The organism is Neobacillus sp. NRS-1170, from assembly GCF_050468025.1.
In genome coordinates this window covers 1-57,671 of the sequence record NZ_JBITPF010000028.1, presented here as the reverse complement: position 1 = coordinate 57,671, position 57,671 = coordinate 1, and the positions used below count along the sequence as shown (strand labels likewise).

Annotated in this window: 49 protein-coding genes and 3 pseudogenes (1 of these 52 running past the window's edge); 8 read left to right on the top strand and 44 right to left on the bottom strand. The window is 37.9% G+C overall.

Features of this window, described 5'->3' with window-relative positions; all coding sequences use genetic code 11:
• The 6 genes from ACIFOT_RS13375 to ACIFOT_RS13350 form a co-directional block, all read right to left on the bottom strand.
• On the bottom strand, window positions 1-4,099 hold the 5' portion of the coding sequence (locus ACIFOT_RS13375; RefSeq protein ID WP_430065206.1) for a S8 family serine peptidase. The gene continues 776 nt to the left of window position 1, outside the view; 4,099 of the gene's 4,875 nt are visible here — the first part of the coding sequence; it begins with the start codon at window positions 4,097-4,099; the stop codon falls past the left edge of the window.
• Window positions 4,100-5,116: 1,017 nt separating this feature from the next.
• Window positions 5,117-6,322, bottom strand: coding sequence for an iron-containing alcohol dehydrogenase (locus tag ACIFOT_RS13370; RefSeq protein WP_430065204.1), 1,206 nt, complete (start codon window positions 6,320-6,322; stop codon window positions 5,117-5,119).
• Window positions 6,323-6,335: 13 nt separating this feature from the next.
• Window positions 6,336-7,757 (bottom strand): aldehyde dehydrogenase family protein, encoded by a 1,422-nt coding sequence (locus ACIFOT_RS13365; RefSeq protein ID WP_430065202.1) that lies wholly within the window; start codon window positions 7,755-7,757, stop codon window positions 6,336-6,338.
• Window positions 7,758-9,167, bottom strand: a complete 1,410-nt coding sequence (locus ACIFOT_RS13360; protein WP_430065200.1) for a hypothetical protein — start codon at window positions 9,165-9,167, stop codon at window positions 7,758-7,760. It abuts the gene before it with no gap.
• A 216-nt stretch (window positions 9,168-9,383) separates the two neighbouring features.
• A complete protein-coding gene (locus ACIFOT_RS13355) occupies window positions 9,384-10,388 on the bottom strand; it encodes a LacI family DNA-binding transcriptional regulator (protein WP_430065198.1) in 1,005 nt (334 codons plus the stop codon).
• A gap of 174 nt (window positions 10,389-10,562) precedes the next feature.
• Window positions 10,563-10,703, bottom strand: a complete 141-nt coding sequence (locus ACIFOT_RS13350; RefSeq protein WP_430065196.1) for a colicin immunity domain-containing protein — start codon at window positions 10,701-10,703, stop codon at window positions 10,563-10,565.
• A gap of 825 nt (window positions 10,704-11,528) precedes the next feature.
• Between ACIFOT_RS13350 and ACIFOT_RS13345 the strand changes: the two genes are divergently transcribed.
• Entirely contained in the window at window positions 11,529-11,882 is a 354-nt protein-coding gene (locus ACIFOT_RS13345) for a hypothetical protein (RefSeq protein ID WP_430065194.1), read from the top strand.
• A 676-nt stretch (window positions 11,883-12,558) separates the two neighbouring features.
• Here the strand turns inward: ACIFOT_RS13345 and ACIFOT_RS13340 are convergent.
• The 9 genes and pseudogenes from ACIFOT_RS13340 to ACIFOT_RS13300 all read right to left on the bottom strand — a co-directional run bounded on the left by ACIFOT_RS13340 (window position 12,559) and on the right by ACIFOT_RS13300 (window position 21,670).
• Complete coding sequence (locus tag ACIFOT_RS13340) at window positions 12,559-12,696, bottom strand: tyrosine-type recombinase/integrase (protein WP_430065192.1); 138 nt, start codon at window positions 12,694-12,696, stop codon at window positions 12,559-12,561.
• A 399-nt stretch (window positions 12,697-13,095) separates the two neighbouring features.
• Entirely contained in the window at window positions 13,096-14,541 is a 1,446-nt protein-coding gene (locus tag ACIFOT_RS13335; protein ID WP_430065191.1) for a DEAD/DEAH box helicase, read from the bottom strand.
• A 422-nt stretch (window positions 14,542-14,963) separates the two neighbouring features.
• Complete coding sequence (gene dnaB / locus ACIFOT_RS13330; protein ID WP_430065189.1) at window positions 14,964-16,328, bottom strand: replicative DNA helicase; 1,365 nt, start codon at window positions 16,326-16,328, stop codon at window positions 14,964-14,966.
• The gene (locus tag ACIFOT_RS13325; protein WP_430065187.1) at window positions 16,276-16,587 is read right to left on the bottom strand and encodes a hypothetical protein; all 312 of its coding nucleotides are present in this window, start codon (window positions 16,585-16,587) and stop codon (window positions 16,276-16,278) included. Before ACIFOT_RS13325 ends, dnaB begins: the two co-directional genes overlap by 53 nt.
• A gap of 168 nt (window positions 16,588-16,755) precedes the next feature.
• Window positions 16,756-17,415, bottom strand: coding sequence for a hypothetical protein (locus ACIFOT_RS13320; RefSeq protein ID WP_430065185.1), 660 nt, complete (start codon window positions 17,413-17,415; stop codon window positions 16,756-16,758).
• Between the two features lie 190 nt (window positions 17,416-17,605).
• A complete protein-coding gene (locus ACIFOT_RS13315; protein ID WP_430065184.1) occupies window positions 17,606-17,869 on the bottom strand; it encodes a hypothetical protein in 264 nt (87 codons plus the stop codon).
• 355 nt (window positions 17,870-18,224) lie between these two features.
• Window positions 18,225-19,187, bottom strand: coding sequence for an alpha/beta hydrolase (locus ACIFOT_RS13310; RefSeq protein WP_430065182.1), 963 nt, complete (start codon window positions 19,185-19,187; stop codon window positions 18,225-18,227).
• Between the two features lie 105 nt (window positions 19,188-19,292).
• Window positions 19,293-20,026 (bottom strand): annotated as a pseudogene (locus ACIFOT_RS13305) (SDR family NAD(P)-dependent oxidoreductase).
• Window positions 20,027-21,670 carry a flavin-containing monooxygenase gene (locus tag ACIFOT_RS13300; protein ID WP_430065180.1) on the bottom strand — a complete coding sequence of 548 codons (1,644 nt, stop codon included), beginning with the start codon at window positions 21,668-21,670 and terminating at the stop codon, window positions 20,027-20,029. It abuts the pseudogene before it with no gap.
• A gap of 198 nt (window positions 21,671-21,868) precedes the next feature.
• Here ACIFOT_RS13300 and ACIFOT_RS13295 point away from each other — a divergent pair, with 198 nt between their 5' ends.
• Window positions 21,869-22,564 carry a LuxR C-terminal-related transcriptional regulator gene (locus ACIFOT_RS13295; RefSeq protein WP_430065178.1) on the top strand — a complete coding sequence of 232 codons (696 nt, stop codon included), beginning with the start codon at window positions 21,869-21,871 and terminating at the stop codon, window positions 22,562-22,564.
• A 565-nt stretch (window positions 22,565-23,129) separates the two neighbouring features.
• Here the strand turns inward: ACIFOT_RS13295 and ACIFOT_RS13290 are convergent.
• Complete coding sequence (locus ACIFOT_RS13290; protein ID WP_430065176.1) at window positions 23,130-23,405, bottom strand: hypothetical protein; 276 nt, start codon at window positions 23,403-23,405, stop codon at window positions 23,130-23,132.
• 216 nt (window positions 23,406-23,621) lie between these two features.
• On the opposite strand from ACIFOT_RS13290, the gene ACIFOT_RS13285 reads away from it, so the two are divergent.
• Complete coding sequence (locus tag ACIFOT_RS13285) at window positions 23,622-23,891, top strand: hypothetical protein (RefSeq protein WP_430065174.1); 270 nt, start codon at window positions 23,622-23,624, stop codon at window positions 23,889-23,891.
• 264 nt (window positions 23,892-24,155) lie between these two features.
• Here ACIFOT_RS13285 and ACIFOT_RS13280 read toward each other — a convergent pair whose 3' ends face one another.
• The 16 genes from ACIFOT_RS13280 to ACIFOT_RS13205 form a co-directional block, all read right to left on the bottom strand.
• A complete protein-coding gene (locus ACIFOT_RS13280) occupies window positions 24,156-25,283 on the bottom strand; it encodes a hypothetical protein (RefSeq protein WP_430065172.1) in 1,128 nt (375 codons plus the stop codon).
• 54 nt (window positions 25,284-25,337) lie between these two features.
• Complete coding sequence (locus ACIFOT_RS13275) at window positions 25,338-25,472, bottom strand: hypothetical protein (protein ID WP_430065170.1); 135 nt, start codon at window positions 25,470-25,472, stop codon at window positions 25,338-25,340.
• A gap of 196 nt (window positions 25,473-25,668) precedes the next feature.
• Complete coding sequence (locus tag ACIFOT_RS13270) at window positions 25,669-27,210, bottom strand: bifunctional GNAT family N-acetyltransferase/carbon-nitrogen hydrolase family protein (RefSeq protein ID WP_430065169.1); 1,542 nt, start codon at window positions 27,208-27,210, stop codon at window positions 25,669-25,671.
• Between the two features lie 1,548 nt (window positions 27,211-28,758).
• Entirely contained in the window at window positions 28,759-29,574 is an 816-nt protein-coding gene (locus ACIFOT_RS13265) for an urease accessory protein UreD (RefSeq protein WP_430065167.1), read from the bottom strand.
• The gene (gene ureG, locus ACIFOT_RS13260; protein WP_430065165.1) at window positions 29,571-30,185 is read right to left on the bottom strand and encodes an urease accessory protein UreG; all 615 of its coding nucleotides are present in this window, start codon (window positions 30,183-30,185) and stop codon (window positions 29,571-29,573) included. The genes ACIFOT_RS13265 and ureG overlap by 4 nt, the downstream gene beginning before the upstream one ends.
• A 28-nt stretch (window positions 30,186-30,213) precedes the next feature.
• Entirely contained in the window at window positions 30,214-30,900 is a 687-nt protein-coding gene (locus ACIFOT_RS13255; protein WP_289982938.1) for an urease accessory protein UreF, read from the bottom strand.
• Window positions 30,893-31,339 (bottom strand): urease accessory protein UreE, encoded by a 447-nt coding sequence (ureE, locus tag ACIFOT_RS13250; RefSeq protein ID WP_289982164.1) that lies wholly within the window; start codon window positions 31,337-31,339, stop codon window positions 30,893-30,895. Before ureE ends, ACIFOT_RS13255 begins: the two co-directional genes overlap by 8 nt.
• 167 nt (window positions 31,340-31,506) lie before the next feature.
• Window positions 31,507-33,216 carry an urease subunit alpha gene (gene ureC / locus ACIFOT_RS13245; RefSeq protein WP_430065162.1) on the bottom strand — a complete coding sequence of 570 codons (1,710 nt, stop codon included), beginning with the start codon at window positions 33,214-33,216 and terminating at the stop codon, window positions 31,507-31,509.
• On the bottom strand, window positions 33,217-33,537 hold the full coding sequence (locus tag ACIFOT_RS13240) for an urease subunit beta (RefSeq protein ID WP_430065160.1): 321 nt from the start codon (window positions 33,535-33,537) through the stop codon (window positions 33,217-33,219). It lies immediately after the preceding gene.
• Window positions 33,538-33,582: 45 nt separating this feature from the next.
• Window positions 33,583-33,885, bottom strand: coding sequence for an urease subunit gamma (locus ACIFOT_RS13235; RefSeq protein WP_289982940.1), 303 nt, complete (start codon window positions 33,883-33,885; stop codon window positions 33,583-33,585).
• Complete coding sequence (locus tag ACIFOT_RS13230; protein WP_430065158.1) at window positions 33,866-34,012, bottom strand: hypothetical protein; 147 nt, start codon at window positions 34,010-34,012, stop codon at window positions 33,866-33,868. Before ACIFOT_RS13230 ends, ACIFOT_RS13235 begins: the two co-directional genes overlap by 20 nt.
• A gap of 15 nt (window positions 34,013-34,027) precedes the next feature.
• Window positions 34,028-34,258: a hypothetical protein gene (locus tag ACIFOT_RS13225; RefSeq protein WP_335714976.1), complete on the bottom strand. Its 231-nt coding sequence runs from the start codon at window positions 34,256-34,258 to the stop codon at window positions 34,028-34,030.
• Window positions 34,255-35,802, bottom strand: a complete 1,548-nt coding sequence (locus ACIFOT_RS13220; protein ID WP_289982168.1) for a sodium:solute symporter family protein — start codon at window positions 35,800-35,802, stop codon at window positions 34,255-34,257. The genes ACIFOT_RS13225 and ACIFOT_RS13220 overlap by 4 nt, the downstream gene beginning before the upstream one ends.
• Before the next feature lie 983 nt (window positions 35,803-36,785).
• On the bottom strand, window positions 36,786-37,598 hold the full coding sequence (locus tag ACIFOT_RS13215; protein WP_430065155.1) for a tyrosine-type recombinase/integrase: 813 nt from the start codon (window positions 37,596-37,598) through the stop codon (window positions 36,786-36,788).
• Window positions 37,599-38,164: 566 nt separating this feature from the next.
• Entirely contained in the window at window positions 38,165-39,112 is a 948-nt protein-coding gene (locus tag ACIFOT_RS13210) for a response regulator (RefSeq protein ID WP_430065153.1), read from the bottom strand.
• A 10-nt stretch (window positions 39,113-39,122) separates the two neighbouring features.
• Window positions 39,123-40,376, bottom strand: a complete 1,254-nt coding sequence (locus tag ACIFOT_RS13205) for an ATP-binding protein (protein ID WP_430065214.1) — start codon at window positions 40,374-40,376, stop codon at window positions 39,123-39,125.
• A 364-nt stretch (window positions 40,377-40,740) separates the two neighbouring features.
• Between ACIFOT_RS13205 and ACIFOT_RS13200 the strand changes: the two genes are divergently transcribed.
• Window positions 40,741-41,721: a glutaminase gene (locus ACIFOT_RS13200; RefSeq protein ID WP_430065212.1), complete on the top strand. Its 981-nt coding sequence runs from the start codon at window positions 40,741-40,743 to the stop codon at window positions 41,719-41,721.
• 110 nt (window positions 41,722-41,831) lie between these two features.
• Entirely contained in the window at window positions 41,832-43,265 is a 1,434-nt protein-coding gene (locus tag ACIFOT_RS13195) for an alanine/glycine:cation symporter family protein (protein WP_430065151.1), read from the top strand.
• A gap of 133 nt (window positions 43,266-43,398) precedes the next feature.
• On the opposite strand, the gene ACIFOT_RS13190 is transcribed toward ACIFOT_RS13195, so the two are convergent.
• Window positions 43,399-43,557, bottom strand: coding sequence for a hypothetical protein (locus ACIFOT_RS13190; protein ID WP_430065149.1), 159 nt, complete (start codon window positions 43,555-43,557; stop codon window positions 43,399-43,401).
• A gap of 269 nt (window positions 43,558-43,826) precedes the next feature.
• Window positions 43,827-45,119 (bottom strand): Glu/Leu/Phe/Val family dehydrogenase, encoded by a 1,293-nt coding sequence (locus ACIFOT_RS13185; RefSeq protein ID WP_430065147.1) that lies wholly within the window; start codon window positions 45,117-45,119, stop codon window positions 43,827-43,829.
• A gap of 824 nt (window positions 45,120-45,943) precedes the next feature.
• Here ACIFOT_RS13185 and ACIFOT_RS13180 point away from each other — a divergent pair.
• Together ACIFOT_RS13180 and ACIFOT_RS13175 are read left to right on the top strand one after the other, a co-directional pair.
• A pseudogene (locus ACIFOT_RS13180) lies at window positions 45,944-46,144 on the top strand (tyrosine-type recombinase/integrase); the annotation flags it as partial.
• Window positions 46,145-46,690: 546 nt separating this feature from the next.
• Entirely contained in the window at window positions 46,691-46,921 is a 231-nt protein-coding gene (locus ACIFOT_RS13175; RefSeq protein WP_430065146.1) for a hypothetical protein, read from the top strand.
• Window positions 46,922-47,124: 203 nt separating this feature from the next.
• Here the strand turns inward: ACIFOT_RS13175 and ACIFOT_RS13170 are convergent, their stop codons facing one another.
• Window positions 47,125-47,697 (bottom strand): helix-turn-helix domain-containing protein, encoded by a 573-nt coding sequence (locus ACIFOT_RS13170; protein WP_430065210.1) that lies wholly within the window; start codon window positions 47,695-47,697, stop codon window positions 47,125-47,127.
• Window positions 47,698-47,792: 95 nt separating this feature from the next.
• Between ACIFOT_RS13170 and ACIFOT_RS13165 the strand changes: the two genes are divergently transcribed.
• A complete protein-coding gene (locus tag ACIFOT_RS13165; protein ID WP_377914324.1) occupies window positions 47,793-49,022 on the top strand; it encodes a benzoate/H(+) symporter BenE family transporter in 1,230 nt (409 codons plus the stop codon).
• Between the two features lie 44 nt (window positions 49,023-49,066).
• Here ACIFOT_RS13165 and ACIFOT_RS13160 read toward each other — a convergent pair whose 3' ends face one another.
• From ACIFOT_RS13160 to lepB, 9 genes and pseudogenes are all read right to left on the bottom strand, one after another.
• Window positions 49,067-49,630, bottom strand: coding sequence for a hypothetical protein (locus ACIFOT_RS13160; RefSeq protein ID WP_430065144.1), 564 nt, complete (start codon window positions 49,628-49,630; stop codon window positions 49,067-49,069).
• A 69-nt stretch (window positions 49,631-49,699) separates the two neighbouring features.
• Entirely contained in the window at window positions 49,700-50,287 is a 588-nt protein-coding gene (locus ACIFOT_RS13155) for a hypothetical protein (RefSeq protein WP_430065142.1), read from the bottom strand.
• A gap of 350 nt (window positions 50,288-50,637) precedes the next feature.
• Window positions 50,638-50,883, bottom strand: coding sequence for a hypothetical protein (locus tag ACIFOT_RS13150; RefSeq protein ID WP_430065140.1), 246 nt, complete (start codon window positions 50,881-50,883; stop codon window positions 50,638-50,640).
• A 206-nt stretch (window positions 50,884-51,089) separates the two neighbouring features.
• Entirely contained in the window at window positions 51,090-51,296 is a 207-nt protein-coding gene (locus ACIFOT_RS13145) for a hypothetical protein (RefSeq protein ID WP_430065138.1), read from the bottom strand.
• Between the two features lie 3 nt (window positions 51,297-51,299).
• Complete coding sequence (locus ACIFOT_RS13140) at window positions 51,300-51,530, bottom strand: hypothetical protein (RefSeq protein ID WP_430065136.1); 231 nt, start codon at window positions 51,528-51,530, stop codon at window positions 51,300-51,302.
• A 779-nt stretch (window positions 51,531-52,309) separates the two neighbouring features.
• Window positions 52,310-53,755, bottom strand: a complete 1,446-nt coding sequence (locus ACIFOT_RS13135; protein WP_430065134.1) for a S8 family serine peptidase — start codon at window positions 53,753-53,755, stop codon at window positions 52,310-52,312.
• A gap of 675 nt (window positions 53,756-54,430) precedes the next feature.
• Window positions 54,431-54,666 (bottom strand): annotated as a pseudogene (locus ACIFOT_RS13130) (transposase); the annotation flags it as partial.
• Between the two features lie 477 nt (window positions 54,667-55,143).
• On the bottom strand, window positions 55,144-56,481 hold the full coding sequence (locus ACIFOT_RS13125; protein WP_430065208.1) for an FAD-dependent oxidoreductase: 1,338 nt from the start codon (window positions 56,479-56,481) through the stop codon (window positions 55,144-55,146).
• 374 nt (window positions 56,482-56,855) lie between these two features.
• A complete protein-coding gene (lepB, locus tag ACIFOT_RS13120) occupies window positions 56,856-57,401 on the bottom strand; it encodes a signal peptidase I (protein ID WP_430065132.1) in 546 nt (181 codons plus the stop codon).
• Window positions 57,402-57,671: the final 270 nt, after the last annotated feature.

The window sequence follows — 57,671 nt, the reverse complement described above, 5'->3', positions numbered from 1 at the left end:
ATACTGCTTTCTTTAATTCTGATTCTGAATCAAATTCAACCTTAACTACATCATCAAAATTTAATTTTAAATCTTGATCTGGTTTCAAATTAGTAATACCTGTTATTGAATATTTTACATTTACAGTTACGCTCTTAACTGTTTCATTTCCTGCCTTGTCTCTAGCAACAACATTTATTTCATTTTTCCCTTCCTTGGACATAAGCTTTACTGTCCAATTTCCATTTGAATCTATGTCTGCCCTTGTTCCATTAACATCAACATAATCTAAATAATCATCTTTGGCTGTTCCTGTTACAGTTATAACTTGATCATTTATATTTGTGTTATTTTGTGGGCTTGTAATTTCTAAAACTGGAGCTGTCTTGTCTACTATAACCTTTATTTCCTTCGAATAAGGAGTAGATCCGATTTCTGTAATAGTTTTCGCCTTTAGAGTATTAACTCCCTCTTGAAGTACAGCATTAATTGAGAAGCTTCCATCAGCAGTTGCCTTTCCATTTGCTATATCTTCATCATTTCTAAATATATGAACGTCCATTCCTGGAGCTGCCATACCTTTTATTGTTACGTTTTCATTATTAAAATATGAGTTGTCCAATGATAAGACTATAACTGGAGATAGTGCTTCTAGCTTAACTGTTGATCTAATCATCATGTTACCAAAATCTTTATTTGCTAAAGTGAATTCACCATTTAAAAACTGCCATGATCTTTGTGCTGCTATTGAATTTTTATCCAACATAATTGCTGGACTTTGAGGACCCATCTTATCCTGTATTAAAACCATATAATAATCGCCTGTTACAACTATTTGTTGTGCGGATAAATCAACGACTGACCATTTCCCTGCCTCTTTAATATCAGTACCATTGAATGGCCCTGCTATCATTTTTCCAGGTGCGCCATCCTTTCCACTTGCATCATAAACTGCCACCTTAAATGTTTTAGCATTTGGTCCTGGCCATTTTGGATCAAACCTAAATAATCCAGAGGTTACTATTGCTGATGTCTCTCCCTCCGGAAGTGACATTCTTACTGCATAGCCATCTCCTGCATTCCATTGAGACACTGAATATTCTCCTGTTCCATCATCATAGCCTATCTCTCCTGAGAAATTTATAAATGGTTTTAGCTGAATATCATGTGAGACATTTTCATTACCAGTAATATCTACAGTAAATTTCTCATCAAAATAGTTCTCTGCTGTAACCTGTACGGTATATTTACCTTCATATGCAGTTATTGAGTAATTACCCTCTGCATCAGTTGTAACTGGTGCTACTGCTGCATCTTCAATTACGTAAACTTTAGCGCCTTTCACAGGTTTTCCAGTTTGGGCATTAATGATTTTACCTTTTAATGTTCCCTTAGGTATTGGAACCATTGTAAAGTTTGCATTTTCAAGAACTTGGTTTTCTGTTACTTGAACCTTCTGATCCTGTGCATAATATCCATAGGTTTCAGCTCTTAATGTATACTCTCCTGCTTTAACCTGAAAACTATACGAGCCGTCTGCTGGATTTGTTTTTGTTGAACGACCATTTTCAACAATAGATACTGTAGCTGGTAATGGTATATTAGCAATTGTATCTACAGAATTTATTATTTGTTCTTTTGGGCTGTTGCTTAAAGATGATGTGCCACCTGATGCTGCAAATAGGTTTGTTAATCCATTCATCAGTTCTTTAGGGATGTTGTTTAAAGCTGATGTGCTGCCTGATGCTGCAGATTTGTTTGTTAATTTAACATCATCTATAAACCATCCCTGATGATTATTTGAGTCATTAGACCACAATAAAAATGCGATATCTATTTTCTTTCCTGCATATTGGCTTAAATCTATTTCTTCATTTGAATATCCATCTGTCGTAGTGCCTACATATGATGCTGCTAAATCAAAATTCTCAGCGCCGTCAGGTCGAACCATAACAAATCCACGATCATTTTCTCCTATATCATACCAATTTTTAAACTGTAAATAAGCCTTCCCTTCCGGCAGGACAATAGCAGGCATTTTTGATAGCATAACTTGATTTCCTGAATACGTTCCTTCAAGATTAGTAGCTAAAACCTTTTCTCCCGAGGCTGCTGCCTTAGGTCCTGTTGTTGGTTTTCCCCACTTCAATTGGTCCGGCACTTGGGAATCGCCTTCCCATCCTGTCATTTCCGTTTCAAAATCATTAAAGTATCCTATTGTAATTGCAGGTTTAACAATTATTGAATAGATATCACTTGTAACCTCGTTTTTTCCAAAGTCAATTATTCTCCATCTGTAAGATAGATTTGATCCTACTACTACTCTATCAGCTGGAATTACAGCTTGATAGCTTCCAGACTTGTAGTCCCCACTCTTCTTTTCAGCTACAACTGTTGTCCACTCATCTGCTGAATTTTTATATTGAAGCTCAACTGTCTCAATCTTTACATTATCCTGTACATCTATTTTTAATTTTTGTTCCAATCCTTGGTATGTCTCTGTAACAGGTATATGGTTAAATGTTGGTGGCTCTGTATCCTCGGCTTCTTTTGAAACTTGGCCTTTAATCTCAGACATTCCTGGTATAACTGATGTTACTGCCTTAAATGCATTTATAACACCATATCCATATCCACTGTTAGGAGTTTCAGGATATTGAGCGTTAGTACAAGGAGTTGCTGTATTCTTTATTATTCTTTCAATATCGTCAACTTTTAAAGATGAATTAGCCTGTAGAAGTAATGCTACAAGTCCCGATGTATGTGGAGTTGCCATCGAGGTTCCATTCCACCCACCCTCATATTCACTTCCTGGAACTGAAGATCTTATATTAACTCCAGGTGCTGAAATATCTGGCTTAATTATTCCACCATATGGTGATGGTCCCCTTAATGAGAAGCTGCCTAAATTGTTGTTTATATCAGTTGCTCCTACTGTAAAGGCTTCTGGATAATTTCCAGGATTAGCAACTGATCCTGGCCCACCAGAATTGTAAGGGGTTGTATTTCCTGCTGCAAATACTGGGACTATATTTGCTGCTCTCCAGTTTCTTATAATAGTTCTATACCAATCATCTACTCCAGGACTGCCTCCCCATGAGTTATTAATAACATTAGGAGCCATTTCTGGATGTGGTACTCCATTTCTATCCTTAGGTGCAAGCATCCATTCACCGGCTGCTATTAAATCAGCATCAGCTCCGCCATCTTCTGTAAATGCCTTAGCAGCTATCCACTTTGCTCCTGGCGCAACACCTATCTTATTTGTTCCATTTGGTTCTGAACCAACCATAGTACCGACTGTATGGGTTCCATGACCGAGATCATCGTAGGGTACTGAACCGTGAGTTTCAGTTGCATCAAACCAATTGAATTCATGATTTGGATTATATGGATTATTTGGGTCATATCCTCTATATTTTGTCTTTAATGCAGGGTGATCCCACTGAACTCCTGTATCTATGCTACCAACGACTATCCCTGTTCCATCTATTCCCAAGGTCCAAACGTCAGGCGCCCCAATTTTTTTAAGACTCCATTCTACATTATCAACCGCTTGAATAGCAGCTCCAGTAGTTTTTTCAGGCTCGATTAACTTTGTAATTCCATTAGGTTTTATACTTTCAACCTCAGGCATAGCTGCTATGTTTTTCATAACTTCCTCTGTTGCTTTAACTGCCATACCATTTACTATGTAAAACGATTTAATATCCTTTACATTTCCGTTATTTTTTTCTTTTTCTAAATACTTCTTCAAATTACTCTGTGATGAATCTGCTTTAATTCTTAATTCAGAAACGATTGATGAACGAACTACTAACTCTTTTTTTACATTTGATAGTTGCTTATTCTTAGCCTTAGCTTCATTAGCAACCTTGACTGTATCTACCTGATCCTTAAATTTAACTAGAAAGGTATTTTGAGACTTGTTGGCAAATTCTTTTTTAAGTTCTGGACTTATTTTATTTTCTATTATTTCTTTAGATTCCCGGTTATAGCTTGTCTCAATATTGTCCTTTGCATAAGCCTTAACATAATTTCCAGCTGGTACAGCAAATGAACTTATGGTAAGTATGAAAGCTATCGATAATGCAAGCCATTTTTTGTAGATTTTTATCATGTTGTACCTCCATATTTAGATTGAATTTACCTAACTAATCCTTTTCACTCCTTTGAGATAATTGAATTCGTTTTTCCTATTTCTGTTTTCAACTCTACTTTTTTTGTTTCTGATAAATCTTTATATTTTATACTTTTTTCAATAGAATAGGAGATTGCTGGATCTCCTTCTACCTCAACGATAACACGGACTTTGTCGTGTTCTTTTAGTTCTGTCGGTACTACCGCAGTCTCTTGATCTGAGCTGTCTCGTCTAATCAGTTCATTAGGTTTTACCGATTCTACTTTTACAGTTTATACACTTGCATCACCTGCAAAAGTCGCTGAACCTGAAATGGTTAATAATGATGCCAACCCTATCGCTATGAACTTTTTCAATTTTTGACGTTTCTTCAATCGCCTCTCCCCTTCTCTTTATTTTTTGGCAATAAAAAAAAATGCCCCCCCCTACAAATAACTCAAAACATTTCCCATACTGATCATGAGTCTTTTTTATAGTAATAGTATCAGTATGTCTAAGATTTAGAGATTCATTGCAAGTGCTTTGAAGTTCTAGCACCACAATGAAAAATTAATATAAGTTGCTTTTAGTTCGTGTTCTTGGCTGCTGCAGCTTATATTAAAAATATTTTAAATTTTTATGAATTTTTTGTAAAATTACGAAATGTTATGGTAACCATAACATTATTTTATTGATATTCAGCACTATACTAATATGCACCAGTCCAAAAAATCTGGTTATGGTCTACAGATATAAAAAAAAGAATAAAGCGTATTTATTCTCTAGAGGAATCGCATCTTATACTACAACTAAACAATCGATGGAAAACATACTAAAAAGCCAAGGCTTTTTTCAAGAATCGCTTGACTGATTTGCGATCTCTCGCCTTCATGGCTCGGGACTTTCACCCTAGGGACTACACCCATGCCGGGCGCACAAAAAAACAGCAGTGCAAATTAAATTGCACTGCTGTTTGAGGAACCTCTTCATACCCTACTCGAATGCTCCCTAGTATCTTCAATTATGGACTACAGTCTTACTATCTCTAGATTTTTCAACAACTACGCCATCAAATGCAGCTTTATAAATGGTATAGATATCTTCTTTTAATAAAGGCATTGGACTGCGAGCTAAAATACGTTTTTGCTCAACCGCATCATTCGTTAAACTTTCAAGTGCATCCTCAACAATGTTAAATCCTTTTAAAGAAGAAGGAATATTTACATCTTCTACTAATCGTTTTAATTCGGCTACACATCTATATGATGCTTCCTCTTGTGAAAGATTCGCAGAACTAAAGCCCATTGCATCGTAGATATCTTTCATCCGTTTTTCACAACTTTGGCGAATATAGCCAAATACATATGGAAGCAATACGGCATTTGAGTCACCGTGTGCAATGTGAAATTGGCCTCCGAGAGGGTAAGCTAATGCGTGAACACCAGCAACCCCGGCATTGAAGAAAGCAAGACCTGCAAGGTAACTTCCATAGCTCATATCAGTACGAGCTTGTTTGTCTTGACCGTTCGATACAGCTGTACGAATCGAGTTGCTGATTAGGCGGATCGCTTGCAAGGCTAACGCATCAGATACAACACTCGCATTTTTAGAAATATAAGCTTCTACCGCATGTGTAAGTGCATCAACGCCTGTTGCAGCTGTTACTTTTGGAGGTAATGAAATGGTTAAAGCAGGATCCACAATTGCCACATCAGCTAATAAGTAGTCATGCGCTACAACATCTTTAGTCGTTTCCAGGGATAAAACGGAAATATTCGTGACCTCAGAACCCGTCCCTGAAGTTGTAGGAATTAGGATTTTAGGAAGACCTTTGTTCGTAATCTTTTTCGAACCTGTTAAGTTTAAGTAGTCTTCTACCTTCCCTCCATGTGAAGCCAATACCCCTGCAAGCTTCGTTAAATCCAATGCACTTCCTCCACCCACTCCAATGACCATGTCGAATTGATTTTCACGGGTGTAAGCCACCAATTTTTCTCCGATAGCTAGCGGGGGCTCTGGAACAACATCTGTATAAATTTCTGTTACATAACCTGCTTCTTCAAGGGGATCTACAACTTTATTTGTCAATCCAATGTCTTTAAGGAACGGGTCGGTTATGACAAGAATCTTTTTCACATCAAAGCGTTTTACTTCATCTAAAAGGTGAGCAAGAGAATCCCATCCAGTATAACTAAGTGGTGTAAAGGTAATTTTTTCGGACAATTCTGGTCACTCCTTAATTTTGATTCCAAACGACAAGTTTTGTTTCAGTCATTTCATGGATTGCATATTTTAAACCTTCTTTACCCGTGCCGCTTTCTTTTACTCCTCCGTACGGCATTTGGTCTACACGGTAAGTTGGAATATCGTTGATCATGACACCGCCAACTTCAAACTCTTTTGAAGCTTTGAATGCTGTTTGAATGTCATTTGTGAAGATTCCTGCTTGCAGGCCATAATTGGAATCATTAATGGCTGCAATCCCTTCTTCAACAGAAGAAATACGATTGACAACTACAATCGGTGCAAAAACTTCCTGGCAAGATACTTTTAGAGTGGCGTCCACGTTTGTTAAGATGGTTGGCAAGAAGACTCCATTTTCAATTTCGCCGCCTGTTACGATTTCAGCACCGTTCTGGGAAGCTTCTTGTACCCAGCTAAGTGCCCTTTCTTGTTCATCGGGATTGATCATGGCAGAAATATCAGTTGTTTCTGCAAGCGGGCTGCCCATGACTAACTGCTTCGCTGCAGCAGTAAATTGTTCAATAAATTCATCAAATAATTCATCCATTACATAGGTACGTTGCAATGAGATACAAACCTGACCTTGGTTTGAAAAAGCTCCAGCAACACATTTAGGAACGATTTTGGACAAATCAACATTTTTATCGATAATTACCCCAGCATTCGAACCCAGTTCAAGAGCCACTTTTTTCAAGCCAGCTTTGTTGCGGATCCCGATACCAACAGAGGGACTGCCAGTGAATGTGATCATTTTTACTTTGTCACTGGTAACCAATGTATCACCCACGGTTCTGCCACTACCCGTAATTACGTTAAAGGCACCTTTAGGCAATGCCGTTTGATCAATTAATTCAGCTAAAAACAGGGCTGAAAGAGGTGTTTGTGACGCAGGCTTAAGGACGATTGTATTACCGGCTGCAATCGCAGGCCCCACTTTATGTGCAACCAGGTTTTGCGGGAAGTTAAATGGAGTAATCGCCCCAATGACTCCAAGTGGCAGCTCGATCGTGTAACCGAAGCGATTGGCACCATTTTTCGCTGCATCCATTGGAATCATTTCCCCAGTCAATCGTTTGGCTTCTTCAGCCGCAAATTTATAGGTTTCAATCGTACGATCTATTTCTCCTAATGCGAATTTCATCGGTTTTGCTGCTTCTAACGAGATAATTTCAGCGGCCTTTTGTCGATTTTCAATGAATAGTTGTGCAATATGTTCTAAAATCGCTGCACGCTCATAGGCAGTCAGTTCTTCCATTTGTTTTCTTGTGTTGTAGGCGATGTCAATTGCTTGGTTTACTTCCTCACGTGTTGCTTGTGGAATTTGAGCGATTACTTCTTTAGAGTATGGGGAGTGGAGATCTGCAAATTTCTCTGCAGTCTTCCAATCACCGTTTACGTAATACTGCTTTTTCATTTAACTTACCTCTTTCATTTCTTCTTTTTTAGATGAATCCAAGGAATCTTTGACGAATGTAGCATCCACTTCTCCTTTGAAGAAGTCTTTACCATAAATTAAGAAGCAAAGCAGGATTCCAACTGCAAATGCCCATGAAGCACCTTTGATGACAAGGAGGGCAGCCACAATTCCAGCTATTCCTAAATCACGCTGGCTCCGTGCCTGCATGATCCCAATCCGGACACTTACATAACCTTGGACAAGCAATGTCAAAGCTAAAGCTACACCTAGAATCGGCTGAACTAAGCTGACGATTGGCAATAATAAAAGGGCTGTATTTGTACCCCAACGGAAAGATCCAATTCCCCCAAAAAAGGAATTCATCGCTTTTTTTCCTTCTTTATAGCGTTCAATGGCGACCACCTGCATCGCAGCCCACATTGGACCACACATGGTAATATCAGGACCAATCATACTCATCAATGTGTTTCTGCCCCCAAAAATTAAATGGGCCCGGTTTGGATTGTAATCCACTTTTTCATCGGTTCTAACTACATCGGATTCAGAAAGCAATGCTTTCGTTTTAAGAACATCACCGAATACCACTAGATACGTAGCCAGCACGGCAGGGATTGCCTTTAGAAAAAAGGCGAACGCTGGAAATCCTAATCCGAAAACAGTGTACTCCGCAAACAGGGTCGCAAAATCTGGTTTACTAAATCCCCATTGAATATCAGGCCAGTTTGCTTCTCCAAATAGCGGGGCAACAATTACTGCGAGAAAAATTGCCGGAAGAATGCCAAGATTACCTAATAGAGTGAATAAAAATCCATTATTATTTTTTCTAATGCGTTCAAATGACTTTGAAAAAGTAAGGAAAAAGGCAAATCCTATACAAATCGAAATGGTGAACGGGAATTTTTCAAATTGTCCGCCTGCTCCAAAAACGGAAGTGACTGCTCCAATACCAGCCCCAAGTATGATTCCTGTTTTAATTGCATTTGGAATCATATGGACAACTTTACTTGCTAAGCCGGTAACACCTAGAATGATGGATAAAATACCTAATGTTAACTGAAAGGCGACGAGTGCATAAACCCGATCTGGCCCCTCATCAAATTGAGTAACAAACAAGACAATAAGCGGAATCGCTGGTGTAATCCATCCTGGAATAACGGGATCACCCAATATATGGTGAAGCAAATAAAACAGCCCGTTCAATACAACAACCGCTAAAGCAACCTCAAATGGCATGTGTAAATGTTGGCCTAATAGAGTAATAGCCCCCAAGTCAACCGCACACATTAATAGACCTTGAACATAATCTGGCCATTCAAACCGGTAATGAATAAAGGGCAGCCTAATCTTAAAAGGCCCCGCTGGCATGAATGGTGATTCATCCCCATGACGACGATTTTTCCATTTCATAAATCATTTCTCCCCCTTTTGGTTGTAACCCCTTTCAAATCTCTGTGAAAATACTACCCCTTTTGTATATCCGCTTATGAATACGTAACCATTTTTGAGAAAACTACATTCATTCTTTCAACCTTTCCTCCTTAGTGAAAGGTTGAAAGAATTTTAGGTTATGAACCATTCAAAATGGTTACGTATTCATTTTGAAGCAAAATAGAAAATCAAACCTTATTGTTCATTTTCTATTTTTCTAGTTGTTCTTCTGTTGAATATTTTAACAGGTTCAGTTATTTTAATGCAATAATTTTTTTTATTTTCTATCATTTCAATTAATTCAGAGATTGCCAAGAGTCCTAAATTTTGCTGTGAGATACTGCCTACAGTCGTCAATTGGATCAATCCATGCTGACTAATGTCTACGTTATCAATCCCAATAATACTTAAGTCATCCGGTACTCTGAAATCTTCACTAATGGCATCGTCTATTAAATTTAATGCCAAAGCATCCGCACCCGTACAAATGGCGGTAGGACGATGCTCCAGTTTCATTAGGTGATGAAAAGCAGTTGAAATTTCTTGTTTAGAAGTATCAGTGTTGAAGATATATTGTTCGGAAAATGGTAGGTTATAATCTATGATTGCTTGAAGAAATCCAGAATAACGGTTGTTAAATGTACTGACTGTCAAAGGTCCTCCAACCCATGCAATGGTTTTATGACCTAGCTCAATCATGTGTTTTGCGGATAAATATCCCGCTTCAAAATTATCAATTTCAACAAAGTTTTCATTTTTTTTATGCTTTCGATTGTATGTAATGAATGGAATATCCAATTGTTTAAGCTTTTCGAATATTGGATCATCTATCAAAATACACGATAGAATGATTCCATCCACTTTATTTTCAAAAGCCGTCGCATATGCTTCAGGCAATTTATTATCGTTAACGTACTGTACGTTTACCCGGTACCCCATTTCATTAGCATAATTTATAATCGCGGATGTTGTATCAACAAAAAACGGGTTGTGCAGAGGTCCGGATAAAAGAGCAATTGTATTTGTTTTATTTTGGACAAGTGACCGCGCATGAGCATTAGGTATATAGTTCAACTCGTCAATTGCTTTCATAACTTTATCAAGGGTAGGTTTTTTAACAAATTCTGGCGTGTTTAATACACGAGAAACAGTTGTTTGGGATACGCCTGCGTGTTTTGCGACGTCTTTCGATGATACCAAGGCGGTACCTCCTTTTTTGTATAAAGATTCATTAACCGCCCATGTATTGGTGAAGACGGATGAACATGGAACTCCACGTTTTTTACCATTTACATAATTATATAATATCTATAGGCATTTTTCTTGTCAGTTTTTAATATACAATTATTCTTTATTATCTAATGCTGACTCTTCTTATGTAATTTTTCCTATTGCCTGTCCCATTCTTTCAGTCTCATTTCTAAATATCTTTAGATAGTCGCGTTCAAAATCCTCAACAGTAATTACCCCGTTGATATAATCCTCCATTAATCTTTGATATTTATAAATAAACATTTCTTTACCCCTTTTGTATATCTATATTTAGAACCATACGAATGAGATTCCTTCCATAACTTTACTGATACGTGGAACAAGAAATGCTGCCAAAATGACAGCCCGATCTTTAACTCTTGCACCCGATAATTTAAGTGAAAAATCTAAACATACAATTTTCTCTGAATGCTACGGTGATTCTACCCGTTTAAGAAACTTGTTTTCTAATATTGTCATTCCAAAAAGAAAAAGACAGTATTAATTAACACTTAAATAATATGGGGAATCATTCCTCTTTTAAATTCTCTATCCACTTTCCCCGAATATGTTTTTAACCTATTCTCTTTAAGAGCTATTTTTTGGTCTCTACTATGCCTAATAAGTCGAAAAATATCATAAATTGCATATAAAAATATTATTACAGCAATTATTATTTTTATTAATTCCTTTTCTTTCATCCTCAAGATTAGGTTTTCTTGGTATATTTCCCTTTAAATTTCCATTTATTCTTTCTTCAACTAATCTGACCGTTACTTGATGAAGAAAAACTGCCGATAATGGCAGCCGATGTTTAACTCAAGTAATAGGTACAAGCATTCACAATTTCTCCAATGACCTAGTAAGAGAAATTTTAAAAAGCAGCTAAAGTTATATAATTTAAATGCATCAAGGATTAATGGAGTTTAATCCTTCATATATTTAAGTAAATCATTATTTGTCCATAAATGAATACTGTGATTTTCAACCGGAATCGTATATTCCAATGGATAGAAGGACAATCATCAGAATGCTCAACAACAGAAAGAGGTATTAATTATTAATTTTATGGGTTTAGGAGGAATGAGTGTGAGAAATTTATTACCTAAAAAAGGGATAGGTGGATTGAATTTATTTTGGTCAATTGTTGTTTTGATGGTTGCTTTTTTTCCTAAAATTGCAATGGCTGCAGGAAACGACACACTTGAGGAAAAGGTTTCAAATCTATTTATAGGTATCTCAAATATATTATTCCTTCTCATTCTTATTGCTGGTTTATTTAAGTTCTTGTTTCATTTGATGAAATATTACTTCAGTTCCACTCCCCTAGTCAAAACCGAGAATCGTGATGAAATGAAGTCAACTATCAAATTAACAGTTTTATTGTTGATTGTAAATGGCATTCTGGGATGGTTATTACGCTCGGTATGGATGATTAACTAATGAAAGTTAGTTCAATCTTCATTGCATTGAAAGCTTAGCGAGCTGAATAGAACCTTTAATGTTTTTTATCGCCAGGGGAATCACCCGAATAAATTGCTTTCACAGTAGCCAGTGACGAATGCCTTCTTATATACTGGGTGGTCCATCTTCTCCAAGAACTCAACCAAGTAGCTTAGTCTATCCTTTGATTAGCAACCATTGACCTTAAGGTTCTAATGGATGATTCTTCAGAGATGGAAAATGTATCGTGTATTGATTGTTGAATATTGGTTCGCTGCATGATTTATATCATATACAATGGCATTGATTTCTTCTAAAGAAACGGTATCTAAGTTGATAAAAAATAAGGCTGGGTAAACTTACTAGCAGCTTTTCTTTTTCCCCTACTGTTAATCGCTCACTGAATTTATTCATTTAATAGAACCTCCATATTTTTCAGTTATTTCTAGCATGGTCAAAATTTGAGTAAAACAAAAAAGACTTTCCGCTAAAAAGTGGCTTTTTACCCTAAATAAAAAGATTTCACAGCGGCTCAGTGTGTTCTCAACTTCTTTAATTGATATGCTTTACTCCTTTTATTAAATAATTCATTTAACTAAATTATTTATAGCTGAAAATTTCTTGTGTTGTCCTTGGACATCCATATTACTCATCTGAATGTATTTACGTGTCAAGCTCATGACTTATGCCCTAAAGTCTTTTGTAAGCTAAATGGGGCTCCACCATTTTTTATATACCATAATGCTCCAGTATGTCGGAATGTATGGGGACTGACACGTTTTTTAACCCCTGCTTCCCTTCCGAGGTCTCTCACCTTTATCACTTCAATTTAAAACTTTATCGCCTTCATGTAATGGAACTTACTAGGCCAGGCAATGTTATAACTGTCATCAGCATGTTTTTTGGGGGAATTTATAGATTTTCTGACCTGAGGGAACCATCATTTATAAAAAAAGAAGCTGACTAAAAAAGTGTTATATAACCACTTTTTTAGTCAGTATTTATTTCTTTAGGGTAGGATTAATTATTTTAGATATAGGCTAAAAAAAGGTCAGTCTAATCAAACGCTTGATTAGTAGGGGGCGAAGTCATAGATTAAATGGAGTTTCTTTTCCATGTCCTATTGTTCAAACCTACAACATGGAATTTTGGACACATTCCAAAATAACTTAAAGGACGATTAGGTGTGGCATATCGTCCTTGCTGTGTTTAATTATTTAAGTGCTTTACTAACTTTTAACTTCTTTCCTTTTATGGTTGCATTCTCCATAGCTTGTAAAACGAGCGAGCCTTTTCCATTAAGAATATCAACATAGGACATTTGATCCTGGATAGTAATAATTCCAATATCATCTGCAGTTACTCCAGGAATTTTCGCAATCGTTCCAACAAAATCTACCGCTCGAAGCTTCTTCTTTTTTCCACCGCTAAAATATAGTTTCATGATATCTTGGTTAATTCTTGCGGTTTTATTATTTCTTACGACTCGTCGGCCGCTTATTTTTTCTTCGAAAGCAGCCTTCTTACTAGCAACTTCATGGGGCTTCGGTGCATCCATTTTTGGAATTTCAAAGCCAATATACCGTTCAATATTTTTAACAAATTTTCCTTCATAAGGTGTCGCAAACGTAATCGCTTTTCCTTCATTTCCTGCGCGGCCAGTTCGGCCTGTCCGGTGGACATAACTCTCTTTTTCCATTGGAACATCATAGTTGATAACAAGTGTCACATTATCAATATCAATTCCTCTTGCTGCTACGTCGGTGGCAACTAAATAACGGAAATTCCCCATTTTGAAACCATCCATTACAGCAAACCGATCTTGTTGTTCTAATCCGCCATGGAGTCTTTCACAAGAATAATTGGATTCTTCCAATTCGGTATAGACAGTATCGACATGTTCTTTTGTGCGGCAAAAAATAAGGCAGCTGTCTGGATTTTCAACGACGGTAACGTCTTTCAGAAGTGAATTTTTTTCATCTTCCTTCACTTCGATTAGACGATGTTCTATAGTATCCGTCGTGATCCCGCCAGCCTCAATTTCAACATTAATGGGATTTTCCATATACTTATGGCAGAGGGTTTCAACATCTTTAGGTAATGTTGCCGAAAATACCATTGTTACTCTATTTAAAGGGAGTTGATTAATAATTGCTTCTACTTCATCGATAAAACCCATATTAAGCATTTCATCAGCTTCATCTATAATTAGATACTTTATTTTATCTAAAACCAGGGTTTCTCTTTCAATATGATCCATAACACGTCCTGGGGTACCAACAACTACATGAGTTTTTTGTTTCAATTCTTCTTTTTGTTTCGTAAAAGGTTCTTTTCCGTAAACGGCCATTGCTTTGATCCGTTTAAACCTTCCAATATTCGTAATGTCTTCACGAACTTGAACAGCCAGCTCTCTGGTTGGTGTAAGGATTAAGGCCTGTGGCAATTTTTCTTCCCATTCAATCATTTCGCAAATAGGAATTCCAAAGGACGCAGTCTTACCGCTGCCAGTTTGAGATTTTACGACGAGATCTTGATCTGCCAATGCTAATGGAATGACTTTACTCTGAACCTCTGTCGGAGCTTCATATTTTAATACTTCTAAAGATCTTCTTATTTCATCGCTTAAATTAAAACCCTCAAATCTTGTTTCACTCATGTATTAACCTCGTTTTTTTGTATTTATCCCGCTTATCTATAGGATTTCTCTCAAAGAAATATCATATGCATAATCTGAATATGGTTCATTATACTTGAAACTTCCGCGGAATTGGAATAGAAATTCTTTCTGCAACCTTGGAATAATGCTGCAGCAACAGCCCTAGCAAAGCGTTTATTAAAGGTAAGTTAAATGTATTAGATGATATTAAAAAAAGACTAAAAAAATTGAATATAACAAAATAGATATTTACGAATATAAGGTAACGAAAACCTTCTCAATTAGAATTAGAGGGTTCCTTTTTGAGGTGCTTATCTGAAATTTACATAGCAATTGGAAAAGAAGAAACTCGCCAGCAGCGAGTTTTTTCGTTTTAGCGCTCCTGCAAAAATTATGTTTCCTAGTTAAGATAAATAATTCTATCAAAGCTCATTATGAAGACTTTTCTTTTTGGTATCCAAAACATCAACAAACACCCCAACTTCTCTCTCAAACACCATCTTAACCGTTCCAACCGGGCCATTTCGCTGCTTAGCAATCTCAATTTCAATAATCTTGTTTTCTTCATTTTCTCTATTGTAGTACTCATCCCTGTAAAGGAGCATAATCACATCTGCGTCCTGTTCGATGCTGCCGGAGTCTCGGAGGTCAGACATTCGGGGGCGTTTATCAATTCTTTGCTCCACTCCCCTAGACAATTGGGATAGTAGGATAATGGGAACCTGATATTGTTTGGCAATCCGTTTCAATTCTTGTGTGATACTGGCAATCGCCAGATCATGACGGTCATGTTTCCCCGTTACGGAAATTAGCTGAAGGTAGTCGATCACGACAAGATAATCGCTGTCCGGAAATTCCCGCCTTGTCTTTTGTATCCTTGCACGAATGTCGGAGACAGTTTGTGTGGAATGGTCATCGATTTGGAAATTCCATTTGTAATAAATCTCAAGTGCTGTCGTTGCTTTTGCTCGGTCCTCCTCCGTAAATAGCCGGTAAGAATTCCTCCATTTTGCGCCGTCTATTCCGGTTAAGTTGCTTAACATCCTTTTAACGAGCTGCTTGTTAGGCATTTCAAGGGAAAACAAGTCAACAACACCGCCTTTTTTACAGCAGTTCATGGCCAGGTTCAAAGCAAAAGCCGTTTTCCCCACTGAAGGTCGGGCAGCCAGGATAATTAAATCCCCTTTGTTCCATCCACTTGTCATTTGATTGAGCGAAACATACCCTGTATCGATTCCCTGAATGTCACCATGGTCTTCATACATTTCATCGTAAATCTCCATAATGACATCCTGTTTCGTATCCTTATGCACCCGGCCGAGCTCTTGCATGTGGATATAGGTTTGGTAGAAGCGTTCTGCGTCCTCCATACTTCCATTATTTAAAAAGTCAGCTGCGACCCGCTTCAGCTCTCGATTTTTAAAATGTTCAAGCACAATCCTTTGGTACTCCTCAACATTAGCAGCTGACGGACATGTAACAGACAGCCAGGAAAGGTAACTGATACCGCCAATGGCTTGGAGTTTTCCCGTACCTAGTTGATCCATCATGGTGATCATATCAATCATCCGCTCTTGCTGCCGAAGTTCCAACATTGCTTTAAAAATGAACTGAATACCTCTCTGGAAAAAATGTTGTGGTTCCAGAATAAGTTCGTGTATGATGGAGGGCTCTAAAAAGACCGCTCCCAAAACCATATTTTCTGCCTCAAGTAGTTCAGTTTGTTCATCGGCATTATAGCCATTGAGGCAAAGGTTTCCTGACTGCATATTTATTGTCCCGTTCAATCCGCTCTCTCCCTTCCTGCTCCCATTGTTTCATCTTATCGGGAAATGGATTTCTTTTTTCACAAAAAGCAGCAATGTCTGAAATAGTGGGTGGGAAAGGGCTTTTTGCTATGTACGTCATCAGGTTTTGCAATACCCGGTTGTAATCCATTCCACTTAGGGTTTTTATCCATAGAATGATCGCTTCATCATTGATTCTAAACTGGGTATAGATAGATTCAATTTTTTCTAGAATTTGATTTGCCTCAATATGATTCATCACTAGCACCCCTTACCCCAGTCGTCCCTGTACGTCTAGGCGCTTTATTCTTTCCTGCAGCGTTTCAGATTTACTTTGTTTTTTCAGTTTACTTTTATGTATTCGTGTTAAAATCGCAGTTTCGTAATATACCATGCTGTTAATCGTTTCATTTGGGTTATTTTTTATTTAATTGAAATACGTCTCATCCATCCAGTCTAAAATCATCTCTAACGGAATATGATGCTTAGCAACTCTCTCCAATGCATTTATGTCCTTTACAGACAAGACCCTGCCCCGGTTTCGAAGTTTAATAAACCGTTCAGTGATGGCATTTTTTCTCGATTCAAATTCCCCTCCCGCCCGAAGGGAACTCTCTTGATCATCTTCAATTTTTTCCTTCTCTTTATTCTCTAGTTCTTGATTTAGTTGCACATTCGTTTCGTGCTTGTTTCCCGGTTGTTGCATCATCGTTCCGCGAATAGGAGGGCAAAAAAAATCAATATTTCCGCCATTTTGAATGTCCTCATACCGTAGCACGGTAAATAGAGTTCCGATGCTTAATTCCTCTGTGGCGATCAAGCCCTTTTTGACTAGTTTATCAGCAGCCCACTTAATAGTACTTTTTGAATACAGCTTCTCTCCTCTGCCCTCCCGGTACCCAAGGTCTTCAACTAGTTTCGAATACGCCCTGATGTATTGCCCCTTTTTCAAAGGAATTCCGCAGACCATTTTTCCATTTTCCCGGGATGCCTGTATCAACAACAGCAAAAATAGTCGAAACGGAACAACCTCCTTCCACAATTCTGTCTCCAGCACATCCCGATATAACTTCACCCAACCGCACATATCCTGTCACCTCTTATTTATTCATTCATCCTTTATATAGATAGAAGGAAGGGATAGGGTTAGGGTAAGGGGAAATAATATTTGTTTTTTATGACTTTCTGGTGAACTATTGGAAGTGTAATGGCAAAAAGTACTGCTTTGCATATAAAAAAATCCGCTATGGCATTGATTAGCGGATTAAAATAAATATTTATCTATTTAGACCTTTATTTTTGGGAATAATGTTGTAAATTGTGTAGATTGAAAGCATAATGGCTGTTGCAATCGAAAGAACCAGGAGATTATAGATTGGGTTAATGGTTAGACCTAAAACATAATAATTTGTTCCCCAGTTATAAAATGTTTCTAATGGAGTTCCAGGTTCAGGTAATATACTGTAGAAATAAAATGAAGGCACACCATGACTAATGATGATGTTATAGCCAGCTGGCAATGACAACGTAATGGCAATCAATGATACATATCTGTTTCTGATAAAAATCGCTCCGGTACAATTAACAAAGCAGACAAATGGCATAATTGCAATGGGATTAAATCGGACACCAAATTCCCCTTATAGAAATTATTAATATTCCTAATTACCATAATTAATATTAAAATACCAGCCATTTCCTAAGTGCAAGGAGCTTGGGCAGGGAAACGCAGCTTTTAAAAAAGCTACAGTTATTCCATTATAGGGGGCTTTAATGGAATAAGAACGGGAACGTCCAAATCGGACGTTCCCATATTTTATACCTGAAAAACAACAATACTATTTAACAAAGCCTTCATTTACAAAAATCCCCAACTTGAAGCATCCTCGAGAACAATTAGCCTTTTTTTACAAGTGAATGACGATTAAGTACATATTTAACCGCACCAATATATTCGGTCAGTGCCCTTTGACTAACTGCAGCGGTTGGCACGACACCTTCAAATCCGTGATAACACCCCGGATACAGATGGAATTCAACATCAACGCCAGCCCGACAAAGGCGGGTTACGTAATCCAGTGTTTCATCACGAAATGGATCTAATTGTCCTACACATGTATAGGTGTAAGGCAGACCTGATAAATCAGTTGCTCGCGCTGGGGCTGCATACTTGGATACATGATCTGTACCATTTTCACCATTTAAGTACATAGTCCAACCTTTTTGATTCAAATCATGATTCCATACCATATTACCTGTTATTTCTATACTAGACGGTGAATTATTACGATCATCTATCATTGGATATAATGGCATTTGGAAACATAATTCGGGACCTTTTCGATCTCTTGCAAGTAAAGTAAGTGCTACGGTTAATCCGCCCCCAGCACTTGCTCCCGCTGCTCCAATCCTAGAGGAATCAACCCCTAATTCAGATGCATGTTCAGAAAACCATTTCAGCACTGCATAACAATCTTCTAATCCTGCTGGGTACGGATGTTCTGGAGCGAGACGATAATCTACGGAAACTACTACACAATTCGCTTCTGTCACAAACCGTTGGCACAAAATATCATCCCCTTCAGGAATGCCAAGGACATAACCGCCCCCATGAATCCATAATAGGCCAGGTGAAACACCATTTTTTTCCTTCGGTTCATATATTCGTACCCTAACGGCAGGATGATCCTGTGAACCCGGTACCATTCTGTTAGAAATTGAAACAGACTCATCAACGGGGATATCAATAGATTGCGAGATTACCTTCATACCCTGTCTTGTTGCCTCAAGATTGTCTAAATCAAGTGGCGGAAATAATTCAAGTACCTCTCTTAATTCAGGATCAATTCTATTTTTCATATATCAATACCCCCTAAATCATTATTTCTTCTATTTGAACTTATTCAGAGAAATGCAATGTATACGTTTACATTTCAATAATCCACTTACTTCTCTCTTAAAAAATTATGCTGTTAATCCACCATCGATTGTAACAATAGAACCATTCATATAACTAGCTTCTTCTGATGCCAAAAAGTAAACAACATTAGCTATCTCCTCAGGTGTAGCAGGTCTTCCAAGTGGACCATTCTGCTCAGGGTTATTTATATCCATATGTTTCGTCATATTTGTTTCGACACCGCCTGGACAAATAGCATTTATTCTTATCCCTTTTGATCCATATTCTACTGCGGCAGTTTTCGTTAGACCTATTACCCCATGCTTGGACGCAGAGTATCCCCCTAAATAAGTTGTACTTTGAACGCCTGCTGTCGAAGCTGTATTAATGATCACCCCAGATTGTTGCTCCTCCATGACCTTTAATACATGTTTAAGTCCTAGAAAAGCACCTTTTAAATTCACTGCTATCACTCGATCAAACATTTCCTCGCTATAATCGGCTAATAGAGTTGGTTTACTAAGAACACCAGCATTATTAAAAAACACTCTATTCTTCCATACAGATTTTTAACAGTGGAAACATATTTTTCTACATCAGAGTTTTTCGATACATCTGCTTGAATAAAAATCCCTTCACCTCCACTTTCTTTTATAAGACAAAGTGTTTCTTCTCCTCCTTTTTCATCTAAGTCAACAACAACGACGCACATTCCCTTTTCTGCCAATTTAAAACTTACAGACCTGCCTATGCCACTTCCAGCTCCAGTAATTAACGCTTCACCATTTTTTAAAGACATTTATATACTCCCTTTCTGCGAGAAACCATCTTTAGTAGACAAAGTAAATCCATTGTACCCCAAAGCAGCAACTTCATTACATTTGTGCTTATATGTGTCAAATCCCCCAAGATAAATTAGGAAACTCCGTGGTTTACCTGCAATATTTGAACCGGTGTACCAGGAATCAGTTTTCACATAAAGAGTCATTTCCGCAACCTCTCGGCAATGCTTGCTCCATGCTTCTTCTGCCTCTACCGTTGGTTCGAAAATTTCTATCTCATGTTCACGCATGTAATCTAAACAATCGGCAATCCATTCAACATGCTGCTCAATCGCCGTTGGCATATTTACTAGTACAGACGGACTCTCAGGTCCCGTAATCATAAAGAAGTTAGGGAAACCAGCAGTTGCAAGACCGAGATAAGTTCTTACCATAGAACCTTCTTCCCATTTTTCCTTTAGTAACACTCCGTCTTTGCCTCGTATATCAATTTTAAATAATGGTCCTGTCATCCCGTCATAACCGGTAGCAAAAACAAGGATGTCTAGTTCATACTCTTTTTCCTTTGTTCGAAGCCCTTTTGGAGTTATCTCTACAATTGGCGCCTTCTTGACGTCAACTAACGTGACATTTTCTCTGTTATATGTTTCATAATAATCAGTGTCCAAGATTGGACGTTTTGTGCCAAAATAATAGTTTGGAAGCAGCTTTTCAGCGATTTCAGGGTTATGGACGATTTCTTTTATTTTCGACCGAATAAAATCAGCAGCTGTATGATTCGCCTCCTCATTAATTAAAAGGTCGTAATAAGCGGATGTTAAAGCATAACCCCCTTCTTCCCAAGCCTTTTCATATACCTGATGACGTTTTTCCGGTGGATCCGATAGAGCTGAGATAGTACGAATTTGGATTCCATTGCCCGTTTGGGATTCGCGCATCTGTCTTTTAATTTCGTTAAAGTTTGCTTTCGTTTGATTAATAAACTCTGGAGCATAAGGGTGATTTCTGGCTGGCATTGTATATTGTGGGGTTCTCTGAAAAACAGTCAAGTGATCCGCTTCTTTTGCAATAACGGGGATAGCCTGTACACCACTTGACCCCGTGCCAATTACCCCAACCCGCTTTCCTTTAAAATCCACTTTTTCTTGAGGCCATTTGCCGGTATGATACCACTCACCCTCAAAACTTTCTAAGCCATTAAATTTAGGCAGATTGGCAGCAGAAAGACATCCTGCGCCTGAAATGAAATACTTTGCAGTTACACTTGTACCATCATTCATTTGAATCTTCCATCTGTTACTTGTTTCCTCGTAATGTGCAGCAGTAATGCGTGTATTAAAATGAATGTCCCGACGCAAATCAAATTTATCTGCTACAAAATTAAGATAACGTAAGATTTCCGGCTGTTCAGGATATCTAGAAGTCCAAGTCCACTCTTGGTAAAGTTCTTTAGAGAAAGTATAGTTATAATAAATACTTTCGATGTCACAACGTGCTCCAGGATAACGGTTCCAATACCATACACCACCTACCCCGTCCCCAGCTTCATAGACACGTGTAGAGAAGCCCGCCTCTCGTAAATTATGAAGCATATATAATCCAGAAAAACCAGCTCCTAGAACGACTGCATCCAAGTAATTAACTTGATTTGTTGACATCATTTACCTACCTCCCCAACTTTCAATCAAAATGAAAATAACATTTTACCTGTTTTATTTGAAAAATCTCCCTCCTAACACTTTTGGGTTCATCCCAAGGTGGACATCTCAAGCTGTTTATCTTAAAGTCTATACCTTTTTGAAATAATTGAATATTCCGTATTTTTAGAGTATAATATCCCTAAAAAAAGGGGATGTTTTATGGTTTTTTACTCTACCATTCAAGAATCTATTCAGGGGCTTGGGTCTATTTCAAGTCACGAGGAGCAGCTTTTTAAAATATTAGAGATTTACATGGAACTTTTCCCTGTCCAAAATTCTTATTTACTAAGATACTCTCCTCTAGGCTATCTCGCTGAAGGAGTAATTTTCCTCGATTCTACCGGGGGGGTACATATTGGTGAAATACGTGATGATATTCGTTCTATTCCCATTATTTTCTCAGCGATTAGTGAAAAGAAAGCAAAATTTTGCAAAGGGCTTGAATATCTTAAACAAATGGGCAGCAAATATACCATTACTTCCAACTTTAATTCCCTGTTAGTTGTTCCGATTTGCTTTGGTTCGTTTGTCTTCGGTTATATATGCAGCTCAGATTTTGAAGAAGGTTCAATGATCGATGATCAACTGCTATCATCTTTTACCCTTTATGGGAAATTAGTTGGAAAAGTGATCGCTAATTGGAATAATGAAGAGGGAATGCAAATCCTAAGTCGAAGAGAATTAGAAGTAATGAGAAGGATAGCATATGGAGAAAGCACAAAAGAAATGTCTGATAATATGAAAATTAGCGAATTAACGATTAATCAATATGTAAAGACCGCGGTTAAAAAGATCGGCGCAAATAATCGTTCACATGCAATTGGAGAATTATTTAGGAAAGGGATTATTTCATAGCCTTAAATTGAACAAAAATATTAGCGCCGCATTCCCCTTCAAAATCGCAGATTTAGTGGGGGTTAGGCGCAATGGTCTTGCCTTTCTTTTTTTTCAGAATGTGTAGTAAGTCGTATACTGAGTATATATTTCAATTGGAAGGCGGGTTTGATGATGAAAGTAGCTAAAACTTTACGAAACAAAATTACCAATCATTCACGCATCTTCGATGCTACACTTGATATTTATAAAAAACAATAGGATTTATTATAGATGTGTTAGATAATGAGTTTGATAACGTACATGATATATCAACTAAATCTATCTTGCCGGCAGTCGAAAAATTGATACATATCACGAAATCAAGCCCTCTTCCTAAATATATAGAGTTTAACCTACGATTTTATAAATTCCCTTCCTATTATAGAAGAGGTGCCATTGGTACTGCTTTTGGCAAAGTAAAAAGCTATCGCTCTAACTATCAAAATTGGCTAAATGAAAGAAGTTTAAAAAGAACCCTCCTACATTACAACTAGTACATAAAGAATTTCCGGTGTTCTATAAAAATAATATGTTCGAAAAGTCATCAGATACTACTGCTAAAATCAAAGTTTTGTATCAAAATGATTGGGTATGGGTAGATATCAATTTTAAAAAGTGACCGTTGTGGATGTAAGCCCTTCTCATTTAACATGAAGTCAACCCATTCACGAAACACATCTAGTGTCATTTCCTCGCTTGATAGGTCTCCATCAAGATAGTCCAGTAACCATTGAAGATGAATCTGATATTCTTCAATAGTACGAGGAGCTAAACCCTCAGATTGTTTGAACCCCATAAACCGCTCGAACATTTCTGACATATTGACCGTCTCAGTTACCTTTCTAACTGGGCTAACTCTTCCATGCTTTCTAGCACCTTATCTCATGCAAAAAACCTTCAAATATAGTTATTTGAAGGCTCTGAACACACACAGTTTTGTCTTCTCAGTTTCATACAGACTCGTTCAAAATGAGCAAAAGACTGTGTAGGTGAGAATTTATGTATTTGATTGAAAATCTTAATTTGGCGGGACTGCGTGGGAATCGAACCCACCAGACCTGGCACGCAGGTCTCAAGCAGTTTTGAAGACCCCTTTTATGGTATTGATATGCCGACAAAAGAGGAGTTATTTGCTAACAGACATGAACATGAACGAGCAATTGGAGAAGTAATTGGCGCGGATTCATTAGCGTTTTTAAGCACTGAAGGTTTATTGGAGGTGGTTGATGTAAATCTTGCAGAAACCAGCAGCCGTTGTGTTTCCTGTTTTAGCGGAGCTTATCCAAGAAAATTATATTTGAAATGAATAGTATCACACACCTTATATGAAACAAACTGCCCCCCAATTGTTAGACAACCTAACAATTGGAGGAGCAGTTTTTCTATGGGCGGAAATAAACAATTCCGAAGAACTTCTTATCTTGATTTTTTCTATTCAAGAAATAATTTCTTTGACCAGCAGATTTATTCGATCGTTTTCAGCCTATTCCTTGATTACTTTTTATTTGCGCGTAAACTTTTTGGTATGTAGCTGCTTCTTTTACCATTCCTTTATGTTGATACATACGACTTATTTTCTGTACAGGATTAGGGTCCTGTGGTTGAAGTTCCATTTCCCAGAAAAAGTAATCAATTGCTTTATCAAATGTTTAAACTCTGCATAATAATCCCCCAATTCCATCATCTGATCAGGTTCCTCTAATAATGCTAACATATTATTCATTTTTCGAATCACCGCTGAATAGGGGTGTATTTTTTGAATAGGTAAAAGTTTTTCGTGAACCTCTTTGAGATTATGCTCTTCAAGCAGGATAACAGCGAGTTGAAAGATTTTTTGTTCCAATAGTTTAGAGTGATCTTCGGGGACTAGCTGTTGAAACATAAATATGAAATCGTCTAGGTGAGATCCTACAAATCCAGCATTCAAATTCCCCCATAATGAATTCAGGATAGCATCATAGGAAGTTGGCAGATCATGGATGAAATTTAATAAAAATAAGGCCGCTGTCTCGTAATTATCTTCTTGAATCATTTTTTCAATAATGGACTTTGCCTCAGGTAAAACTCGATACGGATTGATATTTACCTCTCCTAGTATGAATATCCATTCTTTCATCGTAACAAGTTGTAGAGCAAAATCTGTGTACTTTTTAATCGATTCAGCCTTTGGAGATTCAATCCAGAGCACTAACAACTCCAGTAAACAATCCTGTTTTGTAAATATATCTTCTAAAAAAACACGCATTTCTGGATTTGATCTATTTTGGAAGCAAAGTAGTTCAACAAATAGTGGATCCTTTTTTAGGATGGAAGGTAAACTCGAGGATTTGTAAAAATCATGATATGAATTGAATTCTTGTGAATTTAGACGTTCATTTGCTGATTTTAATGAAGGTACAAAATCATGTAAAATTTGAATAATCTGAAATGACTTCATAAATTTTCCGCTTCTTCTATAGTGAAAAAAGACCTTGTCAATAATTTTTACAAGCTCATCCTTATCAAAAAATGAGTCAAGTGTTGTCGCAATATAGGCTATTTCCTTTAAAGAATAATGAATTTGGAGTTGAGTGAAGAGTTTATTTTTATTTTGAATAGAAACGGATTGATTGGGGATTAATGCATTTAATATTGGATGAGGAGATTCAATCACAATACCTTCATGAAATGCTTTATTGATAAATGATTCTTCTTCCACCTTATCTAGTTTATCACCATATATTAATGAATTTTTAAAGTATATAAAATAAAATCATTCGTTATCTGCTGTTAAAACTTCGATTACATTGGTTCTTGCAAACACCGCAGCCCGGATAACATTACCTTTTACTTTATACTTTTTATCTTTTATGGATATTTCAATTGGTCTTATAAGCTCTATATACATTCAACTTAGCCTCCTTGCATAATGTATACACTGATTTTCTATCTTTCGTGGTTAATTATAACATACTTCCCAAAAAAGCTACTGTTCACAGTGATTCCAAAGTTTTCCCTCCGGAAGTAAAACAAATAAAGGTTGCCAATCACCAAATCCAAGTCTGGTGCTTGACACCCTAAGTTATAAACAACTTAATCCTGCTTTATGCTAATCCATTCCATTCAATTCGATACAAATCATGTCGTCGATCGCGTAATTGGCGCAGCGAACCAGAATTCCGAGAACGTCTCAGCTTCTCAAGGTCTACGTCACCAACAACTACGGTGTCAATGTTAGCATCACATTCCCCTACAATCCCATCCCTTGCAAACTCAAAATCGGAAGGCGAGAAAATTCCAGATTGTGCGTACTGAATATCCATATTCTCAACATGCGTTAAGTTGCCCACGGTTCCAGCAATACAGGTATATACTTGGTTCTCAATCGCACGTGCCTGGGCACAGTAGCGAACACGGAGGTACCCCTGACGATCCTCCGTACAAAAAGGTACAAATATAATGTTTGCACCCTTATCAACAGCAATCCTTGCGAGTTCCGGAAACTCGATGTCGTAAGAAATGTGGATAGCAATCTTTCCGCAATCCGTGTCAAACACATGAATTTCGTTTCCTTCTGAAATGCCCCACCACTTTTTCTCGTTTGGTGTGGCGTGAATTTTGGACTGTTTTTCTATCGTGCCGTCGCGACGGAATAGAAAACCAACATTGTAGACATCCCCATTTTCTTCAACAAAATGTGATCCACCAACAATGTTGATGTTATATCGTACTGCGAGTTGCGTAAACAGTTCAATATATTGATCTGTATAGGTTGCCAGTCGTCGAACTGCCTGATCCGGCCGTTTTTCTTCCAGAAATGACATCAATTGGGTTGTAAATATCTCCGGAAATACAACAAAATCAGATCCGAAATCAGCCGCGACGTCGACATAGTACTCAATTTGACGATTAAAATCCTGAAACGAGTCAATTTTTTTCATCATGTACTGAACCGCACAGATTCTAACCGGGAACGATGTGCGATAAATTCGCTTATTCTTTGGACGATAATCGATGTTGTTCCATTCCATCAAGGTAGCCATAGAATCAGATGCTTTGTCATCTGGCAGGTAGCTTGTGTTGATACGTTTAATAGTAAACCCCTGCAGGAGCTGAAAGGACAAAACTGGGTCATAAATACTGTGCTTCTCAACTGCAGCAACATACTCACGAGCCGTCATTTCATTCTTGTATTTGTGGTAATTTGGGATTCGTCCGCCGATAATGATGCTTTGAAGATTTAATCGAACAGCGAGTTCCTTGCGCGCCTCGTAAAGACGGGCACCTAGTTTCATGCGCCGGTATCCTGGATCGACCATCACTTCAATCCCGTACAAATTTTTCCCATTGGGGTCGTGATTCGTGATATACCCGTTGTCCGTAATAACGTCCCATGTGTGCTGGTCGTCATATTCTTCAAAATTGACGATTAAACTTGAACAGGAACCTACAATCTTGTCCTCATATTCCACGCAAAATTGACCCTCTGGGAAAATTCGAATGTGACTAACCAATTGCTCCCGCTTCCATGGGTCCATGTTAGGGAAGCAAACTTTCCCTAACTCTATAATTTCATCAATGTCTTCGATTTGTATGTTGCGAATGATTATTTTCTTCTCGTATTTCGACATATCTGTCTCTGACACGTTCTCACACCCTCGTTCTAGTTGTAAAGCTATGTAGTTTCCTTGAAAATATCCTAGCTTCTATTAAAATGCCATTATTCATTTATGATTCCCTTTAATTACATAATTAATGATGCATATAAAAAGTTATTCTGAGTCAAAATTTCCATTTTCCCCTTAACTTTGCGAATGATTGATCTTTATAATAACTCCGTCTACTAATACCTCACACTTGGTGACTTCATCTCCTTAGCAAAAGCAGTAGGATGGTGCTTATTCCACCGCTTATGTCATTCCAATTGTAATGAATAGATACGTTATTAAGAGTAATCCTGTTTTAATTCTTTGTCACGTTAAACGAAAGACTGTAAGTTAAGCCATTCCACGGCATGGTTGAATTTCAAGATTTAATGAACGCAATTGAACCGATACGGATTGCTTGCTCATGCAGTCTCCAGACCCGCTCTAGTACGCTCGAGATTATGTTACGTTTCATCTCAGCTAGGACAAATAATTGAAAAAAACGACAAAAAAAGAAAAAAATGGATTAATTTTTCTTTTATATTTTCATAATTAGAAGTATAATAGTTTTCCTCATCAAGTGATCCATGAATAAAAACTCTCATAAGATTCATTTTATATAGCAGTGGAGGGAGGAGAACCCTTGAATAATCGATTATTCGTTTTACGCAATTATGAAACAATCGTAAGTTAGTTTGTTTGTTGTATCTGCTTACCTTGTGTTTTATTTAAATATGAATGGAGTGTATTTCATGATTTTCAGCCAACAGGATTTCAATGTAAAAAAATTAAACTACTCGATTTGATCTGCTATTAAAAGAGACGCAAAATATTTGTCTAAATTAATATTACAGATTAATGGAGAAACCAAAAATATGGACCTTGAAAAGGGAGAGGCGTTCATAGACCATAACTTTATCTCGGAACAACGAAGGTCGACTCGTCAAATTCGTTGAACGGAGTTTTAATTTCAGTAACAGTTTAAGATTCAATAGTGTCTTCTTCTGTCTTCATTGGCTTAAACTTCTCATGAATTGAAATATGAAAAAGGTTTTCAAGATAACACCAACGCAGAATACTCTCATTGTTCTTACACCAATATTGACTGTTGTAGGTTGAAGACCTTTATCGTTGAGCATAAAGTCAACTCACTCAAGGAACACTTCATGAGTCATTTGCCCTCTTCATAAGTCTTTACCAAGATAATCTAGTAACCATTGAAAGTGAATCTGAAAATCTTCAATAGTACGAGGAGCTAAACCCTCCGTCTGTTTGAACCACATGAATCGCTCAAACATTCAGTCATAGTCAAATTCTCAGTAACCTTTCTTATACCTGTGACTCTTCCTTGTTTTCTCAATCCTTACGCATACAAAAAACAAGGACAAAAAAGCCGTTCTCTGTAATTGACAGGGGCTTTTATTGTGGAATAAAGCTAGCATAACCATCCTGGGTTAATTGTAATTTCCTCTAATCCACCAATACCCTCCTGCACAATCCTCAACAACAATGCATCCTTCTTTTCCAAGAAAGATGCATTCCACAACCTTAGTATTTCCTCCATCTAACAACATCCTTCGCCAACAGCTGATGTCTGGCCCATCCATGCGCATGAGTAATCATTTTCTCAATCATCCCTGTAGACCGAGCCAGCAGCCTCAAAATCACTCCTCCCTTCGGCAAAGAAGACAATCCGAAACAAACGTCTTCCTGAATATCCTCCATGACTTCATATAAACCATCCAAAAAACCTTTATCTGCTTGATTATGATAGATGAGGAAGGTCCCAACATGGGTATACCCCTCCATTTGCATAATCCCGTTCAACTGATCGTCCGGCTTAAGCAGCAAATGATCAAATAAAACGAGCTTGTCATTTTTATAGACTTTTAATTTCGAACGGATCCAGTCATAGCGAAACAAGCTCCCATCCTCTGCCCATCCAGGTGTGATTATATCGCTATAAAAAAAACCAGCTTCCTCCTCCATCCGAACATTAGTTTCTTGAATAAAACGCGCACCCTCATAAGCGATTAATGAATCCGGAAAATATTCAAGCACACTTCCCTTGCCCACTTTCAAATTTGTTTGCTGAACAACAGGGTTTTTCGGCGTTTTATATACTTTTGTAGCGGATTGCGTAGTAACTGCCAATTCCGCTCCCGCCTCAACAGAAAGGTCAGTCAAATAGGTATCGCCGTCGACATAGCCGCCCCCAACATGAATCAGATAAACGGTTGGCACATCCTCCTCCAGGTACACCGGGCGAGTTAATTTCAATGCCCCTTCATAATAACAGCTGGATACAATACTTTTGGACTGCCTTCTGACCGCAGAAAGCTCCAATACGCCGGTATAGCTCATGACTCCAATCCCATTAATAGAGCTTGTTTTTTAATCCAATCGATCACTTGTTCAAGGCCTGTTCCATCTTTTAAATTTGTAAAAATAAAAGGCTTGTCCCCTCTCGCATCGATCGTGTCCCGCTCCATGATTTCCAGACTTGCTCCAACGTAAGGCGCCAAATCAATTTTGTTGATGATGAATAAGTCTGACTTAATCATCCCTTGTCCGCCTTTGCGCGGAATTTTTTCCCCTTGGGCCACATCAATAATATAAATGGAAAAATCAACAAGCTCTGGACTGAATGTTGCCGCTAAATTATCGCCACCGCTTTCGACAAAGATCAATTCAACATCAGGGTGTCTTTCTTTCAATTCATCGATGGCCGCAAAATTCATCGAGGCATCCTCACGAATCGCCGTATGCGGACAACCGCCAGTTTCCACCCCGATTACCCGATCCTGAGGCAGCACTCCGTTTTTCATGAGAAATAACGCATCTTCCTTTGTATAGATGTCATTCGTGACAACGGCCATGCTCAGTTCTTCGTGCATCGCCCGCGTTAATTTTTCCACAAGCATCGTTTTTCCTGCGCCAACAGGACCTCCAATTCCTATACGTACTGGTTCCATTCTCAATATCCCTCTTTTTCTAAAAAATTTAAGACATAAACAAGCGTACATGTAATCGTTCATGACGCATTTGGGCAATTTCCAATCCCGGGCTGACCGCCCCAAGATCATCCTTAGACAACAACAAAATCTTCCGAACGGCTTTCTTTAAAAGCGGCTGGATGTTGACCAACAGCTTTTGACCATCGGTCTGTCCGAGGGGAATGCTGCGGACTGCGTTTTGAATCAGTGAAGAAACAGCTCCATATAAATACGCGCCAATGGCAGTTTCTTTTCCCACTTGTAAGTGGCAGGCAACGATCGAAAAAACCAAGGCAGAATGTCCATAGGCCTGCTTTTCTTTGATTTTATCGAGATAATCATCGAGAATCGGTGATGGATAAAGGCCGGCACATAGTTTTGCCATTCGTTCCCCAATTCGGCGATTTCCGATCCTCGTTTCTTCCGCAAGGCTCGCAGCAAATAATAATTGATCTAGCTCGAATAGATCCGCCATCCTGTTTTGCCCGACCCCTTCAAAAGCAAGCCGGCACGCTAGTCCCTCGACAAAAACAAGCTGTTTTTCGATATATACGATGATAGCTTCAGAAAAGCTTTTCGTATCCGTAATGACTTGTTCCTGAATGTAGGTTTCCAATCCGAACGAATGCGAAAAGGCTCCGGATGGAAAGTTGGAATCACACAACTGAAGCAGCGGAAACAATTCATTAATCATGGCGGTGTCCAATATGGCGAAACGCCTGCTTTACCTTTCGATTTTCCCGCTTAAAAGGAATTTCTAATTGCTGGAGAAGCTCTTCGACTAAATAATCATACTGAACAAGCATTTCATTTCCTTCAAATTGGGCCGGGAGATGACGGTTCCCCAGTTGGTGGGCAATTTCCCCCATCTGCTGGATCGACGTTGGCTGGATCACCAACAAGTCATCATTTTTAACGGAGATTACGATCATATTTCGTTCATCTATATATAAGACATCACCGTCGATTAAGTCACGATTGTCTTTTAAGCGAATCCCAATCTCCTTGCCATGGTCGGTGACAACACGCTGAATCCGTTTAACCAAGTCATCGCTGTTCATGTACACCCGTTCTGTATGCGGTGCTTTTTTTTCTATTGTCGCAACATTTCCAATTACTTTTTCAATAATCATTTTTTTCTCTCCTTGAAAAAAGAAATAGAGTAGGGCGTTACAGGAATGAATTTCTCCAAACTTGGTGAATGTTTCGCGAAAAAAGAATTTATTTCGCCAAACAAAAATAGAACCCTTCAACCAAGTAAGGATCGTTGTACCTTCCTGGGTTTCGCAACTCAAACACCTTAAAACAAGAAATAGCGCTGTGCCATTGGAACTACTTCCGCCGGCTCACAGGTTATTAATTCACCATTTACTTTCACTTCGTATGTTTGCGGATCCACCTCGATTTCAGGTGTTTCCCCATTAAAAACCATCGATTTTTTCGTTAACTGGCGGATCCCTGACACAGGTTTGACGATTTTCTTTAGCCCAAGTGTTTCATGAACCCCTTTTTTAAAAGCAGCTTGGGATACAAATGTCATCGACGTTTGATATTTGGCACTTCCGAATGATGCAAACATCGGACGATAGATAACCGGCTGCGGCGTTGGTATGCTGGCATTTGGATCTCCCATCAAACTGTGTGCAATCATGCCGCCTTTTAAAATCAACTCTGGTTTCACACCGAAAAACGCCGGATCCCAGACAACCAAATCCGCGAGCTTTCCTGTTTCAATCGAACCGACATAATCGGCAATCCCATGTGTCCAAGCAGGGTTGATCGTATATTTGGCAATATACCGCTTGACCCGGAAGTTATCGCCAACGCCTTGATCTTCCGCCAGTTTTCCGTGCTGTTTTTTCATCTTATCCGCCGTTTGCCACGTACGGGTAATCACTTCTCCCACCCGTCCCATTGCCTGCGAATCTGAGGAAATCATACTGAATACACCGATATCGTGTAGGATATCTTCTGCGGCAATCGTTTCTTTGCGAATCCGCGAATCAGCAAAAGCAATGTCCTCCGGAACCTCTGGATCAAGATGATGGCAAACCATCAACATATCTAAATGCTCTTCCAGTGTATTAATCGTATAAGGCCTTGTTGGATTGGTCGATGACGGCAAGATATTAGGGAAGCTGGCAGCCTTAATAATATCCGGTGCATGTCCTCCCCCGGCGCCTTCCGTATGATACGTATGAATCACGCGTCCATCAATGGCAGCCAATGTATCCTCAACAAATCCACCTTCGTTAAGGGTATCGGTATGAATGGCGACCTGCACATCATATTGGTCAGCCACTTTTAGACTGGTATCAATGGCTGCAGCCGTTGTTCCCCAGTCTTCATGAAGCTTTAAGCCGATTGCTCCCGCTTCAATTTGTTCCTTTAACGGAGCTTCATCCGAAGCATTTCCTTTTCCCAAAAAACCGAGATTCATTGGGAATTCTTCTGCTGCCTGGAGCATCCGGTGGATATTCCACGGGCCTGGGGTACAGGTGGTTGCGTTCGTGCCTGTAGCCGGCCCTGTCCCCCCGCCAATCATCGTGGTCACGCCAGAGGAAAGCGCCGTTTCAATTTGCTGCGGACAAATAAAGTGGATATGGGCATCAATGCCTCCGGCGGTTACGATTTTTCCTTCTGCGGCAATCACTTCGGTTGACCCACCAATGACGATATCCACCTTGTCCATCAGCAGCGGATTCCCAGCCTTGCCAATCTCCACAATCTTCCCATCTTTCACACCAATGTCTGCTTTATAAATCCCGGTATAATCAACAATCATCGCATTGGTTAACACAAGGTCCACACTTTCCGCCCTTGTCACAAGCGGGTGCTGCCCCATTCCATCACGAATCACCTTGCCTCCCCCAAACTTCACTTCATCCCCGTAGGTGGTGTAATCTTTTTCTATTTCTATAAACAGATCAGTATCTGCTAAACGGACAGCATCTCCAACCGTTGGACCGAACATATCGGCATATTGTTTTCGCGGCATGTGAAAGCTCACTTACTTCTCCTCCTTTATGACGGAACCGTTTGTTAATTTATTTAAACCGTACACCCTCTGTTCCCCCGAAAAAGAAACGAGCTCTACTTTCTTTTCATCGCCAGGCTCAAACCTTACGGCCGTTCCCGCCGGAATATTCAAATGCCTGCCAAATGCGCGACCACGGTCAAATTGCAACGCTGTATTGACTTCAAAAAAATGAAAATGCGAACCGATTTGGATCGGACGATCGCCCCGGTTTAACACAGTAATGACTAGCGGCGGCTTATTTTCATTACACAAAATTGGCTCCTTTTTTAATCGATACTCCCCAGGAATCATTGCTTTCCCTCCTATATAGTTTTGGTTTGGGTATGTAAAATCGGGTTATCGAATCGGGGTATGTACAGTGACCAGTTTTGTACCATCCGGGAATGTCGCCTCGACCTGTATGTCCGGAATCATTTCAGGTACACCTTCCATCACATCTTCTCTTGTCAGAATGGTGGTACCGTATTGCATAAGCTGTGCCACTGTTCGTCCATCCCGCGCCCCTTCGAGAACTTCATAGGTAATGATGGCGATGGATTCAGGATAGTTAAGTTTTAAGCCTCTTTTTTGCCGGCGGCGCGCCAGGTCAGCAGCCACCACAACCATAAGCTTTTCCATTTCACGTGAGGTCAGTTTCATCTTTTTCATCCTTCCTTTTTTCCTGTAACCGGAGATTTCCATTCATAACGTAGACCGATTCTACATTTGCTCCTCGTGATTCAACATGAATACCAAAGCAGCCAAGACCAGCTGCTTTGGTGACCAATCATTCTATTTCCCTTTATCGCTTGTATTCCTTATACAGCTCAATAAATGGCCGAATGGTGATAAAAAGAGCGGCAAACACCAGCCAGCCAAATGCTAGATAAACCCAGCCCGTGAAAAAGGAGAGACTATAGATATACCCTGTCGAAAACATAATTCCCGGCCAAATGACGACAAGTACTAAACTTAACCCCAATGCCCAACGAGTGTACAGCTTCGTCTGTTTTTTTAACTCCAAATCATTCATCCCAAGTTCTCCTTTCTTGCCATACTATTACTTTCATCAAAACTCTTAAACTTGTCTTTTAACGACTCAAAATGAAATTCCTCAGAAGAGATGAGTGCATGCCCAATCGAAATCACTCCACTAATGACAAATACCGCCAGATTACCAAACAGCATCGGGTAGAGCCCACCCAGCGATTCAACGTTCACATGCCCTGCTGTTACATAAGCAGAAATAAGCCAAACTGTTACGCCGCCAATCATCCCCAACAATGCACCGTAAAAGGCTCCTGCATTTGTGGCCCGTTTCCAAACGAGCCCAAGTGTGACCGGTATAACGGCTGCACTAACAAAAATCCCCATTGCCATATAAACAAAGCCAAGACTGATACCTAAATAGAATAGTAGGATTGAAAAGATTCCCATCGATAATCCAAACCCTAATGTAACCAAACGGGAAACACGCAATAGTTTCTTACTGCCGGCATGTGGGTTGATCGAATGACGATAAATATCCGTAACGATAATATTCGTAACAGCTGTCAATTCTGCAGACCCCGCAGACGTAACTGCCATAAACAGCATGGTCAAAAACAGAACAGATCCAACCGACCCAAGGATGTGTGAGGCCATAATCGGTGCAACAGAATCAGGAGAAGAAACTGAAATTCCAAGACCGGCCGCACTAACACCCAAAATCGTAGCTACCGCAAAGGGAATCGAAAACCAGGAGATCCCTCCGTATATGTACGCTTTCGAAGCGGCTTTATCAGTACTAGCAATCGCCCGCTGCCAATAGGCTTGATCGACAAAAACGGTTCCGAAATTCCCAACAATATTAATAATCCCAAACAACAGCCCTGGAATAGATGCCATCGTCAGCATTTGCTTGGATTCCGGTAAGGCACGCAGCCCCTCATAGATATTAGAGATGCCAAATTTATAATAGACCGCAACCCCAAAGATCAATAGAACAACAAATAAGATCACCGTGTGCAAATAGTCCGCAATAAATGAAGCTTTTAGTCCGCCAATCATTGTATAAATCGTGAATGTAACAGGGATTAAAAAGGCTGCTACATATAAATTCATTCCTGTTAACTGATTTAACGTGATCGCGCCGCCGAGAATGATCATCGAGGTCACGATAATATTCGTCATCAGCGCAAATACGAGCATTAAGCGGTGATTTTTTTTATCAAAGCGCTGTGAAATAAACTCTAAAAACGTATGAGCGTTTGGTGCTTTTCTTTTTAAATGAACAGCAAGGATCGCAAATAATAAGATTTGGATCGTAGCACCAGCCGCATACCAAAATGGCCCGCTGATTCCATATTGATAACCAGTCGAGGATGACATCATGATCGTGGCAGCCCATGTCCATGCCGCTACGATTGAGGCGCTGGCCAAACCAACCCCTACACTTCTTCCAGCAGTGTTAAATTGTTCCGCCGTCATTTCTTTTCCTTTGCGTTTGGAATCCATGCGGTGAATAACAGCCGTTACTCCCGTAAACAAAACTCCAAAAATAATTAAAATAAGATACCCTGCACTTGGTGTTAACATGCTACCCCTCCACTTCCTAATATTACAAATATTTCTAGAAAGTTTCACCGCACAGTATTATTGTCAGAAAATTCTAGAACAGTTTTAAATATAGACACAATTTCTCTTTCTATCTACAATCACGTTAGATTTTCTGACATGGTTTTCGAGGTTAATCGGATTCTAGAACGACCTAATAGTCTTATGAATCAGTCTCAAACAGTTCACTTATACTGAGCGAAATATTAGTTATTCTAAAGTCGAAACTTATTTATTCACAATCTGACCTGACTCAAAAAAACAAAAACATTAAAAACAGAAAACTTTTCAGGCTTGTGCTTCTTCTTTTAAAACTATCTCCGCAACTGCTTTACAATGACCTAAGTGGTGATGCAGATATAATTAGATTTAGTAGAGTTTACCTTACAGAATGAGCACATCCTTATCATTTTATTTGTTCCTCCAAATCGAAAAATTCTTTAAACACCTGTTCTTCATTGGTCCTCACACGAGTCTCTAAAACACTACCGAAAGCTTAGACCTGATGAGTTGAAAAGACAGCACCAACAATATTCTCCTTCTATTTATTTTGCAAACTAGTACGAGTTGACTAATTTGAACTAGAACTTTTATAAGAAAATTGGTAACAAGTAATTATGATTTTTTAATGTACAACTTCAAATACCATCCCTAGGTGAAAGATGTAGGGGAAAAACTCTTAAATGAAAATGCCCGCGTGATGATTAATCATCACGCGGGCATCTTTAATTTAAAGGAGATGATTTACCGGACTAAACTGATGATGTTGAGATTTAATATCTTCACCATTCATTTGAACGTATTTTCGTACCATATTCATTGTCGAATGATCTAGAATACGTTGCAACGTAAATGCATCCCCTCCATTTAAAATAATAATTTTGCAAAAGTATGGCGAAATGTATGGGGAGAAACTCGAACATTTGTTATATTTCCTTTTATTCCGTATTGCTTTATTCTTGATCTTACCCAACTAGGTCAATTTCATCTCCATAATTTGATAAAAAGATGAAATCACTATTTTCAAATATACTGTTTTCTTTTATTAAAGTATTTAAAGCCTTCGCCGTTTTTTTGGATAAAGGGAGGATTCTGGCATGTCCGTTTTTTGCTAATGGTGCAGGAACTTTTATAATTTTTTGTTCGTAATCAAAGTCTTTCTTTTTCAATCCTAATGCTTCATTACATCTTATACCAGTATCTAAAAATAACAACATTAGCACATAATCACGGAAACCAGCATAGGTCCGTTGGTTTAGTTGTTTCAATAAATCGATGATTTGTTGTTTGGAAAATGCCTGTATTGTATATTCTTCCGTTTTCATTAATTTTACTCGTGCTGCCGGATTCGCTTGTATATATCCTTCATCCGTTAAGAATTTAAAAAAGCATTTTAATGTACGTAATCGAATGTTTACTGTAAAAGGTGACAGCCCCTTTTTATCCGTCTTATATTGACAGGATGCTTTGGTATGGTCATCCCAAAGTCTTTTTTCTTTTCTCATATAAAAGACATAATCTCGAATCAATTCTGTTGTGACTTCATCTGCAAATTCGACACGGGAATACTTTTGTTTTAAAAATGATAAAAAATACTTAAATGTCGCTCTGTGCTCTTTTAATGTCCGCGGTCGCAAGCCCTCCAACTCCTTCGCACGCAAAAACGTCTCAAAAAGAGCAATTAATGATTTTCCTGCCTTCGAAGTCTTACTCTCATTTTCAACGAATAATCGGTTTGATACCGTCTTTCTTCCGTTCCTCCTAGTTTGTTCAGCCACAAAAAAACCTCCTTCGCTCATTGGGAATTCCCAACATAGCAATAGAGGCTCCACAGTCTATATGATAGTACCCTACACAGTCTTATTGTAAAACAATTCTTCTAACCAAATTTATCCAAATGATTAAAAACGCTGATATATCAATACTTTTGGCGGGACTGCGTGGGAATCGAACCCACCAGACTCAGGTCTCAGGCAGTTTTGAAGTTAGAGGCAAGATATCTTTTTTGGTTCCATTCAGTTTTATGTAATGATGTAAAGTCTTGAATAAATACACTTTTTAAAATATCATAAATCATTTAGTTTTATCTATTTAAATATAATCTGTGACCAAAGGTGTGACCAGTTTTCTTATATTATTTAAAGGATTAAACAAGTAATTGAGGAGGTTTATTCAAACCTCTTCATCTACCATTTTTCACCCAAAGGTAGCTTTTTCATAATTTAACCAGTGACCTCAACCCTGTCAATTATGGATTTACTTTTAGGATTATAACAGTTTAATTAAATGATTGAGTTTTTGTTCGGACTAATCTTACACAATTTCATTTTTTATCCAATAATAACTACCTATACTTAAATATTTCCTCTGAATTCAGGCGTTTCACTTCATAAAAAAATACTTGAATGAATTTTTTGGTATTTACTCGAGTTTGAGTTGCTGGAATGGTTGTATTTTTTTGCAATTCCTTGATCCTTTGGTGGACGACGGTAAAATCAAAAAATTTTGAAGCATAATTTTCAAACTTTGGATTTGAAAAATCTGTTAAACCTAGAGACGCAAAATGATTTAACGAATGAGTAATCGCCCTGCGAATGCGTTGTTCGGAAGCTTTTATCTCTCGATTAATATCAACTTGTGCAGCTGATAGTCCAAGTTTTTTTTTCGATATTTGTACAAATATCTCTTTAAGGGTTGGAAAATGTTGTTCAAAAGTATGTGTAAGTTCATACTTAAATAAATATTGAAGAATTTCTAGTAAATCTTTATGCCCATTTTCTCCTACGATCCCTAATTCAGCCAACAGAAATTCCCCGACCTCTAGAATTCTTTTTTCATTTAAAATATTGGATTTGTCCACTTTTGGCTGATTCAAATTTAATAAACTATTTAAGGAGGTTTGGATAACATTAATCGATCTTTCTAAATTGATCCGTTCCATTACTTTTCTAATAACTGTTAATACTTCAATCCGATTAATTGGTTTGCTAATATAATAATCGATCCCGAGAGAGAAAGCTTCACCAATTAGTTCTTTTGATTCAACTTGTGAAATCATGATAACTTTTCCAGAAAACTCATCTTTTATATGACGAATTGTTTCAATACCATCGCGGATTGGCATTAATAAATCAATAAATAAAATATCAATTTGTTTTAAATTCAAAATGTGTCCTTCTAATAGGCAGCCATCTTCCGCTTCCTCCACCACTTCTCCCAGATCTTCGTCTTCAATTATTTGGTTTAAGATTGAACGTATAGCACTATCATCATCCGTTATAAAAAACCGCATGGAACCACCCTTATCCTTTCTGTATCAAATTAATAATTGGTAACTCGATCGAAAAAACAACGCCGTTGCTATGATTATTCTGGAATAGGATCTCTCCTCCAAGGTCTTTCACTACTTCTTTTACATATGAAAGTCCAATCCCTGTTGAAGGTGTTCCTAAATGATCATACTTCGAAGTAAATCCAGGCTGAAAGATAGCATCCTCATATTTTTCAGGGATGCCAGGTCCAGTATCAGCAACTTGAAATACAACAGTATCACTAAGCTCACGCAGACTTAAACGAACGCTTCCCTTTTCTATAATTGCTTCCACTGCATTCGCTACTAAATTATTGATAAGAGATAACACTGTATAAACATGATAATTGGGATGGTTCCCTTCCACGGAATATAAAAATTTAATCTCTTTTCCTAATGAGTCGGCATATTTTTCATTGATTTGTATAATTAGTTGAATTAATTCAGCAGCATTCATATAGTCTTGAAAACTCTCATTCGTAATTAATTTTGAGAGCCCTGCAAAAATGCGTTGATTATCTTTTTTAACTTCATGAATTTCACCCGCAATACGTAATAACTTTTGACTAAACTGCTGGTTTAATACTTGATGTCGTTGTTCCTGTTCTTTTAAATTGCGATATAAATGATAAGATTCCTTTGTTATATTCTCTATATTTTTTAATGTTTTTTTTAAATAAACCTTTTCCTCATATAAATTGGAAATAAGCATGAACATGTGTTCATTTTGTTTTCTAATTTGTCTTTCCCTCTTCTGTACTTCATACAGTTTCATCATATTGAAAAAGCTGAGAACAATAAAACTGTGGGTGAACGCGATCATGATGATCTCACTTAGTTTCGTGAAGGTTATCGTTGTTTCTAATACGAAATATTGAATCATTAGTTCAACCATGTCGGACAAAATTTCGATTAAAAGGCCAATAAATCCGATCATTAAGGGTCTATTTTGAAAGCGGTTGGTTTTCACTAAAAAAAAGAGCAAAGAATAAGTGAAATAATAGAAAAAACTGGGATATTGGGCTTGGAAGGAGGATGTCCAGTCAAAATTCTCCTGCTCAATAAGGTCTAAAAGAATGCGAAAATGAACAACCGCTGTTCCTGTTAAAAAACCCGGTAAAACTGCTGGTGTTTTCTGCAGCAGTAACAAAAAAAAGAAAAATGCCGGGGCACCTAAGCTTACTCGAAATGTTTCATTTAATGGATAAAACTTTATTTCACCTGCCAGTGGAACGGTTATTACCATTAGAACAAGAATATACACGTCTTTTTTAACTATAGTACTTAGGTTCAAGGAGCCACCTCCCTAGTTTTATTTGAAATCAGTATACAGTCTCATCGACCTCAATACAACGCTAAAATGAATTATTAGAAATCTCTTACTAATTGGACTCATCTTATTTTTGAAATATATATTTTAGTTTTTTTGTAGTTTTCCGTCAGATTATATAGTTCCAATCATAAATTAAAGATACGTTTTTATGGAAATATTCTGAAAGCGCTTAAAAGTATTCCATTTTTATGTCTTTATACCAGTTCTGTAGAAGGTATTAAAGGCAGGAAGTTTTCATTCAAAAAAATAAGAGAGGTGAAAGGATATGGTTGAAGGGATGATTAAAGACCAAAACGATAAGCTTTATAGCCAAAGGAGTGCTTTCTTAGATGAATGGGTTGCACATTATAGATCCTATGCTACTAAAGGGAAAACCGCCAATTATATTCCTGCTTTAAGAACGAAAAACGTATCGCATTTAGGCATTTGCATCATAAACCCGGATGGAACAGCAATAAAGTCAGGGGATTATGAAGTTTCTTTCACATTGCAAAGTATATCAAAAGTGCTTAGTTTTATAGCCGCATGCTTGAGCTATGGAATTTCTTATGTTTTAGAGAAAGTTGATGTAGAACCAACTGGGGATGCCTTTAATTCCATTATTCGTTTAGAAATGCATAAGACGGGAAAGCCGTTTAACCCAATGATTAATGCTGGAGCGATTACCATAGCTTCACTCCTGCCAGGAGAAACTTCACACCAAAAATTAGAAGTTCTTTATAAATTAATCGAAAAATTGATAGGCAAACGCCCGGCAATTAATAAGGAAGTGTATCAATCAGAGTGGAAAACATCTTACCGAAATAGAGCTTTAGCTTATTATTTAAAGGAAACGGATTATTTAGAATCGGATGTAGAGGCAGCTTTAGAGGTTTACATGAAACAATGTTCGATAGAAGTAACCACAGAAGACATAGCCTTGATTGGACTGATTCTTGCACATGATGGATATCATCCTATTCGGCAAGAACAAGTCCTGCCCAAAAATGTAGCTAAATTAGCCAAAGCCTTAATGCTTACTTGCGGAATGTACAATGCTTCGGGTAAATTTGCGGCATTTGTCGGGTTGCCAGCAAAAAGTGGTGTATCTGGGGGCATTATGGCACTAGTTCCTCCAAACGTCAGAAGTGAACTGCCTTTTCAAGATGGATGCGGTATTGGTATATATGGACCAGCTATTGATGAATATGGGAATAGCCTAACAGGGGTTATGCTATTGAAACATTTAGCACAAGAATGGGATCTAAGTATTTTCTAATAAGCATATGCAGAAACTTTGCTTCTGCCAAGTAATAAAAGGAAGACTCTAAGTCGCTAGATCTTTATATTTTGATATCAAACTACTAAACTTTTACTGGAGTGATGAACATGCAACAATTACTACATGCCATTATTAGCTTTTCAAATGATTTTCTATGGTCAAAGTTATTGATTATTATGCTAGTTATATTCGGTCTTTATTTCACATTTAAATCGAAATTTGTACAATTTCGAATGTTGAAAGAAATGGTCCGTGTTTTAATGGAAGGGAGAGCTGGTTCTAAAGAAAGCATTTCCCCATTTCAAGCATTCTGTGTTGGAATGGCAGCACGGGTTGGAACAGGTAATATTACAGGAATTGCCATTGCGATTGCCTTAGGCGGTCCTGGAGCGGTATTTTGGATGTGGATTATTTCGATTATTAGCTCAGCTTCCAGCTTTATTGAAAGTACGTTAGCACAAGTATATAAAGTAAAAGATAAACACGGGTTCCGCGGCGGCCCATCCTATTATATGGAAAAAGGATTAAACAAACGTTGGATGGGAGTATTATTCTCCATTTTAATTACGCTTTCTTTTGGTCTTGTATTCAATTCTGTCCAATCAAATACCGTTACATTTGCTTTTGAAAATGCATTTGGTACAGATCGTTTAACTGTAGGGATTATCATGGCACTAGTTTTCGCTGCGATCATCTTTGGCGGTGTGAAGAGTATTGCAAAACTGGCTGAATACAAGGTTATGCTTTTAGCTGTGTTATACCTTGGTATTGCATTGTTCGTCATAGCTGCAAACATAACAAAAGTTCCGGAAATTCTTACTCTAATTGTGAAAAACGCGTTTGGCTTTGAACAAATGGCAGGTGGTTCACTTGGAGCTGCTCTGATGAATGGAGTTAAACGCGGCTTATTCTCGAATGAAGCTGGTATGGGAAGTGCGCCAAACGTTGCCGCAACAGCAACAACAAGTCATCCGGTCAAACAAGGACTTATTCAAGCTTTTGGCGTATTAACTGATACACTGATTATCTGTACAAGCACAGCATTTATTATTTTACTTTCTGATGCTTACAAACAACCAGGGCTAAATGGTATTGCACTTACACAAGCAGCATTAAGTGAACATATCGGATCATGGGCATCCGGCTGTCTTGCCATCTTTATTTTACTATTCGGATTCGGTGCGTTAATTGGTAACTATTATTACGGGGAAACAAACATTCGCTTTTTACATACAAGTAAAGTATGGTTGATGCTCTACCGAATTAGTGTATTCGCCATGATTATATTCGGTTCAGTTGCAAAGATTCAACTTGTATGGGATTTAGCAGATTTATTTATGGGCTTCATGGTGATTGTAAACCTAATTGCCATTCTTCTATTATCAAAAGTGGCATTTAGTGCATTAAACGATTACATGAAACAGAAAAAGGATGGTAAAGATCCGGTATTTTATAAAGATACGATTAAGAATCATGAGAACATTGAATGTTGGGAACTCTCTCAAGTTGGTTCAACCTTAGAAAAGGAAAAGGCCATATAATCATAAGACGTTTAAACACATTATGGTCTGAATATCTTTAGATTTTTTCTGATAGAATCCTACGTATTTATCTAAAACAAATCCACTACTTTGACATTTAAGTAGTGGATTTTCTAGTATCATGATAAGGTTCTTAAACAGCAGCTGAAGCAAAACAAGGATCATTAAAATAAATAATCTCGGAAAGAATCTTGCATCCTTTCATATTCTTGAAAGCTTCCCTTGCCTCTTTTTCTGTAGTAAATTCGAACATTGACGTATTTCCGTTTGAATAGAGAGTGATGATCCACATTTAAAAATTCCTCCAATAAAAGATTACTGTTCCTCTTTTTCATTGACTGATAGATAACTTCTAATACTGTAGCTTTAATTTATAATAGGACCTACACAATCATACAGAAGATTACACTTTTATGTTAATTCAAGGGCTAGGATGTTAGTTAAAAAAGAGGCTAGTTCTTTATTTTTCTTTCTATATGATTAATCGTTTTCATATTTTCTTTTAATCAATCGAGTAAGTTTTCGTGCACGATATTCTATGTTTCTATAAACCTTTTCGCATTATATCCAGCCCCGGTAACGCGAACCTTCAGCCGGTTTTCTTATTCCAACCATATACGCTGCTAAACGCATATCAACTTTACGGGTCTGTGATGTTTGATAAATTTCTTCAAAGGAAGCGACCATTACGTTTCTCAGTTTTTCAGCAACCTCATCCTCTGACCAATAATATCCTTGATTGTTTTGAACCCATTCAAAGTAAGAAACGGTGACACCACCTGTACTTGCCAGTATGTCGGGTACAAGGAGGACTCCTCTTTCATCCAAAATTTTTGTCGCTTCAAGGGATGTTGGTCCATTGGCTGCCTCCACCACAATCGCTGCTTTAATACGACCAGCATTTTCTGCTGTAATTTGGTTTGAAATGGCAGCTGGTACAAGAATGTCACATTCTTTTTCAAGCAATTCTTGATTCGTAATGACATTAGTAAATAAATTTGTTATTGTACCGTAACTATCGCGTCGTTCAAGTAAATAATCAATATCAAGTCCTTCTGGATCATATAGAGCACCATATGCATCTGAAATACCAATCACCTTTGCTCCGGCGTCATGCATGAATTTAGCCAAAAAGCTTCCTGCATTTCCAAAGCCTTGAATGACGATTCGTGCACCTTGCAATTCAATGTTTCTTTTCTTTACAGCTTCTTCAATACAAATTGTTACGCCGCGAGCTGTTGCTGTTTCACGACCTAGTGATCCCCCTAATACAACCGGCTTACCCGTAATAAAACCAGGAGAATCAAATTCACGAAGACGACTGTACTCATCCATCATCCACGCCATGATTTGAGAATTTGTATACACATCGGGTGCCGGAATGTCTTTTGTCGGGCCGACAATTTGGCTGATTGCACGAACATATCCTCGACTTAATCTCTCCAGTTCCCTAAACGACATGGTTCGCGGGTCACAAATAATACCACCTTTTCCACCGCCGTAAGGGAGATTTGCAATCCCGCACTTTAGACTCATCCAAATCGATAACGCTTTTACCTCAGCCTCATTGACTTCAGGATGAAAACGCACTCCACCTTTTGTCGGACCTACTGCATCATTATGTTGTGAGCGGTAACCGGTAAATATTTTAATAGACCCGTCATCCATTCGTACTGGGATACGTACCGTGATCGTTCTAAGTGGTTCTTTTAGCAGCTCATATACATCATCGGTATACCCTAATTTTTGAACCGCCTCTTTTATGATCAACTGAGTTGAACTTAATAAATCTATTGTTTCACTTTGCTTTTCACCTGGCTTTTGGATTTGTTCACTATTAACAAGTACTGTCATTTTTCTTTGCACCTCTTAGTCTATAAAATGGTTAATTTGAACCCAATCATCTATTAGAATTCTTTCATGCTGAAGTATGAAATTTGGGAAATCCCACCTCCTGAATTCTAAAAATGAAATGAACAAAAAAGTATTTGAAGCCTTGTTTTCACCTGGTCTACTCACGTTAACTCTTCACTATAATCCAAAATATTAAACGCTTTCACATTTTCTTTATTAAAAACGTAGCTTTACTTTATAATAGGAACTACATAATGATACGGAAAAATACAAAAATAAGATGACTTTTTTTTAAAAAAGACTCCCTTTAATTTCGATTTAAATAAATACTTTTGTCCTAAAACCGGTTGCCTATTTTTACGGAATCTTAAACATATAGTTTGAAGAGGTTGCGTTGTTCCGTTTAGTTGGCGGGACGTGTGGGAATCAACCCCACTAGATCTGGCACGCAGGTCTCAAGTAGTTTTCAACTTACAGGGGGTTTATAAAGGTATTTATCGTTTAATAACCGTTTTAAAAAATATTTTTAAGACTTTACTGACAATATAAGTTCAAGTAAATAAGTATAGAAATATGTTAATAATGGTATACCTTTTTAAACACTACAAAACAAAAAAACAGCAGCTTTCTGCTGTTTTTATATAAAATGTAGTTAAAAAGCCCGTTATATGAAAAGAATAGTTCAATTATTTCTGTACTCCAAAAACAAATTAATTAAACGTTCTGTTAAGTGGAATTATAATTAGATTTAGTTTTTGCTCAAAAAAGTGGAAAAACCTATTCAACCAACCGAAATGGCTAGGAACTACCGAAAGATGGTCGACTAGTGCGGCTTACCTTATATAAGATTCCATGATTTGAGACATACCCATGCTACTTTATTATTACAGCAAGGAGTACATCCAAAAGTGGTTTCTGAAAGGCTGGGTCATTCAACAATAGGATTCACTATGGATACCTATATGCACGTTTTACCCAACATGCAAAAAGAAGCCGCCCACCAATTTGAGCAGCTTCTAAAATAAATTAATAAAAAAGTGACTTTGTGACCAATTGGTGACCAAGGACATTACTATTATACTTAACTATACTAAAAATTCCCCTTATTAACTTCATTAAAAATCCTCAAAAACCCTTATATATCTAGGTTGGCGGGACTGCGTGGGAAACGAACCCACCAGACCTGGCACGCAGGTCTCAGGCAGTTTTGAAGTTTGCTAGCATCTGTTTTTCTAGTACCTTGTTGTAGCCTAAAGTACTGATAAATCAAGGTTTCTTTCTTTTTGATGTTTCCTTGTGATTTCTAATTTTAAAAATTTGGGCACCAAGCATGGCACCAAAAGCACCTAATATTCTTCCATATCGCATCAAAAAAAGATCTTAATAAAATCCATAATAAAAGGCCCTGCATAATTTACAGAGCCACTACTTCATTTATTTTTAATACCACACAAAAAATTCACGTGACTTTTATCAATGTAATATCTATGTTATAAACTTTAAAAACAATCGTGATGGCTACCATCCGGCGCACCCAAAAAAAGCAGGGAAACTGCAGGCCCATCATTTTCTTGATTATTGATGATTCCGGCTGCCAAAAGGATCAATCAACGAAGAAAATGGAAGCTTTAGACTTTCAATTCTCCCACACCGAAGGGAAATGTGTATGGTCACACTGCCTCGTGACGGCCCATGTTGTAGCTGATGGGTATTTCTTCGCATATGATTTCCGTCCTTATTTCAGACAGGAGTATTGCGAGGAACATCACTGGTCTTTAAAAGCAAGAACGACCTGGCGTTAGAATTAATTCAGGGATTCCCCCGACAACCGTGAGGAACAGGTTTATGTCCTAATGGACGGCTGGTATACTAGCAAAAAATTGGTAGACGCCTGTAATGCAAAGGTTTTCATACGCATGCCTTTTTTGGGGCTTCAATAAAAATTTGCAAGAGTCTAGTTACTTTACTCACTTGGGTTTTTATGGAAAATTTAATCTTTGAAGTGTTAAGAAGGATATCTCACCACTACATGTAACACGGCCTCTTCATCACCGATATTCTTATAAAGATGTTTGCTCGCAGCTTCAAACTTAATGGAATCAAACTGTTTGAGTTGGTATACCCTCTCCTCTACTTTAAAGCTGATATTTCCCCTCATTACCGTCACAAATTCCATTGCTCCTTTATGATGCGGCTCCGGCGAGTACATGGCTTGCAGTCCAAGAAATGCTCGATATATTTCCATTGTTGGTCCATCTGTATTCCGAAAAACTGTCTCTACTCTCCATGTTTGGTCTGGCCCATAAATCATAAAGCCCTCTCCACATCTCGAAAGATCGACATGATCGTCCATTACTAAAATTCTTGTTAAAGGGATCGATAACCCTTCTGTAATTTTCCATACAACTCCTAATGTGGGATTCGTTTCTCCCCTTTCAATCTTTCCTAACGTGAGCTTGCTAACACCTGTTTTTTCGGCAAGCTCCTCGAGGCTCAATTTTTGTTCGCTTCTAATTTTCCGAAGCAGCCCGCCCATTTGTTGAATTAATTTTCTTGTTTGATCATCTTCTAATCCCATCATTCGGTCCTCCATATTTTTTGTATATTTTTATATACATTTTATCAGTTTTAATATATTATACTATACTGTAGCTTGTTTTAGGAGTGAGTACTTTGTGGAAGAAGAATATTGTTGAATTTCCCCGATTATTATCGATTGGAAATATTTCAAATGGTTTTGTGGCCTGGCTATTCGGCGCAACTGGACCATTACTGATTGTTTTACAAGCAGCTTCGAAAGGCCACCTATCTGATTCAGCGATTACATCCTGGATCTTTGCTATTTATGGAATTGGGGGATTGCTATCGATTGGTCTCTCCTTTTATTACCGCCAGCCGATTGGATATGCTTTTTCAATTCCTGGTGCAATTCTTGTCGGAGCATCCTTATCTCATTACACATTTAGCCAGGTAGTTGGTGCCTATCTCGTGACAGGCATCGTCATTTTTCTTTTAGGAATATCTGGAATGATCGATAAATTAATGAAGGTCCTTCCTATGCCAGTCATGATGGGAATGGTTTCCGGCGTCCTTCTTCCTTTTGGTACAGATATGTTTCGTTCTGTTCTCGACAATCCCTTGTTAAATGGAATTCCTTTTCTAGTATTTCTTGTTCTTTCTTTTTTCGGAAAGCTGTCAAAAAAATTCCCCCCCATTGTTGGGGCTATTCTCACATCTATTGTTTTATTAAAAGTATTACCAGGAATTCAAGTTCATGGTGTATCATTTTCTTTGGCGGTACCGCACGTGGTCTTTCCTTCCTTTAATCTATCTGTGATGGGAGAACTGGTTATTCCGTTAGTGCTTACGGTCATCGCAATACAAAATGCTCAAGGAATTGCTGTTCTGGAGAGTGCGAATTATCTCCCGCCCATTAATTCTATGACGAGTTGGAGCGGGATTGGATCGATTCTCAATGGATTTATGGGCGGCCATTCTGCTTGTATTGCCGGTCCAATGACTGCCTTATTAGCAAGTAAAGAATCTGGATTGAAAGAAAATCGTTATGCCGCTGCAATCGTATTAGGAATTTTGTCATGTTTATTAGCTGTTTTTGCACCAATGGCGGCAGCCGTTCCCCATTTGATTCCCTCCTCATTAATTAAAATGCTGGGCGGGCTGGCCATGATTAATGTCCTGATTGACTCTTTGAAGACGAGCTTTTCAGGGCGTTTTAAAACAGGTGCTTTATTTTCATTTTTGATTACGATTTCTGGAATTTCTCTCTTTCATATCGGGGCACCTTTTTGGGGATTGGTTGGAGGAACCTTAGCTTCCTTCTTCTTAGATCGAACAGATTTAAAACCTTCTGCTTCACAGGATCAAACAACTCAATCGGTTTAATAGTCACAAAAAATGGCTTGGAGTTTCCTCCAAGCCATTTACCATTATTCCCCTTTTGTTATATCTGCCAAAATTTCATGAGAACGAAGGCGGGCTTGGTGATCATACACCTGGGTAATCGCCATAATTTCATCAGCCCCGCTTTCCTCTAGCCCTTGCTGCCGGACCAAGTCGAAGTACGCAGAACCATGACCTTCTATATATTTAACTTTAGCTACCAAACTAGTATCCTGAGTAATAATTTCATCCTGCAGCTGCTTCCTATCCATTAATGGCAACATGGTAACAGACTTCCCCTTATATTTGATTACGTCAAATACGACGTAACTTAAAATGTCATTTTCTATATTGTTTCTCTTTGATTGGAACCGGCTCATCATACCTTCAAAATCCGGTTTTCCGTCTGGAGCAGTAACTATAATTTCTCCATCTAACACCGTTCCGTCCGGAATATCTATATTTAAAAGTTCTGGAAACTTGTTTGTAACCTCATTTTTGTGTCTGGTATATAGCCTTACCTTATTATCAAACTTTGAGCAAAAAACCTTCCCCTGACAGGAAGGTAAACGTTTCAAAAAATCCCCTTTAATCGTCCTTCTACGCTTCATTTCTTGTCCCCTAATGTAGGGAACGGCATGACAATAAAAAAAAACAGTCCCGAGTGGGGACTGCTGTCTTTAATTTTTAATATCTCCGTCATCTCCAACAACAGAGTCATCGCTGTCAGGATAAGTCCAATCTAAATACATTAATTGAATCTCTCGACCACCAATTAGACTGACATCAATGGTCATTGTAAAAGTTTCATTAAATGCAATGGGTTCGTTATATAACTGGACTAGTGATTTAGCAATTTTCGCTCCGTTTTTATCAAACACATCATAATAAAGAGAAAAACTCGATATTTTTTTCCCACTAGTATTTTTCATTGTATATGTTTTTTTATAGGTCGAATCTGTTTTTGTCACTTCAACTTTTGCATCGTCAACCATTTTCCAAAGCAAGTCACCCATCGTGTCATCTTCATGTTGTTGTTTTCGCTGTTCATCTTTAATTTTTTGTTGTGTTACAAATTTGGTCAATTCTTCTGTCTTGGCTTGTGTTTCTTTCTTTGCTTGTTTTATTTCTTTCTTTTCCTCTGCAATGGTTTTTTCCTTTTCCTCTAGAGATGCTGTCAATTTTTGATTTTTAATTCCTTCATAAATCCCAACAGCAAGAAAAAAGATTGAAACAATGATAAGTCCAATAGTCAATATGTTTTTCAAATGCTACTCCCCCTATTGTTTTAAATATTCTGTCAATTAAGATTCTAACAGGTTCCTATCGCTAAGACAAATAAAGCTCGTCTAGGCACGCTGTGGAGTCCAGAATGACTTTCTGGAATGTAAATAACCCTCAAGATTCAAACAAAAAATCCGTCTTCACCACGTCCGTACAAACAGGCATGCCTTTTGGTTAAATATGAATTATCATAAACTTGGTATCTATCATAACTTGGGCAGCATCTTCACCAGAAATGTCGGCTCGCGTTCCCCGACAAAATTTAAGATATTAATAGCATGAAACTTCTCCGTTCTCATGGCTGATTTAACGACAAAAGCTGACTTGAACTCCTTCACTCAAAGGTTTTCTTGTTATCATTTTTAAATAAAAACCAATGCACCCCGCCGCTGACCAAATCGTCAGCAATTTCTTTTTTCTGGCCGATATGATGGCAGGCAAAGATGGATCCTAAGCGCTCTTTCCTTTCCTGGACAGCAATCCTTGCCATCAATTCAGCTAAGCCAAGATTATCTTTTAAATAGGTTTGAGGTTCGTTGAAGACGATAAAGGCTCCGTTATCTTGGTCTTCAATCGTCATTAATAGTCGCGCCATAAGGACATCGAGGGTAATCCAATGTACTAAGGTCTTAACGGCTACATGGGATAAAATACAATCAGGTACTCGGATAATAATGGTTTTCCCTTCTCACATCTAATTTTCAAATGACATTTCTTGCTTAGGAGGCTGAGCAAAAATAGAGAAAAGCGTTTCGTCTCCCAGGAAGGCATCCAATCGGTTTAATATCACACTTGCCTTCCCGGCCAGTGCCTTTTGACCGTCACGGACCACTTTATCCTTGCTGGATATTTCCCTTTGGCATTTGTCTTAACCTCAGTCTCGATAACAGTCGTATATTTATCAAGTTCATCAGCTAACCTGTGCTGCCCTTCCTGTCGTAATTCTTCCACTCTTTGCACCCGTAATACTTCGTCCTCCAGTAACTGCTGCATGAGTTAAAGTGAGCCCTTGCAAGCTTTAGCAAAGGTCCTGAGGACTTTACGGCTCTGCCCCATGTCATCGATGGCCATAAACTGTATTAGCTCATTAGCAAAGAGATCAGCACCTTTTCTGCCTAACTTAGCCATCACTCCAGTTAGATCCAGCGGTGGCAAAAACTTCTCGTTGGATAAATCAAGGTCCACAACCTTATCAGGTGGAATGCTGTCTCGAATACCATTTGCCATCCCTGCTTACGAAAGAGTTGATATTACTCAACTTCTAGGATTTTTATTTTTGTTTGCTTTGTAGAATAATGTATTATCCTCCAATTTGTTGGGGGAGGTTTTGGGGGAAGTTTCAAGGAAAAATATTAAGTGGACAGGCGCATTTTATTTGCACGGTCAGACAGCCAGTAAGGAGACTTATTTAATAATAGGACACATGTGTTTAATAAATTTTTGAGGTCACATAGGTCATAATGAATGACCTCGAAATTAACAATAAAAGAGCAAAGATCCATAAAGATTTTATTATTACAGGGAAATATTTTTTATGGACGATAATTGGATAAAAATGATTTAGCAAAAAGGCAATGGAAATTAACCCTAAGAAATACAGATGTTAATGCAGAATGTTTACATCATGCCGCCCATTCAACTTGAATTTAAATAGTAAAAAATAATAATAAAAAAGCTACTCAAATGGTTATTTATAAGGTTCTTAATAAAACTTTTTTAATTAATATCTAAAAATTTTGCGGACAAACTTGCGGACAAAATACAGTGATACAATTAGTGATGACATTGAACACGATAAAAGTTCCATAAACATTCTTTTAAGAAACGAGAAACCCTTTGGGTTTCTCGTCACTCTGAACAAGAGGCCATAAGCTTCTTGTTTTTTTCTTATTTTCTTTGTTTAGACAAACAAATCCCTTCTCTTTGTATCGTACTCGAGAAGGGATCTATTTTAAGCAGTCTTTATTTACTGCAAACTTATTTTTTCAGTATTTTTCTATGAAAGATTATTTGCTTGTTAGTGCGTTATAAATGTTTGCTTCACCAGAACCGAACAATGGATCTTGTCCTGGTTTTCCTAAGTCCACAGCCGTTTGACGAAGAGATGCTTGCACTTGTGCAGGTGTATACTCAGGATGCGCTGCTTTAATGACACCTGCAATACCGGCAACCTTAGGAGCCGCCATGGAAGTACCATGTAAGAGCGCATACCCTCTCAAGTTAGACGTTACGTTTGGAGCTAAGTAAGTCGGCCAAGTAGAAAGTGTACGATACATGAAATCACGCTTACTCAATATCTCCGCTGTTGGAAAATCACGGTATAAGGTAGGATTTTCACGAAATAACGCGTCATACACTGGACCGTTATCTCCGCCAGGTCCCGCTACATCAATCACGCTTCCGTAGTTTGAATAGAACGCAATCGAATCATTTGACCATTTGTTTGATGAAGAAACGGTTACAACACCAGGAATTTGCGCAGGTGCTACACGAGAAGGACCTTTAATATCTAGACCGTATTTCGCCCAGTAGGACTGCATATCCTGCAAACTATTCAAGTCGCGAGAGTCGTTTCCTGCAGACACTACAACCGTCACACCCTTTTTCGTTGCGTACTGCAAGGCACGGTGGTACGCAACCATAGATGCAGATTCACCTTTTTCATCCAAGTTATTTGCTATCCAACGCCATCCGCCAAGACTCATGTTGATAACAGCTACACCATCATTAGCAGCTGCTACGATTGCGTCTGTAATCCAAGATTCCTCTGCACCACCAGTTGCTCCGAATACACGGTAGGAACGTACCTTCAGGTTTGGCCCCACCCCGAACACCTTACCATTCCCTGCAATGGAACCAGCAACGTGTGTACCATGACCGTTTTGGTCCCACGCATCCTTTGTTCCTGGAACGAATGTTTTACTTCCGGCTAAATCAGCATTTTCTTTTAGGTCTGGGTGGTTAAAGTCCAACCCTGTATCGATAATTCCAACTACTGTATCATGATTTCCTTTATTAATATCAAATGATTTAAAATCATTTGTAACGCGTTTCACGTCCCATTGGTACTCATGATAGTTTTGATTTGGATTGTTCCAATCCGGTTGTGGGATCGTCGTGATCGGCATTCCGTCTGCCGGATTCGGATCATCTTCTAAATATACTTCTAATTCTTTCTCCGCAGCTTGTACATTAGTATCTTGTTTTATAGAAGATAGAAACGCTGGATCAGAAGAAGCCGCTTCTAAAATTCCAATTTCTTTAATAACGCGTTCTACTTTACCACCTGCCTTAGTTACAGTTTCTGAGAAATTAGATGGAAGATTTCCTTTGTAAGCAATTAAATAACGAGTCGTTTCCTCAGAAGCTCTTGCTTTGTCTGTATTGAGCCCCGTAAACAAAGAGAATGTGAGTGCTGAACATACTGATAACATGGCAACTTTCTTTTTCAATCTTTACCCCTCCTAGAGATGAATTATAATATCGGTAAGATTGATTTTATCGGAAAATTAATTAAATTCATATAAAAAATTCAACGAAAATATTTAAAATATTCAGTCTGAATTGGTTGTTGACAAACTAAATAGTCGTACTCCAAGTGCTTCCTCCCGATTTTTTAAAATTTTAAAGACACTTTAATTAATAACCCACTGATTTACCAGGCTTCTTAACGTTTTATGTAAACAGGATAAAATACTATTATATATGTTTTGTGATTAAAAATATGAAGCTTGCCAAATGCCATTAGAACGGTTTCTCGAATTATTGCCGCCAAAAAAACCGAAATTTTATTTAGAAATAAAAGCCCACGAAGAAATGGTTGAATCGAAGCCATAATAAATAGAGTGAAGTCCCTACTATTTTCTTATGAGATATCAGGGACTTCTTATTGGCTTGTTTTATTAACTGTGAAATTCAATACGGTGCAGCCAAGCGCTTGTTAAACTAAACCAGCTAATAGGTTGTCAATTTCTTTCTATAAAACATTAAATTTTTATATGCATACAGTTTTAAGGCATACTCAATAACCATCCAGATACCTTGTGGGAGGTTTTTTCCTTATGTGGTAAAAATATTTTCTAAACTATATCAAGGAAGTTCTCTTTTCTTTTCAATATAGCCTAAATTCAGTGGAGAAGTTTGTTAATACAAGCCACCATCGCAAATTTTGAAGGTTTTCCTTCTAGTCGTTTCTTGTCAAAAAACTCTCTAAGCTTTTTATTTCTAGAACTTCATATTCCATATAAAGCAGCTAAGATTAGCTATGCTGTAGCCTACTAGTTCCTCGCTTAGTTATCCGATTCGTGGTGGCTGTCAATTTTCCAGATGAGTAGCCACTCAAATCAATACCAGCGATGGCGACAGAAGACAGTTGGTTCGTACACTTAGCACTTATACAAGGAGAAAATCGATTGGTTAGAACCTGTTGAAGACGAATGTCATAATTAATTGTAAAACAAAGGCATCGAGTCTATTGATTCAATGCGTTATTTGTTTTAGAATGAACGGCTTTTATAACTTTGTGAAGAAATGTACTTAAACTAATCTGCCCCGTTAGCACAAGAAGAAAGCCGCCAAAAATGGCAGCTGGAACTTCAACTCTTGCACCCTATAGTTTAAGTCTAGAATTTCACAATTTATCTTTTGACAAACTATTTTCATTCCCGACCAATACAAACGCATGAAGTAAATAAACATACTTAGAATTTCAATCAAATATGGAAATCGTGAGGCTCTTAACGGGAAAAACCATTATTGGTAAAAAAAAGCTACAGACAATTGAACTGCAGCTTTTTATCTAAAAATCATCCTTATCAATCATATTACTAGAGAGAAAATACTAACGATTATTTGTAAATGTCCTCTTCAGCACACTTTTTATAATTCTTGGATGCATCAGGGTGGTAGTCGGGCGAAGAAGGTGCATCACCTTAATAAAAGAGTTATAGATCTCTTTATTTTCAGATGATAAAAGAAAAATCTTTTTCGCATACCATTGCTGAATAGAAAGACCTGCGGGCTTTTTCCCAATAGTGTCCGGATAACGAAAATCTTCTGTAATTACCATATTCCAAATAGGGGAAATGATTTTCACAGCCTGTTGATGAAAAGTTTCAATCATTTTTTGATTTGTGTGCTTTTGGTTCACAAGCAATTTTTTTAATTCTAGCGCTTCTAAGATTGCAATACTCATACCTTGCCCAAAAAAAGGATCGATTCGGCATATCGTATCCCCAATCATCAAAAGACCGTTTGGAATATTATTCACCTTATCAAATCTTCTCCAAGTGATATTTGGTACACGGAAGGTAGAGGTGCTGGATAATGCAGTGGCATCCTTTAGTTCTTGATAGATGTCCAGTCTTGGCAATTTTTTAGCTATTTCGATAAAGCCGTTGTCACTTTTCAGTATTTCTTTTTCGTTTATTTCGTTATGATATCCCATAAACGTGACTAAATAACGATTTCCCTCTACCTTCGAAATGCCTCCGCCGATTTTTTCAAAGGGTGGGGTTGGATATACGAGTTTAATAGACCAGTCCCTGTTTTGGTTGTCAGGGAGTTGAAGAGTTTTTGTATAATAACTTAAGTCAATTTTAACTTTCTCCTCTGGAATATGTACATCTCGTTTGTTTAGCCATCTTGAGGAAAGACTTCTTACTCCGCTTGCATCTACAATCAGGTCCGCATTTATGGTTCTTATGGAGTCGCTGCCATTGATTATTTCGACTCCAGTAATCCGATTTTCTATTTCATTATATAAAAAGTTTTGAACGTTTTGGATGTACTGGATTGATACGTTTGGGATACTTTTTATATATTGTTCGATATGCCATTCTAGATGCGGGCGTGTTTGAAGAATCGTTGTGTAGTCTCCTTCATAACGGAGTTTCCAAACCCCATGGTGAAACCATGCAATGTCTTGGGTGGAATTGATTTTAACAGCTCCACTTACGTTAAACCTCTCAGTAATACCAGGAAACAGCTCTTCGAGACCATTAGCTCCTGCAAAAAGTAGTGCATGGATATGCTCACCTTGTGGTGCACCTTTTCTCGGATAAGGTCCATGTGTTTCTGAATCACGTTCTAAAATAATTACCTCCTGGAAATGATCAGAGAGTACACGTGCAGCCAATTTTCCAGATATACCTGCGCCAATAATAACAGCTTTTTCCATTCCCAACAAATCATTGCAACTCCTATCAATATTAAATACTTAATAAAAATAGTATACTATCCGCATAGAAGATATTGGAATAAAATTTTAGGCTGTTAGTTCTTATTGATTAGAAAGATAGTTACCTTATTTTGAATTATGCAAAATAATTTGCATTACATGCCCACTTAAATGATGATCCGTTTTAAACCTCTTCTTCAACTCTTGCACCCATTAGCTTAAGTGCATTTTTTCACAATCTTAGCTTTAATGCAGGAATGCTGCCCCATTTGTTAAATAAGGAATTCAACAAAAAAGGTGGTTAACCCTTCCTGGATCAACGCACCCGATGGTTTTGAAGAAGAGACCACTCCAACAATATGCATAAACAGCAATTAGTTATTTACGATTTTAATTTCTTTTATTGGATAATAAACAACATTTGTTGTCCCTATTACCTTTTCCATTGGTATCACTCCAATATCACGGCTGTCTTTGCTTTGCCTTCTGTTATCTCCCATTACAAACAAACTATCTTTAGGGACAGTATCACTACCTACAGCGGTCTCCTTTAAAGTGAAAGAGTATGTTAAAGTTCCATCATTAAGTCTTTTCTTATATTTTTCTAAATAAGGTTCGTTGTATGCCTTCCCATTTATATATAAAACATCATTTTTATACTCAATACTGTCACCTGGGAGTCCTATTACACGTTTTATGTAATCCCTACCGTCTGGGGCGTGAAACACAACAATATCAAATCTTTTCGGTTCCCCAATTTTGGTTACAACCATACGGTCCTTGTCCTGGAGAGTGGGGTTCATTGATTCACCGTCAACAACAATGGGGGTAAAGAAAAAAGAGCGAATAATAAATGCTATAACAAGAGCACCCAATATTGATTTAACCCATTCAAACGTTTCATTTTTCTTCTTTGTCATTTCTCATCCTCCCTTAATATTCATCTGAATTCATATCCTCATTTTACCATATTTGTTTGGGTATATATTATTTTTCTTAAGCTATCCTGCCCCGTTACTAGCATAAGAAAAAGCTGCCTAATCGACAGCTCCAGTTGATCGCAAAATAACCATTAACTTTAACAATGTATTGGAAATTGTATGGTATATCCATTCTGATGAAATTGTCTATACAAATCCAGGAAAACCACCCATACCCATTCCAGGGAAACCACCCATACCCATTCCAGG

What these genes read in the sequence shown, in the direction of transcription:
- ACIFOT_RS13240 (WP_430065160.1), bottom strand. Translation starts at nt 33,537, where the DNA reads ATGATTCCTGGGGAGTATCGATTAAAAAAGGAGCCAATTTTGTGTAAT.
- ACIFOT_RS13310 (WP_430065182.1), bottom strand. Translation starts at nt 19,187, where the DNA reads ATGAAAAATAGAATTGATCCTGAATTAAGAGAGGTACTTGAATTATTT.
- ACIFOT_RS13235 (WP_289982940.1), bottom strand. Translation starts at nt 33,885, where the DNA reads ATGAAACTGACCTCACGTGAAATGGAAAAGCTTATGGTTGTGGTGGCT.
- ACIFOT_RS13205 (WP_430065214.1), bottom strand. Translation starts at nt 40,376, where the DNA reads ATGGTAATAACCGTTCCACTGGCAGGTGAAATAAAGTTTTATCCATTA.
- ACIFOT_RS13185 (WP_430065147.1), bottom strand. Translation starts at nt 45,119, where the DNA reads ATGACAGTACTTGTTAATAGTGAACAAATCCAAAAGCCAGGTGAAAAG.
- ACIFOT_RS13125 (WP_430065208.1), bottom strand. Translation starts at nt 56,481, where the DNA reads ATGGAAAAAGCTGTTATTATTGGCGCAGGTATATCTGGAAAATTGGCT.
- ACIFOT_RS13360 (WP_430065200.1), bottom strand. Translation starts at nt 9,167, where the DNA reads ATGAAATGGAAAAATCGTCGTCATGGGGATGAATCACCATTCATGCCA.
- ACIFOT_RS13290 (WP_430065176.1), bottom strand. Translation starts at nt 23,405, where the DNA reads ATGTCAGAAATGTTCGAGCGGTTTATGGGGTTCAAACAATCTGAGGGT.
- ACIFOT_RS13300 (WP_430065180.1), bottom strand. Translation starts at nt 21,670, where the DNA reads ATGATGTCAACAAATCAAGTTAATTACTTGGATGCAGTCGTTCTAGGA.
- ACIFOT_RS13255 (WP_289982938.1), bottom strand. Translation starts at nt 30,900, where the DNA reads ATGATTAATGAATTGTTTCCGCTGCTTCAGTTGTGTGATTCCAACTTT.
- ACIFOT_RS13225 (WP_335714976.1), bottom strand. Translation starts at nt 34,258, where the DNA reads ATGAATGATTTGGAGTTAAAAAAACAGACGAAGCTGTACACTCGTTGG.
- ACIFOT_RS13160 (WP_430065144.1), bottom strand. Translation starts at nt 49,630, where the DNA reads ATGAAGCGTAGAAGGACGATTAAAGGGGATTTTTTGAAACGTTTACCT.
- ACIFOT_RS13220 (WP_289982168.1), bottom strand. Translation starts at nt 35,802, where the DNA reads ATGTTAACACCAAGTGCAGGGTATCTTATTTTAATTATTTTTGGAGTT.
- ACIFOT_RS13140 (WP_430065136.1), bottom strand. Translation starts at nt 51,530, where the DNA reads ATGGCAAATGGTATTCGAGACAGCATTCCACCTGATAAGGTTGTGGAC.
- ACIFOT_RS13275 (WP_430065170.1), bottom strand. Translation starts at nt 25,472, where the DNA reads ATGTATATAGAGCTTATAAGACCAATTGAAATATCCATAAAAGATAAA.
- ACIFOT_RS13200 (WP_430065212.1), top strand. Translation starts at nt 40,741, where the DNA reads ATGATTAAAGACCAAAACGATAAGCTTTATAGCCAAAGGAGTGCTTTC.
- ACIFOT_RS13320 (WP_430065185.1), bottom strand. Translation starts at nt 17,415, where the DNA reads ATGTGCGGTTGGGTGAAGTTATATCGGGATGTGCTGGAGACAGAATTG.
- ureE (WP_289982164.1), bottom strand. Translation starts at nt 31,339, where the DNA reads ATGATTATTGAAAAAGTAATTGGAAATGTTGCGACAATAGAAAAAAAA.
- ACIFOT_RS13195 (WP_430065151.1), top strand. Translation starts at nt 41,832, where the DNA reads ATGCAACAATTACTACATGCCATTATTAGCTTTTCAAATGATTTTCTA.
- ACIFOT_RS13145 (WP_430065138.1), bottom strand. Translation starts at nt 51,296, where the DNA reads ATGCAGCAGTTACTGGAGGACGAAGTATTACGGGTGCAAAGAGTGGAA.
- ACIFOT_RS13365 (WP_430065202.1), bottom strand. Translation starts at nt 7,757, where the DNA reads ATGAAAAAGCAGTATTACGTAAACGGTGATTGGAAGACTGCAGAGAAA.
- lepB (WP_430065132.1), bottom strand. Translation starts at nt 57,401, where the DNA reads ATGACAAAGAAGAAAAATGAAACGTTTGAATGGGTTAAATCAATATTG.
- ACIFOT_RS13190 (WP_430065149.1), bottom strand. Translation starts at nt 43,557, where the DNA reads ATGTGGATCATCACTCTCTATTCAAACGGAAATACGTCAATGTTCGAA.
- ACIFOT_RS13265 (WP_430065167.1), bottom strand. Translation starts at nt 29,574, where the DNA reads ATGAGCTATACCGGCGTATTGGAGCTTTCTGCGGTCAGAAGGCAGTCC.
- ACIFOT_RS13325 (WP_430065187.1), bottom strand. Translation starts at nt 16,587, where the DNA reads ATGAATCATATTGAGGCAAATCAAATTCTAGAAAAAATTGAATCTATC.
- ACIFOT_RS13350 (WP_430065196.1), bottom strand. Translation starts at nt 10,703, where the DNA reads ATGTTTATTTATAAATATCAAAGATTAATGGAGGATTATATCAACGGG.
- ACIFOT_RS13210 (WP_430065153.1), bottom strand. Translation starts at nt 39,112, where the DNA reads ATGCGGTTTTTTATAACGGATGATGATAGTGCTATACGTTCAATCTTA.
- ACIFOT_RS13170 (WP_430065210.1), bottom strand. Translation starts at nt 47,697, where the DNA reads ATGGGATTAGAAGATGATCAAACAAGAAAATTAATTCAACAAATGGGC.
- ACIFOT_RS13150 (WP_430065140.1), bottom strand. Translation starts at nt 50,883, where the DNA reads ATGACGATTGAAGACCAAGATAACGGAGCCTTTATCGTCTTCAACGAA.
- ureG (WP_430065165.1), bottom strand. Translation starts at nt 30,185, where the DNA reads ATGGAACCAGTACGTATAGGAATTGGAGGTCCTGTTGGCGCAGGAAAA.
- ACIFOT_RS13295 (WP_430065178.1), top strand. Translation starts at nt 21,869, where the DNA reads ATGGTTTTTTACTCTACCATTCAAGAATCTATTCAGGGGCTTGGGTCT.
- ACIFOT_RS13335 (WP_430065191.1), bottom strand. Translation starts at nt 14,541, where the DNA reads ATGAGTGAAACAAGATTTGAGGGTTTTAATTTAAGCGATGAAATAAGA.